Here is a 57,671-nt window from a genome sequence, read left to right as displayed (position 1 = left end):
AACGAGGGGGTTGAATCGGGGAGTATGGAAATATGGCTGCGTTTAGGGCAGTTGCTCGTCGCACTACTTGGATTCTTCGGTCTCATCTGGACTATCCATCAAAAACAGTCAGCGATAATCGAGCTGAATGATGGAAGAGGTACACATGGGTCGCAGACCTTATCCGCGAAAGCGATGACGATTCATTCCGTCTCGGGATCCTTCACTTGAACATCCTGGTCACTAGTCCTCTATCCACACGTACAGAACTAGATCATCCAGGAACTAGCCGTTGAAGGCGTCAGCGGGGATAATAGAGGCGCTGAAAGGAGGGCTGACGATGACTACGAAAATGACTAAGGAAGAGCGGCAACGCGAATGGGCAAAGCTCGCAGTCAAAGCGAGTGAGCAAACTGGCGAACCGCTCCCAACCGACTTTTACGAGCGCACAGGGATACGACCACCAAAAAGCACTCGTTTTCGCACACGGGTCAACCGGCGGACCTCCCCCGCCCGTACGGATAACAGCAGGTAACCACCAAACGATCTGGTCGACGGAACGTCGCGCAGCGCAAACGGGCGGGCAAGGCAGGACCGACGTGGAGCCGCCCCGGTTAGTCGCGTTTGAAGCCACTTTCCAAAACCGCAGGTGAAATGTTGCTCATGTTTTTGGTGGGATTCGAAACTCAAACGGGACTAACCGAATCGAGCGGACGCGCCCAAAACCCCCCGCGAAACCGCCGCGAAACCCCAGGCGAACCCACCGCCCCAACCCGCAGGCTACGATGGTCCCCAGACAAAAGCCCCCTCTACGCAAAGGAGCAGCCATGGCTACCGAAGTCATCATTGAGATCCCGAAGGGTTCCCGCAACAAGTACGAGCTGGACCACGAGACCGGCCGCGTCTACCTGGACCGCTACCTGTTCACCCCGATGGCGTACCCGCTCGACTACGGCTTCATCGACCACACGCTCGCGGACGACGGCGACCCGCTGGATGCGCTCGTGATCACCCCGGAGCCGGTGTTCCCGGGAGTGACGGTCAAGGCCCGCCCGATCGGCGTGTTCAAGATGACGGATGAGGCCGGCGGCGACGACAAGCTGCTCTGCGTCCTCGACGACGTGCGCTACGAGAACTACCAGGACATCAGCGACGTCTCCGACTTCCTCAAGGACGAGATCGAGCACTTCTTCGTCCACTACAAGGACCTCGAGCCGAACAAGGAAGTCTCCGGCTCCGGCTGGGGCGACAAGGCTGAGGCGGAGAAGATCCTCGAGGACTCCCTGAAGAACTACAAGGGCTAAGCCTCCGCGCTTTCCGCTTAGCGATGCCCCGCCGCGCCCCACCAACCGAGTGCACGCGGGGCGTTTCTGCTTCTCCGGTTCCCTTTTCTAAGTGCGCGCGCCTACTCCGGCTGCTCCGCAACCCCCTGCAGCTGCCACCCGATGACGGCGTTGCGCACGGCGTCTTCAAAGGGGTTTGCGGGCTGGATGCAGGAGATGGTGAGCAGGCGGCCGGGCATGGGGACATTGCCCCAGATCTCGGCGGACTGGGACAGGCCTTTCTTGTCGGGCTCGTGGAGGTCGGTGGCTTGGTATTTGAGCCAGCGGTCACCGGATTTCTGGGTCTTCAGATACATGGTGTCGCCGGGGTTGATGGTGTGGCGTTGGCCTTGAACGTCGTAAAGCTTGTCGAAGACGGCGGGCACGCCGGCCGCCGCGTGGCCCGCGATGACGACGATGTCCTCGCTGGTGGAGCCCGGCAGCGTGTACGGCTTGTCCTTCGCGGTGAACGCGCAGGCCTCGCTGAGGGTGTCGGGGTCGATCGCACCGTCTTTGAAGCGGCAGTCGCCTTCCTCAAATTTGGCGGTCATGTCGAGGCCGGGGATACGCATCTCTACGGGCCGCGACGGCGGGATGTCCGCCTCTCCGACGTCGATGGGCTGCTCCACCGCCTGATTCGCCTGCTCCTTCCACGCCTTCATCTCGCGGTCGTGCTCGCTGGGCACGCACGCGCGGATGAACCCCACGACGAGCACAAGCATCAGCAGCACAGCGACAGTGCGGCGCATCTTGTACACCCACGGCGGCTGCGGCTTGAAGCGCCGCGGCGGAGTCGCGGGCCGCGCGGCGGGGGCCAAGGTGCGGCGGGGGGCGGCGGGCCGTCGATAAGCGTCACGCGTCGCGCGCGGCTCCCGCGGTGTTGTCCGCGGTGCGTACCCGCGCGCGTCGTCGCCAGCCATAGCAAAAACAATAGTTCATCTAGACTGGCGCCATGAAGTCCGTACAGGTCAACGAAGTGCCCGAAAACGCCCAGCTTATCGACGTCCGCGAGCCCGACGAGTTCTCCGACACCCACGCCAAGGGCGCCGTGAACTTGCCCCTGTCCAATTTCGCGGCTCTCTCCGAGCAGATCGACTTTGATCAGCCCATCTACGTCATCTGCAAATCCGGCGGCCGCTCCGCCGAGGCCTCCCAGTACCTCGAGGCTGTCCGCGGAACCGAAGCTATCAACGTCGTCGGTGGTACCCAGGCGTGGGTCGAGGCCGGTCTGCCGACCGAATAACTCCGACGGGGTTGGTGGGGTGATTTATCTTCACCCCTAACCAACCATAGGAATCCCCCATCACTGCTACATTGATGCACATGGCAGAATCCTTGGAGCACCCCGCCGCCCTGACCAAATCTCCCTCGTTCCAGATTGAGCGCGTGCGTCGCGCCACGAAGGACGAGGTCGAAAAAGCGCTGGCCGCGCTCGGCGCCACCATGCGCGAGTTCTGGGTGCTGACATGCACTCTCGAGCACGCCGCGAGCCAGACCCAGCTTTCCGAGCTCCTCGCCATCGACGCCTCCGACATGGTCCGCCTCATCGACTCCCTCGAGACACAAGGCTGGGTCTCCCGTGAGCGCGACCCCAAGGACCGCCGCCGCCAGATCATCATTCCGACCGAAGAGGGATCCAAGGCTCAGGAACAGCTCGCCGCCGCCGTGGCCGAAGCCGAAGACCGAGCTCTCGATGCCACCACGACCAAGCAGTTGAAGCATCTCCGCAAGCTGTCCCTGGCGATCATGGCCGAGCCGCACGGCTCCGATGAGGCTGACACTACCGGGAATGGCTCCCCCGCCGAGTCCTCCGACGGCACCGACGCCGACTCGTCGTCCGAGAAGTCGGACAAATCGAAGACGGCGGATAAGCCTGCCAAGTCCGACAAGGTCGATAAATCTGAGAAGTCCGGAAAGTCGGGCAAATCCGGGAAGTCCGGCAAGTCCAAGTAGCCGGACACCGATCCGGCCGTGGGGAGCTGAAGTACGTCTCTTAGACCAGGCGACGACGCCCGAACGCGAAGATCGCTGCGCCCATGATGGATGCGAGCAGCAGGCCGATCAGGCCCTTCGCGATGGTGTTGCTGCCGGTCTCAGCGTTGACACCGCGCTCGGAGTCAGCAGCATCGTTGCCGCCAACCTCGACGACCTCGTCGCCTGCCGGAACATACTGCTCGTCGCCAGCTGGAGCACCCTGCTCGCCCTCAGCGTTATCGGCTTCGAGGGCGATCTTCTTCTCTTCCTCGATCTGGTCGACCGGGGTGTAGACGAGTCCCGCGTCGTTGACGTAGAACTGGCCGTTGCTGTGCAGGTACCAGGTCGCACCCTCGTGGTTGATGGTGGCGGCCGGTTCACCCAGATTCTCCTGAGCGTCGGCAGCCGGTGCGGCACCCAGAGCAAGGGCGCCGGACAGCGCGATGGCAATTGCGGTCTTGTTGAAGCGCTTCATAGATTCTCTCCTCGGGGAAGTGGGAAACGGAAAAGAGTCCCAAAGCAAGGTGGTGAACCGTGCAGCCAAGAGACAAGTCTCGACCCGTACTTCAGGGTTAGCTCCACTGTAAGTGAGAGTCACACTAATCACAACAGCATCACAGGCACCATCCGTGGGCTTTCGATAGCTACGGTGAGGACCGGCTTCGACTTCGCGTCGACGTTGGTCGAGCCCGTCATCTGGTCCCGCGCGTTAGTCGACGCGACCGTAGCCTTGTCGAACTTGATGCACTTCGTCTGCGGCAGGGTGGACTCGTCCCCCCACACACCTTGCACTCCGCACCGACCTTGAGGTCCTTGACCACATCGTCTCTGTTTCGGCCGACGGTGATCGTGCCCTCCACTGGCGCGATGTTCGGTAGGTAGAGTTTCTTCGCCGCGTCGTAGGTTCCCTCGCGATCGCAGCGGTATATCACGTTGAAGGTCGCGCCGTCCAGATCCTTGCCGCTCGCATCTTTGCGCGATGTGAGCTGTAGTTGTTTTTCGACATCGAATTGCGTCGTGCCGCATTTGATCCTGAATTCGTACGCCAGGTTCGGCATCGTGCTCGCGCCGTTCACCTATTCACTGTCCGTGATTTATACACGCAGCTGAATGAATTGACTCCCGGCCGACGAATTACGCCCGCGGCGAAATGTTTAGGAGCGGAAGGCCGCCTTGATCGACGTGATCGTCACGGCAGAACCCTCGGCGCATACAGTAGCCACTTCGACCGCATCGCCGAAGGTGCCACGGAGGGCGGCGAAGCCGCAGTCGACGGCCGTGGCGGAGTTGATGGGCATGCCGGTCATCAGCATGGTGCGGGCGCGGGCGCCGCCGACGAGGCCGGCGAGGGCGCCGGCAAGCTCGGGCGTGACGGGAACGCCCATCCGCGCCACCGGAATAGCAAAGCGTGCCGACGGCGCCACCACCCGGATATCGCACGCACCCGCCAGCATCGCCCCGGCACCGATCGCCGGGCCGTTCACGTACGCCACCACTGCTTTCTCCGCGCCGCGGATGATCTCCAGCACGCGTTTCAGCGCCGGGTAGATCGCGGCAGGATCGCCGGAGGACAAGTCTGCCCCAGCGGAGAAGGCGGAGCCGGCGCCGGTGAGGAGGATCGATGGGGCATCGATAAGCTCGTGCTCAAGCATGTCCGCGAGCTCGACGAGGAGCTCCTCGCTGAGAGCGTTACGTTTCTCGTCGCGGTCGATGGTCAGGACGGCGACGCTGTCTGCGGGGCGGGTGACGTTGATGAACACACTGACGACCCTATGCCCAGCGGGCGGGGCGCACAACGGGAGCGGGGTTGAATCTCGCTAGGACAGAAACGAAAACTTAGATGCTAACCCCGAAACTTAGCTTCCCGCGTGAACCGGTGATTCCACCGAAACCCACCTGGGGAAACTATGTTCTAGGCTCAACATTTAGCCAAGGCTAAAACCCAAGACCTGAGAAACTAGTCCCCGATCTGATCGCGGCCACGCTTCACGATCAACGGGTCAGGCTCCCCCACCACGTCGTGGTCCTTGTTCGTGTACTCGAACTTGGAAAGGATGTAGCGCATCGCGTTGACGCGGGCGCGCTTCTTATCGTTGGACTTGATGGTCACCCACGGGGACTCGTCAGTGTCGGTGTATCGGAACTGCTCTTCCTTCGCGCGGGTGTAGTCGTCCCACTTGTCCAGGGAGGCGAGGTCCATCGGCGACAGCTTCCACTGGCGCACCGGGTCGACCTGGCGGATGGCGAAGCGGGTGCGCTGCTCCTTGCGGGTGACGGAGAACCAGAACTTGGTCAGGGAAATGCCCGAACCAAGGATCATGTTCTCCAGCATCGGCACCTCGCGCAGGAACTCAGCATGCTGCGACTCGGTACAGAAACCCATCACGCGCTCAACACCCGAGCGGTTGTACCAGGAGCGGTCGAAGAAGACGATCTCGCCGCCGGCCGGGAAGTGCTCGATGTAGCGCTGGAAGTACCACGACGTGGACTCGCGCGGCGACGGCTTCTCCAACGCCACCGTTCTCGCGCCACGCGGGTTGAGGTGCTCGTTGAAGCGCTTGATCGTGCCGCCCTTACCAGCCGCGTCACGCCCCTCGAAGATGATGATGTGGCGCTGACCCGTGTCCTTCGTCCAGTTCTGCCACTTCAGCAGCTCAATCTGCAGTGCGCGCTTCACCTTCTCGTATTCGTCACGCGTCATGCGCTCGTCATACGGGTAATTCTCGCGCCACGTCTGGATCGGAGTTCCGTCTGCCTGCAGCAGCACCGGGTCGTCCTCGTCAGAATCGTCGACGTAGTAGCCTTCGGTTTCCGTCAGGTCAATCAAGGGCATGTCATCATCGTTCGCCATGCCCGCCATTTTAGCGGCGCACACGCGCCAGCGCTGGGCAACGCTTATCGACGACCCGTTCGCCGCCCCCTCCCATTTAGAACCAAGTGTTCGTGCGCTTGCCCTGTGCGAACATCGCCGAGATTCCCGAGAATTCGCGAGCTCCAGGTTGTGCGGGAAGAAATGGTCACGGCAAACAAAAAATCCTGCCGCCGAAGCGACAGGATTTGAAGTTCTCTCGTTACTACGGGAGCAGCTTCAGCAGCTTGACGAGGCCCTCAGCGGACTCAGCCAGCGGCTTCATCATGTCGAAGAGCGGCTTGAGGGTGTTGTTCCAGACCAGGTCAAGGTTGCTAGCAGCCTGGGAGGAACCATCGATGAATGCGTCCATGTTGAACTCCTTCGAGAGTCAGTGTTTAGAAAGGGAGGGGGACTTACTTGGTCTTGAGGGCAGCGAGGTTGTCGCCAGCATCCGCCCAGTCCTGGATGGAAGCGATGACGCCGTCAGCGCCGAAGAACTTCTCGAGGCCGCCGAGGAACTTGGACCAACCGTTCCAGGTGTTGGCGAAGTTCTCGAGGTGCATGATGATTTCTTTCACGTCCATGTGAAGAATCTCCTTGTGCAGATATACCGGCTAGCGCCGGATGAGGGTTTCTGGTTTTCAGACACCCCGATCGGGCGTCACGGGAGTTTTTTGCCACACATTTCTCAGCGGTCAATACCGCGCCTGGAGTCGGATTTCAGGCTTCCGAAACGGTACCGTTACTTAAGATATGAACAAAAAGTAAACACGAGCAGCGCCGGTGAGTTATAGAGCACTTTTTTGAAATCGAACATTAACCGGGCCAAGATCTCACTCATTTTGTGTAACGGTCGACAATCGACCTCCGGTAACGCGATGTTCACCTAAGGCACCCGTCGCGCGACCTCCGCGATTACCCCTTTCCGGGGGCGGCATGGCGTGTCACAGCCACAACAGCAATTGTCATTGCTTTACAGCAGCCCCTATTCGACAGTGCGCGGACCACCGCCTTTCCGCTTCCTCCGCCTGGCCAGCTCCTCTGCGAGCGGAAGCAAACGCACGAAACCCCGAGCCAGGCTGGCCGCGGGGCGGGCTGGGTGGCTCGGGGCGTCGCTAAGCGGAGATGCTTTTTACATCATGCCGCCCATGGCCTCCGGGTCCATGGCGGGAGCTGCGGGCTCCGGCTTCTGGGCGACGACGGCCTCGGTCGTGAGGAAGAGGCCGGCGATGGAGGCGGCGTTCTGAAGAGCGGAACGGGTGACCTTGGCGGGGTCCGCGATGCCGTTGGCCAGCATCTCGACGTACTCGCCGGTGGCCGCGTTCAGACCCTGGCCAGCCGGGAGGTTGGCGACCTTGTCGGCGACAACGCCCGGCTCGAGGCCGGCGTTGAGGGCGATCTGCTTCAGCGGTGCGGAGAGGGCCTCGCGGACGATCTTCACGCCGGTGGCCTCGTCACCCTCGAAGCCGAGGTCGCCCTCGAGCTCCTTGGCTGCCTGCAGGAGTGCGACGCCGCCGCCGGCGACGATGCCCTCCTCGACTGCTGCCTTCGCGTTGCGCACAGCGTCCTCGATGCGCAGCTTGCGCTCCTTGAGCTCGACCTCGGTGGCCGCGCCGACCTTGAGGACAGCGACACCACCGGCGAGCTTAGCCAGGCGCTCCTGGAGCTTCTCGCGGTCGTAGTCGGAATCGGAGTTCTCGATCTCGGCGCGGATCTGCTTCACGCGGCCCTCGATCTGGGCCTGCTCGCCCGCACCCTGGACAATCGTGGTGTCGTCCTTGGTGATGACGGCCTTGCGTGCCTGGCCGAGCAGGGAGACATCGGCGCCGTCGAGGGACAGGCCGACCTCCTCGGAGATGACCTGGCCGCCGGTCAGGATCGCGATGTCCTGCAGCATTGCTTTACGACGATCACCGAAGCCCGGCGCCTTCACAGCCACGGACTTGAAGGTGCCGCGGATCTTGTTCACCACGAGGGTGGACAGGGCCTCGCCCTCGACGTCCTCGGCAATGATCAGCAGCGGCTTGCCGGACTGCATGACCTGCTCCAGAACCGGGACAAGCTCCTTGACGTTGGAGATCTTGCCGGAGACCAGCAGGATGTACGGGTCCTCGAGCACTGCCTCGCCGCGCTCCATATCGGTGGCGAAGTAAGCGGAGATGTAGCCCTTGTCGAAGCGCATGCCCTCGGTGACCTCGAGGTCGACGCCGAAGGTGTTGGACTCCTCGACGGTGATGACGGACTCCTTGTTCACGGAGCCGTTGCCGACGGCGTACATTGCCTCGGCGATCTTCTTGCCGATCTCCGGGTCAGAAGCCGAGATACCAGCGGTGGAAGCGATCTCCTCCTCAGTCTCGACCTCCTTCGCGGAGTCGAGCAGGAGCTGGGAGACCTTATCGGTGGCGGCCTGGATACCGCGCTTGATGCCCATCGGGTTGGAGCCGGCGGCCACGTTGCGCAGACCCTCGCGGACCAGCGCCTGCGCCAGGACGGTCGCGGTGGTGGTGCCGTCGCCGGCAACGTCGTCAGTCTTCTTGGCGACTTCCTTGACCAGCTCGGCGCCGATCTTCTCGTACGGATCCTCGAGCTCGATATCCTTCGCAATGGTCACGCCGTCATTCGTAATAGCGGGCGCGCCCCAGGACTTCTCAAGGACGACGTTGCGGCCCTTCGGGCCGAGGGTGACCTTCACAGCGTCAGCCAGGGTGTTCAGACCCTGCTCGAGGCTGCGGCGTGCTTCCTCGTCGAATGCGATCATCTTTGCCATGTGAGTTTGTTGCTCCTCGTTTATGTAGGAAAAGGCGACGCCACTCTCACGTCTACAAGGTCCAAGCGGGCGCCCGCGACGGCACGGCTGGTGAGCGCAAAACAGCCTCACCCGCTCGAAATTGACTTTTAGCACTCACTTGGCGGGAGTGCTAGAGTCATTTTTAGCAGCCGGAGGCAACGAGTGCAAGGTCGGAATGAAGAGCTGGGAGCGCACCGCTCTAGCCCTGCAAGGCCACACCTGGCAAGCCGCGCAGATTCTCCATCAGCGGCCATCTCCTGGAGTAGGAATTCCCAGACCACCAACAGCCTCCGCCAAGCGGAGGAGCACAATTGGCTACAAAGGAACAAAAAGCACACGTACCACTAGTGGGAGTTCACTCATGACCCTTAGGTCCACAACTCAGATGACCGCCTGCGCGGCAGCCGTCGTCACGCTTGGAATGGTCGGCGCAGTAGCCGCCGTTCCAGCCCACGCGCAGTCATCTAAGTCTTCATCGCAGCTGGCGCAGCACTTCGTCGACAACGGAGACCCCATGCGGCCTGTTGCCCCGTATGACGGCACGCTCTACCGGAGTGGCCTGCCCCATGTGGAACCGTCAGGCGAGCCCGGCACCGTACTGGCCGAGGTACCCCTGGACCCGAATGTCGGGCTCCCCACTGCCGCCGAGCAGTACCGCATCGCGTACACGACCACAGACAAACTGGGAAAGCCCGCCGTCGCCACAGCCGCTGTTTTCCTGCCCCGGGGCGAGCGCCCGGACGGCGGCTGGCCTGTTGTCGCTTGGACCCACGGAACAGTCGGTCTGGGCGATGAATGCGCCCCGTCGATCAACCCGCGCATTCCACGGGACGTTGAGTACCTGGGCAGGTGGCTCGACCTCGGATACGCGATCGTCGCGCCGGACTACGTAGGCCTCGACACCCCCGGGCTCCACAGCTACCTCAACGGTAAGCAGTCCGCGGTTGAGTCCGTCGACTCCGTGGCCGCCCTGCACAAAATGAAGGCCAGCAAGGACAAGAACGGGCCGGTCCTGGACAAGAAATGGGCGGTCATCGGCCAATCACAGGGCGGAGGTGTCGCCCTACACGTCGCCCACCGCGCAACCGAGCTCAGCAAGAAACTCGGCCTAGACTACCGCGGTGCGGTGGTGACAGGAGCGCCCGCCTACATCGAAGAGTTCATCACCAAGCTCGGCCCGTCGTTCCCGCCAGCTCCGCTGCCCGCCGGAATGCAGGTCTACGGCCTTTACATCCTGGGTGCGGTGCGCGAAGCTTACCCAGACATCGACTTCGATTCCGTCCTCACCGACGAAGGCCGGCGCATGATCGCCGCGGCGCAGCACAGCTGTTACTACGAAGTCGAAGACGCGGTCCGGAATGTCAATCTCACCCGCGCTTTCACAAAGCCGCTTAGCGACGTCCCCGGCGCAGACCGCGCCATCCGCGAATTCATGGCGACCCCTGTCTCGGGTTACGACAAACCGGTGTTCATCGCCCACGGACTCAAGGATGTCGACATGCCGGCCCCCATCGGCATGGCCTTGAACTCGGACATGTGGCTGCGCCAATTCATCGGCGCAGAGAAGAACAGCAAGGTGGAGGTGCGTTGGTACCCGACCGACCACGACGGAACAGTCAATGCCTCTACCCAGAACTCCGTTCCGTTCCTGCAGCAGATCATGCGTTAGTACCGTCCCGGATCGGGCACCGCCCCAGGCCGCCCCCCCTGGAACGCGACGAGGCACGGCGATGATGCCGTGCCTCGTTCATTTCATGCCCTCGTACAGCGCCTCACGTCCGTCCGGGGGCTCAGGTCACTTCGACCGATCGACCGCGGCCATTTTCTCCGCGGCAACCGCATCGGCTGGCGCAGTGATGGGCAGATCCTTGGCAGCCTTGGCAGTCCGGCTGTAGATGAACACGATTGCGGCCGTGAAGAGAACGACACCGGCCAGGCTGGTCCAGGCGTTCTCCTCGAAAATCTCCAGCGGGCTCTCACCCTGGGCGGCTGCGATGATGCCGGCGTTGACCACACCGAACAGCGACTCACCCACGATCAGGCCGGTGGCGCCAAGGGTGCCCATGCGGATCGCGGATTCCGGGTTGCGCTGGTGCGATGCCCAGCGGTTGTAGAAGTGGCCGATGATGGCGCCCAGCGGAACCATCACGGTGACCGTGACAGGCAGGTACATGCCCATGCCCACTGCCAGCGGCGGCAAGGAGTACTTCTTATCGGTGGTGGCGGAAAGAATCTCGTCGATGATGATCACGACGGTACCGATGGCGGCACCGAGGAAGATGAGGTTCCAGTTCAGGGAGTCGTCGAAAATGCCGGTGGCGACGGACGACATCAGTGCTGCCTGCGGCGCAGCGAGGGCGTCCGGGCCCGCGCCCTCCATCCCCTGGAAGCCGAAGCCGGTGAGCATGAGGTGCAGGACCGGCGGGATGACGACGGAACCGAAGAGGACACCGATGACGAGGGCGACCTGCTGCTTCCACGGGGTGGCGTCGACAAGCTGACCGGTCTTGAGGTCCTGCAGGTTGTCGTTGGAGATAGTTGCGATACCGAAGACGATCGCCGCGGTGAACAGCGTGTACGCCACCAGGGAGGTCGCGCTGGCATCGGTGCCCGCGGTGAACGCGGCGATCAGCAGCGCCGACGTGATCACGGCAATGATGCCCACCGACGAGATCGGCGAGTTGGACGCACCGATCAAGCCTGCCATGTAGCCGCAGACCGAGGCGATGACCAGGCCGGCGATCAGAATGAACAGCACGGAGATAATGGTCAGGCCGACGGCGTGCTCGTGAATGTCGGTGCCGCGCTGGAAGTCCCACAGCAAGAAGCCGATCGGGAGCATGGACGCCAAGATGATGCCCAGGACGATCGGGAACGGGATGTCGCGCTCCGTGACGTCCACTTCTGTGCCGGCGGCCCGCTTGCGGGAGCTGGACAGCGAGGCGCTCACGCCCTTGATCACCGGACCGGCGATCTTGATCAGCGTCCACAGTGCGGCCACCGCCATGGTGCCCACGCCGATGAAGCGGATCTCGGAGGCGAAGGTGGTGGAGACGATCTCGGAGAGGTCCGTGACGGAGCCGTCGACGAGTGAAGATGTGCGCCACGGTAGAAGAACGAAGAAGGAAATGACCACGCCGACGAGCATGGCGATACCGACCGTCATACCGACCAAGTGCCCCACACCGATCAGGGCCAAGGAGAGCGAGCCTCCCATCATGGTCGCGCCCTTGCCGAACTTGAAGGTGCCGGAGATCTCGCCGGCGGCCGCCTTCATCGCGGCGAGCAGGCCGTAGAACGCGGAGACGATGCCACCGACAACAATGACCCGCAGGCCCTTGACGTTCTCCTCGTTGTTCGGGTCACCATCGCCGACAACGGAGAACCTCCGCCGCGGCCACACCCTCCGGGTACGGCAGGTCAGAACCGGTGACCAGCGCGCGGCGCAGCGGCACCGAGAACATCACACCGAGGATGCCGCCCAGCGCGCACACCAGCGCCGTGGTCCAGAACGGGAAGCCCTGCCAGTAGCCGATCATCACCAGGCCCGGCAAGACGAAGATGATCGCGGACAGCGTTCCCGCAGCCGACGCGATCGTCTAGACAATATTGTTCTCTTTGACGTTGTGCCCGGCGAACTTGCGCAGCACAGCCATGGAGATGACTGCCGCCGGAATGGAAGTGGCGAATGTCAGGCCCACCTTGAGCCCCAGGTAGACGTTCGCCGCGGTGAACACAAGCGTGATCAGTCCGCCGATGATGATGCCGCGCAGAGTAAGCTCACGCAGTTCCGCCCCGTTATCCATTTCACGCCTTTCTAACAATGTGTTGGCAGGGATATTACTCTGCTGCCAACAATCGTTGAAAACCGGAACGATCAAGGTAGGCCAGCAGTTTCGGCTGCCACGCGGCCGTCGATAAGCGTTGTTCCTAGTACTTGCCTTGATATCTCCCGCTTTTTCGGTGCACGACCACTAAGGACTTGGGTTGCGGAAGCCAGTAACGGAAATAGCGTGCCTTCATCTGCGCGATCGCCATCTGCTGCGTGTGCGGATCGGCGTTGATCTTCGGCGCGGTCTGATTGATGAGCCAGCCCCCGCGCGTAAAAACCTGGCGCTTGATGTCTCTGTGCAGACCGATCGTGCCATCGACCCAGGCGAACAGCAGCTCCTCCCCCGACGGCATGCGCGCGAGCTCCCGGGTCTGCATGGGATCTTCGTTGCCCTTCCACCACGCTCCCCCGTCCACGGCGACCACGTGCCCATACTCCCGCTTCACGACGGGGTCGAACAGGTCGCGAACACGCGGCCACGCGATCTGCACGACCAGCGCGACGATCAAAAGGGTCATCACGACCGTTTGCCATGTGCCCTGAGAACCACTCCAACACGTCGCGCCCCCTTCGTCGTTGTAGCGCCGATCTTACAAGGCAGACGCGTCACGCACGGCAGATTCGGGCGCTGGTACGTTCGAGGTCATGAGCACTTTCGAACCGAACCGCGAACGGATTTTCAACGACCTTTCCGCACTCGTGTCCTTCAACTCGCCCCACTCGGTGCCGGAACTCGCCGACCAGCACGGCGCCGCCGCCGACTGGGTCGCGAACGCCCTGGCAGAGCGCGGACTCGAGGTCGAGCGCCACGCCACCGTCGACAACGCCGACGCCATCATCGCGCGCAAGCACGTCAGCGACGACGCACCGACCGTCCTCCTCTACTCCCACTACGACGTCGTCCCCGCCGGTGACCCGTCCGCGTGGACTGCTGACCCGTTCACCCTCACCGAACGCGACGGCCGCTGGTACGGGCGTGGCGCGGCGGACTGCAAAGGCAACGTCGCCATGCACCTTGAGGCATTGAGGCTTATCGACGACGCCGGCGGCACCGACGCCAACCTCGTCGTCCTCGTCGAAGGCTCCGAGGAACTCGGCGGCGGCGGCCTAGAGAAGCTGATCGAGGAGAAGCCCGGACTGTTCTCCGCCGACATCATCCTCATCGCCGACTCCGGCAACGTGGCCGTGGGCACCCCGACCCTCACCACCGCCCTGCGCGGCGGCGCCCAGCTCAAGGTCAAGGTGGAGACCCTGCGCGGCGCGATCCACTCCGGCACCTTCGGCGGCCCCGCCCCGGACCCGGTCGCCGCACTCATCCGCACCCTCGATTCGCTTCGCGACGACTCCGGCCGCACCACCATCGACGGCCTCGGCGACGCCCTGACCGCCACATGGCCCGGCCAGCCCTACGACACCGACGCCTTCCGCAAGGACGCCGGTGTCCTCGACGGCGTATCCCTCATGGGCGACATCGACAACGGCATCGAAAACGCCGCCGACATGGTCTGGGCCCGCCCCGCCGTCACCGTCATCGGCTTTTCCTCCACCCCGGTCAGCGAAGCCGTCAACGCCATCATCCCGCGCGCCGAAGCCCAACTGAACCTCCGTGTCCCCGCCGGCATGGACCCCGCCGCAGCCGCCGAGACACTCAAGCAGCACATCATCGACCACACCCCCTGGGGCGCCAAGGTCGAGGTGGAGATCTTCGACGTCAACCACGGTTTCGCCACCGATCCCTCCCGACCCGCCATCGCACTGCTCGGCGAGTGCCTGCAGGAGGCCTACAAGGAGACCGAGAGCAGCGACGGCGCACCCGCCGGCGTGTCCACCGACCTGGTCAGCGTCGGTTCCGGCGGCTCCATCCCGCTCACCGCGACACTGCAGAAGCACTACCCGGACGCCGCGATCGCCATGTACGGCGTCGAGGACAACAACGCCGGCATCCACTCCGTCGATGAGTCCGTCCACCCCTACGACATTGAGCGCGTCGCGGTCGCCGAGGCGAAGTTCCTGCAGCGGGTGACCACGCTCTAGCCCCCTGGGCCCCGCGCGGGCCTTTGGGATCTAAGGGCCGCCCCGGCGCCGTGGCGTCGCTTTCACCCCGCCCACCCGCCCGTCCCCTCCTGTCCCTCCGTCTCCAAATCCAGCTACTTGCACCCAGCTAATCACCGGTTTCGGCCCGAATAGCTGGATCCAAGTAGCTGGTTTCTACGTTTAGACGGGCGGGGGACGTTGCCAGGGGAGGAGCTGCTGGGACCGACAACCGGGGCGGGCGGAAACTACCAGAGCGGACAAAAGACCACCGATGAGAGGCCGCCCGACATCACCGCCCCCGAGCTGTTCCACATAGTGAAACTTCCTATCGGTCAAGTGGGATTATTTTTGCCCCCGTGAACAGGTACTTCATGTGCGTTCGGGCGATATTCTTTGCTAACTGTGTTGCGCATCACCCTTAACGTGGCTAGTGTCAGTGGCATGCGAAAGCCGATTCTTCTACGAGCCCTAGTACTCAAGGTGGTACTAGAGGCCACCGACCCCAACGCGGAGTAACCGACTCCCCGCGGTGTGGGGTAGTGGTCGTTAACCACCCAGTACAGCGAGTCGGTACACCCCAACACACTCACCGCGAAACGTAGAAGGACATCGACCGTGTCTTACACCTCGACTCAGCACACTTCCCGTACCCAGAATCAGACCCGCTCCACCGGCTTCACCCCGACTCCGCAAGAGGCTTCCCAGCACACTCCGCAGCAGGCGCCCCAGCAGCAGCCGCAGCGCGAGCAGCTTGACCCGTTCCAGCGCCGCTTCGACTCCCCGCGCCGCCTGCCGCGGGAATTGCGCGCCGAGGCGATGGGCATGAGCTGGGCATTGTTCAGCGCCACGTATGCCCCGAGCCCGACCGTCAAGTTCTCCGATATCCGCTCCAGCCACGACCACTGGTGCTACACCACCTACTCGGCAGATCTGACGCGCACGTCGAAGACGTTCCCGCCGCAGACCACCCGCCATGAGGTCACTTCCTCGGGCCCGGCGCACGCGTTCGGGGCGATGTTGGCGGAGGAGGGCCGCTACGTCGAAATCCTCGAGTTCCACCAGTTCCAGCTGCATGAAGCCACCTTCACGGCAATCAAGGTCGCTCACCAGATCAACGAGCGCAACACGGCGTGGGCTATTGGTTTCGGTGCGACGAGCGAGTCCTCGATCGCCGCGGCGATGGCGTCGGGAGCCCAGCGGATCTACGGCTAGGAGGCTAGGCACTCTCCTCGCGGGGATGCACGGACACCGAATGCAACCCTCCCCCGCTCAATCCTTATAGGTAGACTGCTACACGTTGGCCGCGCCAGCGATGACGCGCCTTTTTGATTTGGTTTTACGTAGTTTTCCCAAGTTGGCAGGGTGTTTTACTCGCCTGCGCGCTGTTGGCTCCACTGTTGGGCCAGCGCACTTTTTGACCCCTGTCGGACACGAACTTGGGAGGGCCGTGACACCGTGATCACCCTGCTTTTCGCGCTGATCGCAGCGACAGCGGCGGCGCCGATTCTGCTGCGCTCGTTCGGTAGGCCTGCTTTCGGCCTGTTGGCGCTGGTGCCGGGAGCCGGGTTTGGTTGGCTGTTGTTCCAGTTCGCGAACGGGACGTTCCACAACGGCGGGGAGATCCTGGCGGCGTATCCGTGGATGCCGGGGATGCATCTGAATATCGAGTTCCGGCTCGATGCTTATGCGGGGCTGTTCGGCCTGATCATTCTCGGTGTCGGGGCGCTGGTGCTGTTGTACTGCTGGGGGTATTTCGACTCGAATCCGCGGCGGCTGAGCATTTTCGGTGCGGAGCTGACCATGTTCGCGATGGCGATGTACGGCCTGGTGATCTCCGACAACCTGCTGATGATGTACATCTTCTGGGAGATCACCTCGGTGCTGTCGTATCTGCTGGTCTCGTATTACGGGGAGCGTGCGTCGTCGAGGAGGGCGGCGACGCAGGCGCTGCTGGTCACCACGTTCGGTGGGCTGGCGATGCTGGTGGGGATCATTCTCTTCGGCACGCAGACGGGTGTGTGGAAGCTCTCGCAGATTGCCGGGATGACGGATCTGGAGCACATTCCGGGGATCACGGCGGCGGTGGTCCTGATCCTGCTCGGCGCGTTGACGAAGTCTGCGCAGGCGCCATTCCACTTCTGGTTGCCGGGCGCGATGGCGGCGCCGACTCCGGTGTCGGCGTACCTGCACTCGGCGGCGATGGTGAAGGCGGGAATCTATGTGGTGGGGCGGTTGGCGCCGGATTTTGCGTCGATAAGCATGTGGCACGTGGTGGTGTTGCCTGCGGGCGTGTTCACGATGCTGCTGGGTGGCTGGATGGCGTTGAAGCAGCGGGATTTGAAGCTGATTTTGGCGTACGGCACGGTGTCGCAGCTGGGATTCATGACGGCGGTGGTGGGTGTCGGTTCGCGCGAGGCGACGCTGGCGGGGCTGGCGCTGGTGTTCGCGCATTCGCTTTTCAAGGCGGCGTTGTTCATGATTGTGGGCGCGATCGACCACACGTCGGGCACGCGCGATATCCGCGAATTGTCCGGTCTGGGCCGTAAGGAACCGCTGCTCGCGGGGTTGGCCACGATCGCGGCGGCGTCGATGGCGGGCATTCCACCGCTGTGGGGTTTCGTGGCTAAGGAAGCGGCGCTCGAGGCCGCGCTCCACGAGGAGCTGCTGGTGGGCATGCCGCGCAATATTCTGCTCGTCGGCTTCATACTCGGTTCCGTGTTGACGATGGCGTATTCGCTGCGTTTCCTGTGGGGCGCGTTCGCGCGCAAGCGGGAGGACGAGATGAGCGCCGAGCTTATCGACGGCACGTCCCCCGCCGTCCGCGACATGGAACCCATCGAATTCCTGCAGTGGGCTCCCCCTGGACTCCTGGTTCTGCTCACCGTGGTGTTCGGTGCGGTGCCGCAGCCGTTGTCATCCCTGATCAACGAGTACCTCGACGTGCGCTTCCCGGACACGGAGCACCAGGACTTGGCCTTGTGGCACGGCTTCACGGTGCCACTGGCACTGAGTGCGGTGATCATCGCGGCCGGTGCCGTGATGTTCTGGCAGCGCGCACTGGTGAAGAAGGCTCAATTTGAAAGACCTGCGTTGGGCGACGCGGATGCGCTGTGGGACAACATGCTGAAGGTGCTGCGGCAGGCGTCGCTGCGTTTGACGGCGTCGACGCAGCGCGGTTCGTTGACCATCAACCTGGCTGTGATCTTCAGCGTGCTGATGGTGGTGCCGCTGGCGGCGCTGGTGTTCGGCGAGACGGCCGACACCCACATGATCCTGTGGGACACTCCGTGGCAGGGCATGACCGTGATGGTGATGATCAGCTGCGCGGTCGCCGCGACGATGATCCGCAACCGTTTGTCCATTGTGATCCTGGTGGGGCTCACCGGCTACGCTTCGGCGCTGATCTTCGCGCTGCACGGTGCCCCGGATCTGGCGCTGACGCAAGTGCTGGTGGAGACGCTCGTGATGGTCGTGTTCATGCTGGTCCTGCGCAAGCTGCCCACTGAGGTGGATGTGAAGAAGGACGCGGACAACCGCCTGCGCGCATGGCTGTCGGTGGGCACCGGCCTTTCGGTCGTGGTGGTGGCCATGGCGGCGATGTCAGCGCGGGTGGCCGAGCCAATCTCGGTGCTCATGCCCGACCTGGCCTACGAGATCGGCCACGGGCGCAACACCGTCAACGTGCTGCTCGTGGACCTGCGCGCGGCGGACACCCTGGGCGAGATCTGCGTGCTGGTCATCGCGGCGACGGGCGTGGCCAGTTTGATTTACCGGACCCAGTCCTTCACGCGCGATTCACGCCGTCCGACGCTGTCCACGCGCCGCCCGCGCTGGCTCGCCGCCGGTGTGGAAGGCGAGAAGGCCCAGAACCGCTCGATCATGGTCGACGTGGTCACCCGTCTCCTCTTCCCCGCGATGGTGCTGCTGTCCGCGTATTTCTTTTTCTCCGGCCACAACGCTCCCGGCGGAGGTTTCGCCGGCGGCCTGGTGATGGGTCTGGCGCTCACGCTGCGCTACCTCGCCGGCGGCCGCGACGAGCTCGAAGAGGCGCTGCCGGTGGACCCGTCGAAACTTCTCGGCACCGGCCTGCTGCTCTCCGGCGCGGCCGCCGTCGCCCCGATGTTCCTCGGCCACCCGCCGCTGACCAGCGGCTACATCGAGCCGGAACTTCCGCTCATCGGGCCTGTCACGGTTCCTTCCGCACTACTTTTCGACGCCGGTGTCTACACCATCGTCGTCGGCCTGGTCATGCACATTCTCACCTCACTCGGCGGCCAGATCGACCGCGAGGAGGACGAGCGCAAGGAGCGTGCACGCGACCGTGCCCGTGCCCTGCAGCGGAAGAACGAGGAGCGCAAGCGGGCCCGGGAGAAGCAGCGGGCGGGGGCGCGGCTGCGGGGGAGAAGGCGAGACGTCGATAAGCGTGCCCAAGCTGAACGCGGAATCTCGACAACTCGAACTGGGGAGGTGCAGTAATGGAAGCGAATTTGTTCTTGCTCATCGCCTCCGGCGTGCTGATCGCGGCGGGCGTATACCTGATGCTGGACCGAGCAATGACGCGCATGCTGCTCGGCGTGATGCTGATCGGCAACGGCGCGAACCTCTTGCTGCTGCAGTCCGGCGGGCAGGCCGGTGCCCCGCCGATCCTGGACCGCGACTCCATGTCCACCGACCAATCAGCCGACCCGCTGGCGCAGGCGATGATCCTCACCGCGATCGTGATCGCGATGGCGATGGTGTCGTTCATCCTGGCACTGCTGTACAGGCAGTACCGCTACCGCACCGACGACGTGATCGAGCATGACACGGAGGACCAGGCCATCGCCGCGCGTCCGGCCACCCCTTCGGCGGCCCCGGACGCGGACGCTTCCGACGACCCGGAGACCGGTCGTTTGCGCAGCGGCGGCGACGCTTTCGGGCCCCGCTCCTTCGAAGACCCCTTGAAGGAGGGCGACGATGAATAACCCCACCTTCGCCGACCCGACCTTCTACGAGTCGTACGTCGAGTTCCTGCTGCCGGCGATGCCGTACCTGATTCCGCTGCCGGTGCTGTTGCCGGCGCTGTCCGCCGCGCTGATCCTGCTCGCCGGAAAGCGCCGCCCGCTGCAGCGCAACATCGCGTTCTTCACCTTCCTGGCGCTGGCGGTGATCGCGGCGTCGATGATTCTGGTGGCGGACATCGCGGGCATCCAGACGCTGCAGATGGGCGGGTGGGACGCCCCGGTCGGCATCACGTTTGTCGCCGACCGCCTCTCCGGCATCATGCTGTTCGTGTCGGCGATCGTGCTGTTCTGCGTCATGTGGTTCGCGATCAGCCAGGGTATCCGCGACGGCAACGAGAACGACCCGGTCGATGTCTTCCTGCCGATCTACATGCTGTTGTCCATGGGCGTGAACTTGTCGTTCCTGGCGGGCGACCTATTCAACCTGTACGTGGGTTTCGAGATCTTCCTCGTCGCCTCCTACATCCTGCTCACCATGGGCGCGTCCCCGCAGCGGGTGCGTGCCGGCATCGGTTACGTGATGGTATCCATGGCGTCGTCGATGATCTTCATCTTCGCCCTCGGCCTGGTCTACGCCGCCGTGGGCACGGTGAATATGGCGCAGGCCGGCATGCGTCTGGAGGAGATTCCCGACGGGACCCGCACCGCCATCTTCGCCACCCTGCTCGTCGCTTTCGGCATTAAAGCGGCGATCTTCCCCCTCGACGCGTGGTTGCCGGACTCCTACCCCACCGCCGCTTCCTTGGTCACCGCGGTGTTCGCGGGCTTGCTCACCAAGGTCGGTGTGTACTCCATCATCCGTGTCCGCGTGACCATGTTCCCCGACGGCCCGCTGAGCCATCTGCTGATGTGGGTTGCGTTGGCCACCATGGTCGTCGGCGTGATGGGTGCCCTCGCCCAAAACGACATCAAGCGTCTTCTGTCGTTCACCCTGGTCAGCCACATCGGCTACATGATCTTCGGTGTGGCCTTGGGCTCAGCGCACGGGTTGTCCGGCGCGATTTTCTACGCAGTGCACCACATTCTGGTGCAGACCTCCCTTTTCCTGGTTGTCAGCCTCATCGAGCGCCAAATGGGTTCCTCCCAGCTGCGCCGCTTGGGGTCCCTGCTGTACACCGCCCCCGTGATCGCCCTGCTGTACTTCATTCCGGCGCTCAACCTGGGCGGCATCCCGCCGTTCTCCGGTTTCATCGGCAAGGTCCTGCTCATCCAGGCTGGTGCCGAGGAGGGGTCCTGGCGTTCCTGGGTCCTCATCATCGGTGCCGTGGTGACGTCGCTGCTCACCCTGTACGCCATGATGATCGTCTGGTCCAAGGCGTTCCTCCGTGACCGTTCCGATGCCCCCGAAGGCAATGTAGTCTCCGTCCGCGTTAGCCCTCTCGGCGATATTTCCGACACCGTCGCCCTCGAGGACAGCCAGGACGCGGGCCGCGTTCCTGCCGGCATGGTCGCATCGACCGCCACGCTCGTCGCCGCGTCCGTCGCTATCACGTTCCTCGCCGGCCCCATCTCCGCCATCACCGGCCGCGCCGCCGACTCCGTGCTGGACACCGCGCTCTACCGCACAGCCGTGCTGGGAAGCGACTGGTCCAACCCCTCCCGCACCCTCGACAAGAGCACACGTGACGACGGCACACGTGTCAACGACTCCGACTCCCTGACCAACCGCATCCACGACATTGAGGAACCAAGCGCTGGCGTGACGACGGTGCCCGTGCCCGAGCCCGCTGACGAAACCCCCGGGGAGGCCGCACGATGAGCCCGACGACCTCCACACCCGCCCAGCGCAAGCACCCGAAGCGCTCCTTCCTCCGGGACTTCTCGGCCCGCTTCCGCCCCTGGTTCATTTTCTGGATGACGCTCATGTGGGCGCTCCTCATGGGGGAGCTCACCTGGGGCAACGTTTTTGCCGGCATCGCTTTGGGCATGGTCATCACCATGCTGCTGCCGCTGCCGAAACTGCCCTCCGGCGGCGTGAGCGTGAACATCCCCAAACTGATCGTGTTCCTGGTCAGGTGGGTCGTCGAACTGCTGGTCGCCGCCGTCCAGGTCTCTTGGCTGGCGGTGCGCCCGGCGGACCCGCCCAAAAGCGCGATCTTCAAAGTCCCGATGCGGCTCAACTCCGAGCTGGCGCTGTACTTCGCCACCTGCGCCTACAACCTCCAGCCCGGCGGCTGTGTCACCGACATCGATCTAGCGAACCGCACCTGGACCATCCACGTTCTGTCCGCGGGGACGCAGAAGGATGTGGAGAAGGCGCTGGCGGACGTCGATAAGCTTGAGCGCTCGATGATCGCTATTTTTGAGAAGAGAAAGGCCCAGAAACATGGATGACGCGATTTACAATTCTGTGCTCGCGGTGGCGGCGGTGCTGCTGGCCGCCGGGTTTTTCATCACCACATGGCGGCTGATCACCGGGCCGAATTCGCTGGACCGTGTCGTGGCCATGGACGGTGTCGTCGCCTCCATCCAGTGCGCCCTGGCTACCTATATCTGCTGGACGCTGGACACCACCGTGGTCAACGCGATGGTGGTAGTGGCCATGCTCGGCTTCATCGGCTCGCTGTCCGTCGCCCGTTTCCGCAAGAGGGATGGTGCACTGTAGGGATGCTGACCTGGGAATTCATCTCCGACGTGCTGTCGCTGATCTTCATCGTCATCGGCGCGCTGCAGGTCTTCTTCGCGTCCGTGGGCATCACGCGCTTCCGCACGACGCTCGCCCGCATCCACGCCGTGACCAAGCCGCAAACCGTCGGCCTGATCATGGTCATTCTCGGCGTGATCTTCCGACTCACCGGCTCCGAGCATTTCGACGTCGGCCAGCGCGGCGACGTGGGCATGCTCTTCCTGCTCGTCCTCTTCGCCCTGATGACAAACCCGGTCACCGCACAGCGACTCGGCCGCGTCTCCCGCCGTGAAGGCCTCTACGGCGACGAGGACGACATTGCGATCAACGAGCACCCCGGGGACCTGCAGCGCAGGATCTAACACCGGGTTTCTGAGCTGGGTTGCGGGGCCAGGGCTTTAGGGGTGCCCGGCGCGAAGCTCCGCAACCGCCTGGTCCACGGCCCCGCGCCACGTGCCCGTCCGCTCGTACACCTCGCGTTGACGCTGGTAGGCCGCGCCATTTTCCACAATCTTGAGCACGAGGTTCAGCTCGTCGACACAGCCGAGACGCTTTGCGACGGGCCCCAGCTCCTCCACCATGTCCACCAGTTCATCCGTGACGAGACGCTCATCTGTGTCCCTGCTGGTGATCACCTCGGCCTCAAGACCGTACCGGGCACCGCGCCACTTGTTCTCCGCCACATGCCACGGCTGCAAGGTGGGCAGTTCCTCTCCCCGGTCGATCATCTCGTCGTAGTGCACGACCAGGCAGTGCGTGAGCGCCACGACCGCGGCGAGCTCCTCCAGGTTCGTCGCCGCATCCGAAATACGCACCTCGACGGTGCCCCACTTGGCGGCGGGGCGGACGTCGAAATGCATGCTGCCGGTGTGCGACGTAACACCGGACTTCGTCTGGTCGCGCATGAACTCCACCCACTCCTGCCAGCTACCGAACTGGTACGGCATGCCCGCGGTGGGGAGCTGCTGGTAAAGCATCGTGCGGTTCGACGCGTAGCCCGTGTCCAGGCCCTCCCACGCCGGGCTTGAGGCGGAAATAGCCAGCAGGTGCGGGTATTTCGTCATCACCGCGTTGATGATCGGCCACACGCGGTCCTCGTGCCGGATACCCACGTGTACGTGCGTGCCCCACAGCAGCATCTGCTTGCCCCAGTACTGCGTGCGGTTAATGATCTCCGTGTAGGTCGGCTTGTCCCCCACCGGCTGCGTGCGGAAATCCGCGAAGGGGTGGCCGCCACCCGCCCACAACTGCAGGTTCTTCTCGTCGGCCACTTGCTGGATTTTGTCCTTCGTGGCCCGCAGGTACTCCATCGCTTCCGCTGTCGTGCCGCACACCGGCGTGACCAGCTCGATGGTGTTCTTCAGGAATTCCTTTTCCAGGTGCGTCTCCGGCCACCGCTGCTCAACCGCCTCGATGACCTCCGCGGCGCGCGGCACCAAATCCCCCGTCTCTGGATCGACGAGCGCGATTTCCCACTCAACGCCCAAGCTCGGACCCGACGAACGGGCGAAGTCCCGGAACGGGTCCATCACGGCCTGGTTTGCTGGCTCAGTCATTCCTTCTGAATACGGCATGGACCGCCCCCGCGCAAGTTTCTGCGGGGGCGGTCCGGGGTTTAATTTCAGGCTCGGCCTCTCCTTCCGGCTGGCCTGGCCAGCCTAGGCTGCCGTCTAGAGAGCTACCTCTCGGTTCTCCGCCAGCACCAGCGTCAGGGAACCGGGCTTTTTGGCCTCGGCGGGGATGCGGTCGTCGTTGGCGAGTGCGATGCCGCCAACCTTGTCTGCCAGCTCGCGTGCACGGTCCTCCGCACCCGGGGTTGCCGGGTCGTAGAGAACGGTGTTCTGCTCGAAGATCGCACTCTCGCCAGGAATATTGCCGACCTCGCCGACCTTCATGCCCTTCTCGTTGGCCTGGGCGGCCACGCGGTTAGCGAAGTCCTGCATCGCCGAGTTGTTGTAGATGTTCACCGTCTCGTTCTCAGCCGTCATCGGGTTGTTCGCACCCACCGGGGCGGCGCCGTTGCCCTGCGTGCCACCCTGGCCCGGCTGGCGGTTCTGCGCGTTCGGGTCGTTCGGGTTCTGGCCCGCGCCGTTTTGGCCTTGCGCGTTCTGGCCCTGCGCGTTCGGGTCGTTCGGGTTCTGGCCCGCGCCGTTCTGACCCTGCACGTTCGGGTCATTCTGATTCTGCACCGACTGGCCCGCCGGGTCATTAGCAGCCTGGTGATCAGCACCGCCCTTGGTCAGCGCGTACACAGCCCACAACGCCAGCAGCAGCCCCACCGCAATGAGGATCATCGCCAGTCCGCGCTTAGGCACGCCACCTGCGGCTGCCGCGGTGCTCGAGCCGGTGCCGGCTGTCGCGGTGCGGGTGACCGGCGCGGCGACTGTGCGGTCGTCGCGGTCATCGCGGTCTGCGCGGTCTGCACGGCCGGCACGGTCGGCCTCGACGGAGTCCGCGAGCTCGTCGTCATAGTTGTCGTAATCGGCGCGGTCGTCGTAGACGGCTTCCTTAGAGGTGTACCCGTAGTTATTGTCGCCATCGACGTAGTCACCGATTTCGGCCCCCATCGTCGCGGCAGTGCTGCCCGCTGCTTCTTTGTGGCCGTGGGTGTAGCCGTAGCTGTCAGAGTCAACCTCTTCGCGACGGTGGTGCTTGCCGCGGGCCACAGGCTCGCGCGCGACGGTTTCACGTTCGACGGTTTTGTGCTCGGCGGCCTCGCGAGCGGCGCGCTCCTCACGTGGGTCGTACTGGTCACGGGCGTCGTAGTACTCGTCGAGCGCCTCGTCGAAAGAGCCGTCGCCGGCGGTCTCGTAGCGGTCGGCCGCGTGGTCCTGTGCCGGGGACCGCTTCACGCGGTTGTCCTCCACGAGGTCATCTTGAGCCAGGTCATCTCGTTCAAGGTCGTCCGCGAGGTCCTCGCGGTCCTGCAGCAGGTCCTCGCTCTTGTCTCGGCCGAAGAGCTTGCGGATGCCGCCGAAGCGGCCGTTACGCGGGTCACGATTACCAGGATTCACATTAGTCACAGCCGTCACCCTAATGAACGGCAATGGCCATTCATCGCGCGACGCGCCGAAACGTCCGACACCTCAGGCAAATGCGTATCGGATGTACCTGCTTCAGGATGGGGGCGCGCCCGGCCGGCACCAGCGGATTACCGCCGACCTCGCGGAGCCCAATCTATGAACGGTAACAATCGAACGGTAACAACGGTCCATAATGCTCACCTTTAGAGACATAAACCGCTGAAAAAGAGCATTGTTACCGTTCGATCGTTACCTTCTGCGATTTTCGAGCTGGAAACAGGCCCGCAACGAGCCGCCCTAGGTCACCCAAGCCCGCCAGACCACCTAAGCCCGCCAGACCACCCAAGCCGACTAGGTCGACTAGGCCGCCCAGATCGCAAAGCCCGCAGGCCTACCCCCCGCCGAGAACCCGCTGCTCCCGAATCCGCTGCAGCCGGCGCACAAGCTGGGGGCGTTCGGCGAGGGCGGCGGGGTCGTCGATAAGCACGTTGAGGCGCTGGTAGTAGCGGAACGGCGATATGCCCAGCTCAGCCCTGATGGCGTCTTCGCGGGCGCCGAGGCTGCGGGGAGCGCGGCCGGCGAAGTCGAGTACGGCTAAGTCAAAGGAGTCCACGGATCGATCCTATACTGAGGTAATGATCCGACCGATTGTCATTTACGGCGACCCTGTCCTGCACACGCCCACGGAACCGGTGACGGAGCCGGTGGAGGAATTGCAGGAGCTCATCGCTGACATGCACGAGACGATGGATGCGGCGTACGGCGTGGGGCTGGCGGCGAACCAGATCGGCGTGAATAAGCGCCTGTTCGTTTACCACTGCCCGGACGGGGACACGATGCGCCGCGGCACGGTGATCAACCCGGTGCTGGAGACCAGCGAGATCCCGAAAACGATGCCGGCCGATGATGACGACGAAGGATGCCTTTCCGTCCCCGGCGAGACGTTCCCCACCGGCCGCGCAGAGTGGGCAAAGGTCACGGGCCTGGATGAGAACGGCAAGCCGATCGAGGTGGAAGGCACCGGCTTCTTCGCCCGCTGCCTGCAGCACGAGGTCGGCCACCTTGACGGCTATGTCTACCTGGATGTTCTCACGGGCCGCCACAAGCGCGCGGCGAAGCGCGCGGTGAAGCGCAACGGTTGGGACCACGCGGGCAGCACGTGGATGCCGGGCGTGGACGAGGACCCGTTCGGCCACTAGTGTTCCGCTCCGAACCGCTTGCGCCGGGCGACCGAGTGGTGGTGCGCCGCCGCCACGGCAACCACGCCACAGATGTGATCGGCCACATTGTCACCCTCGACCCGCTGGTCGTGTGCCCGCAGAAGGTCGGCGGCCTGCCGTCCGACGCCGAGGCGATCCGCATCGACGAGCCGCTCATCGTCCGCCGTCTCAGCCCGCGCCGCATCCGCAACAGCGACATCCGCGCCGTCGAGACAGCCACGGCTCGCGCGTTCCCTGGCCAAGAACATTCGCTTATCGACGCCTGGCTCGCCCGCTCCGGCGCCTCCATCACCGAGCGCTCCAACAGCGCCACCCCGATCGGCCACTCTGCCGGCCTGCAGCCCGTCCCGATCGACGCGATCACGGACTTCTACCGCTCCCGCGGGATGCCGGTGCAGTTGTTGATTCCGGAGCGCATCGGCAAACCGGCGCTCAACCTCATCCAGCGCGACCCGGACAGGTGGGAGCTGGGGCCGGAGATCATCACCATGACACGGTCACTCGCGGATCTCCCCGACCAGGATGACCTTGCTGACCTGTCTGAGGCGGCGGAATTCACGGAGCCAGCTCCCTTGCCCACCTTCCGCGTCGACTCTCACCCCGATGCCGCCTGGCTGGGCATGTACCACTTCCGCGGCCAGCCGCTGCCTCCGGAAGCTCTCAAGGAGCTCGCCGAGGAGATCGACGGGGAACTCGGCTTCGGCCGCTTACTGGCTGACGGCGACGGGGAAACAGTCGCAATCACCCGTGGCACCATCACGTCCTCGGACGACGGGCGTGTGTGGCTGGGCTATTCGGCGGTCGAGGTCGCCCCCGGCCACCGGCGCCGCGGTCTGGGCACTCAGCTGGGCTGGCACATGCTCCGCTGGGGTGCCTCGCGCGGCGCGACGGACGCGTACCTGCAGGTCCTCGCCAGCAACGATGCCGGCATCGGGCTGTACGACAAACTCGGATTCGTCGAGCACCACCGCCACCGCTACGCCACCCTGAAAGACTGAATGCCGTGCGTGATCTAGTCTAGATCGCATGCGGATTGCCACGTGGAACATCAACTCGGTGCGCACGCGCGCCGACCGCGCCGTCGCTTTCTTGGAGCGCAACGACGTGGACGTTCTGGCCATGCAGGAAACGAAGTGCTCGGACGATAAATTCCCGTACTCGGCCTTCGAGGCCGCGGGCTACGAGGTCGCCCACGTCGGTTATCACCAGTGGAACGGTGTAGCGCTGATCTCCCGGGTGGGGCTGGACAATGTGCGGGACCACTTCCCCAACCAGCCCGGCTTCAACAAGGACCCCGACAAACCGCAGGACCGGGAAGCCCGCGCGGTGGGCGCCACCTGCGGCGGCGTCGAGATCTGGAGCCTCTACATCCCGAACGGGCGCGAAATCGGCGACCGCCACTACGACTACAAGCTCGAGTACCTCTGGCGTCTCGCCGAGGCGGTCGAACCAGGCACCCCGCAGGTCTTCTGCGGCGACTACAACATCGCCCCCACCGACTCCGACGTCTGGGACCGCGCCTTCTTCGAGGGCAAGACGCACGTCACGGAACCGGAGCGCGCCGCCTTCGGCAACCTCCTCGAGTCCGGTCTCGCCCCCGTGGAGCATGATGAACCGTACTCGTACTGGGACTACAAGGCGATGCGCTTCCAAAAGAATGAAGGCATGCTCATCGATTTCCAGTTGACGGGGCTTAAGGGAAGGGGGTTCGTCGATAAGCATGAGCGCGAAGGCAAGGGCGCATCCGACCACGCACCCGTCGTCGCGGATTACGACGTGACGCGCTTGCTTATCGACGACGTCCGATGATCCCCGACCTCTCCACTTGGCAGCTCATCTTCATGATCGTGGACTACACGATCAAATTCGTGGTGATCGGCGTCATCCCCGAAAACCGCAAGCCGTCCAGCGCGAACGCCTGGCTGCTCATCATCCTGCTCATCCCGTTCCTCGGGCTACCCCTGTACTTCTTCTTCGGTTCGACCTACCTGTCGCGGCGCCGCCACCGCATCCAGAAGGAGGCGCACGCCGAGATCAACGATGTCCACGCCGACTTCCCCGACGTCCCCTCCAGCGTGAGACTCAGCGGCGACGTGGCGTCCATGGCGCGCCTCAACCGCACGCTCACCGGGTACCCCGCGGTCGAAGGCCACGTGGAAGCGCTCTGGTCCGACTACCAGAAGACAATGCTGCGCATCGCGGAGCTTATCAACGCCTCCACCTCCCACGTCCACATCGAGATCTACGCCCAGGCCTGGGACGACACCACCGCCCCCGTCTTCGAGGCGATGGAACGGGCCGTCGCACGCGGCGTGAAAGTCCGCGTACTTTTCGACCACATCGGCTCCCAGAAATACCCCGGCTTCCGCGCCTTCAAACGCCGCCTGACCGCCGCCGGGATCCAGTGGCACCTCATGCTGCCCCTCCTGCCGCTCCAGTGGCGCTTCCGACGGCCCGACCTGCGCAACCACCGCAAACTCATCGTCATCGACGACCGCGTCGCTATGATGGGATCCTTCAACCTCATCGACCGCTCCTACCTCGTGCGCAACCACGTCAAGAAGGGCCGCCAATGGGTCGACTCCTTCGTCGAGCTCACCGGGCCCGTCGTCGCTTCCCTCGGCTCCATGTTCGCCGTCGACTGGTACACCGAATCCGGCGAGGTCATCGACATCACCCCGCCGTACGACAACACCCCCGGACCACTCGAAGGCCAGAACGTCCTCCAACTCATCCCCTCCGGTCCCGGCTACAGCACCGAGCCCAACCTGCGGATGTTCAACACCCTCATCCACCACGCCCGTGAGCGGCTGATCCTCTGCTCGCCGTATTTCGTGCCCGACGACTCCATGCTCGAGGCCATCACCACCGCCTGCTACCGGGGAGTGCGCGTCGACCTGCTCGTCGGCGAGAAAGCCGACCAGTTCATGGTCCAGCACGCCCAGTCCGCCTATTACCAGCAGCTTCTCGAGGCCGGCGTCCACATCTGGCAGTTCCCCGCCCCCTATGTCCTCCACTCCAAGTTCGCGATCGCCGACCCGGTGGTGTGGGCTTCTTCTCCTTCCCCTGCCCCGGCTTCCGCCGCTCCCCCTCTTCTTCCCCTGCCCCGGCTTCCACTTCCGCCGCCTCCCCTTCCTCGGCTTCCACTGCTTCCCCCGCCACGGCCGCCGACCTGCAGGAAATCGCGATCATGGGCAGCTCCAACATGGACATGCGCTCGTTCTCCCTGAACTACGAGAACAGCCTGTTTGTCCTGGGCGGCCCCCTCATCACCGAGTTGTGCAACCTCGCCGCCGCCTACCTCTCGGTTTCCCGCGAGCTCACGCTTGAGGAGTGGAGCCAGCGGCCGTGGTCCCGCCGCTACGTCGACAACGTGCTCAAGCTGACGTCCGCGCTCCAGTAACACACCCGCACCACCCCGCACTTAGCCTTCCTCCCATTTTCTGCCACTCCCATTTTCTTCCACTCCCATTTCTGCCCCTTCACCCAAACCAACCCCTAAACCCATAAACCCGCACTAAACCCGCGCTAAACCGGTGCCAAACCGACTCCAAAAATGATTGGTCCGCACCAACCGGTGAATCTGTTTGATTTCCATCCATGCGCTCAGATCTATAAGCCCAGCTAGACGGTTTTTGGTCTTTGCACGCGTGAGTGGAAAAAGCAAACAGATTCACCAGCCTCTCGCCACGGTTGGTTCCGCAGCGGTTGGTCCCGTCACGGCTGGTCCCGCAGCGGTTGAGGGGAAGCCCGACTCAAGATAGCCGGGCATGAGAAAACCTGCGGAGGGAAACTCCCATCCGCAGGCGAAAGGTGAAGGGTGAAAGGTGAAGGGCTTAAAGCTCAGCGCGGGCAGCACCCGACCGGTCTAGGCGTCGCGGCGCTCCAGGAGGAGGAGCCCGATGGCGTAGATGACCAGCACCCACACAGCAAAGACTCCGAACGAGCCCCACAGAGTCAGCGGGTCGCCGCCGAAGGGGTTCGGCTTATCGGACTGGGAGTTCAACACGAACGGGATAGCGTTCTGGAATGGGGCGATGAACTGGACTTTCTGGCCGATCTTGGGGATGAATCCGATAACGAACTCGAAGATCGGCAGCGTGATCATGATCATCACCACTGCGGCTGTGGAGCGCAGAATCCACCCCAATCCCTGCGTCATCATCACCAACAGGAAGACCACCAGCGGCACGGCCCAGAAGGAGCGGCGGGCGAAGACATTGGTCGTCCACTCCACCGGGTAGGGGGCGAACTGGTCGCCGGCGGTATAGGAGGCCACAAGGATGATGATGCTGAGAACCACCGCGATCAGACCGTAGACGGCGAGCTTGGACAAGGCCAGTTGCCAGCGCTGCGGAGTGATGGCGAAGTTGATGGAATTCACGTTGAAGCGGTACTCGGTGGTGACCACCATGGCCGCCTGGATCAGCATCGGGATGAGCCCGTAGATCAGGACCTGCTGGACTACGAGGGCTCCGGCGTACAGCGGAAAATCCGGGTTGTCGAACGCCGCCGCGAGGGCCACAAATACAACTGCGAGCACGAACGCGAGGCCGGTTGTCCAGTAGAAAGACTTGGTGGTGCGGAGCTTCGTCCATTCGGAAAGCATTGTTTTAAGCACGGTATTCTCCCGTCGTGGAATCGCTGGAAGCGGCCGGAGCAGGAGCACCGGGTAGCCCGGTGTGGTACTCGACGGCGCTCTCGGTGCGGCGGATGTAGGCGTCCTCGAGGGTGGCGCGGCGCTCGGTGAGCTCGGTGACCATGACACCGGTGGAGAAAGCGAGGGCGCCGATGTCCTCGGAGGAGCGCTCAGGGATCTCGAGTGTCGGGCGGCCGTCGAGGTCCGCGGCTTGGGAGAACTCGATGCCCTCGGCGTGCAGTGCGGAAGCGAACTGATCGAGGTGCGGCGAGCGCACAACGGTGGTCAGGGTGGAGTTCTCCTTGATGAATTCGTGGACGGACCCGGCGGCCACGAGGCGGCCCTTGCCGATAACGACGAGCCGGTCGGCGGTCTGCGACATCTCGGAGAGCAGGTGGGAAGACACGAGCACCGTGCGCCCTTCGGCGGCGAAGCGGCGCAGCAGCTCGCGGACCCAGCGGATGCCTTCGGGGTCGAGGCCGTTGACGGGCTCGTCGAGAATGAGGTACTCGGGGTTGCCGAGCATGGCGGCGGCGATGCCGAGGCGCTGTCCCATGCCGAGGGAGAAGCTGCCCGCCTTCTTACCGGCCACGGAGGTCAGGCCGACAAGGTCGAGGACTTCGTCGACGCGCGAGGTGGGGATCCCGGAGGCTTGTGCCTGCCACAGCAGCGCGTTGCGGGCGGAGCGGTTGGGGTGGATCGCTTTGGCGTCCAGGAGTGCCCCGACCTTGTGGAGGGGGTGTTTGAGGGAGCGGTAGGGGACACCGTCGATAAGCGCGCTGCCTGATGTCGGCGTGTCCAGGCCAAGGATCATGCGCATCGTCGTTGATTTGCCGGCGCCGTTCGGCCCGAGGAAGCCGGTGACCACGCCGGGTTCGACCCGGAACGTGAGGTCGTCGACCGCGCGGACCTGGCCATATTCTTTGGTCAGGTGCTGTACGTCAATCATGCGATTCAGCGTGCCACAAAAGCACACTCAACGACGACTCGAACCCCCGGTGCAGCTCGTACTCCTTGATTTTGTCCAGCGGAACCCACAGAAGCTCCATGGATTCTGCGTTGGGCTCAAGGTCGATGGGGGCGCCGGTCGTGGTGTGGGCCATGACCGTGGTGTAGGTCCACCCGGGCTCCTCGCCGGCGGTGACCAGTGCCTTCTCCACCACTACGAGGGAGGTGTCGATCCCGCACTCCTCCACTGTTTCCCGCAGGGCGGCTTCTTCGGCGGTCTCGTGGGAGTCGCGCGCGCCGCCGGGCAGCGCCCAGGTCCCCCCGTCAGCGACCCAGTGCGCACGGTGCTGCAGAAGTACCGTGTCCCCGGCGCGGAGGAACAATCCCGCCGCACCGTACTTGCCCCACACGCGCTTGCCGCCGGGGCCGTCGACCCACCCGTTGCCGTCACCTTCCATACGCACCAGTCTAACGGCCCGGTGAACCAGCGGGCGACCGCCCGAATCCGCGTGGTGGTGCGCTATTCTGGGGCAATGACGCGGGCAGAGCCGGGGGCGAAGACACGGGAGAGGTCGGGCGCGGGGACGCTCGATCGCACCCGCGCGAAACTCCCCCGCTTCACACCGCGTAAGTCGAAGGCCCGTCCGGAGCTGCCGGAGAGCGAGGATGCGTGGCTCGACCTGCTGGAGGAGACACCTCCGCAGAAGGGGTTGCGGGGCATCCGGACGAAGCTCCAGGATTCTCTCGGCGGGACGGGCCGCTGGGTGGGGGATGCGTGGGGGTTCGCGTGGTCGAGCGTCGGCAAGCTTCTGCTGCTGATGCTGGTGCTGACGCTGCTGATGTTCGCGGGCGCGTCGGCGGCCTCGCAGGCGGGCGCGAACCGGCAGTCGGGGCTGCAGACGTTGTTGAATGCGACGGAGCCGATGAGCAATTCGGCGCACACGCTGTACACGAGCATGAGCCAGGCAGATACGTTGGCGACAACATCGTTCGTGCAGCCGGGGCTGCAGACCGCGGAGTCGCACCGCGATTACCTGGAGGCCATCGACGCGGCGGTGGTCGCGGCGGACGAGGTGCTGCGCGGCAGCGTGGAGACGCGGGCGGACGACACGGAGAAGGTGCAGGACCTGGTTCGCGAGATCCAGCGCCTGATTCCGCAGTACACGGGCTTGATGGAGCGCGCGCAGGCGAATCAGCGCGTGGGCAATCCACTGGGCGTGGCGTACATGCAGCAGGCGAGCTCGTTGATGCACGAGAAAATGCTGCTCAAGGCGCAGGTGATTCTGGATATTACGCGCGACCAGGTGGAGCACGAGATGAAGCGCCTCACCCGCGCCCAGGTGGTGCCGTTGTCGGGGTTGCTGGCGGCGTTGATCGCGTTGGGGGCGGCGCAGTGGGCGCTGTGGCGGATGTTCCGCCGCCGCCTGAACAAGGGGTTCCTCGCGGCGACGGCGTTGACGCTGGTGGCGATGATCTGGCTGGGCGCGTCGAATATCGCGGCGTGGGATGCGGGCCGGAACGATTTCGCGAGCAAGTCGGGCAGCTACGAGCAGCTCACGGGTGCGCGCACCGCGGCACAGGAGATGCGCACGGCCGAGACGATCACCCTGCTCACGCGTAACACGCAGCGGACGAAGAGCTCGATCAACGACACGTCGGCGGAGGTATCCACCGCGCTCGACGCGATCGAGAACGACGCCAACCGCCAGCAGGTCGACACCGCCCGCAAGGCGCTCGCGGACTGGCGCGACGCGCATTCAGACATGATGAGCGCGCTCCAGTCCGGCGACTACGACCGCGCTGTCACGCTCGCTGCGGACACCGGGGAGATCACCAACGAGACGACGACAGCGACGGCATTCGCACTTCTCGACGATTCCATGGCCGAGCTCATCTCCTCCTCCCGCTTCGAACAACGCGCCTACATCAACGAGGCGCTTGGCACCACGCGCGGAGTGTCCACGGGCATCATGGCTCTCATGCTGCTCGCGATCGTGGCGACATTCATCGGCATCCGCCCCCGAGTCCAGGAGTACATGTGATGGCACGCACCGCTTATCGACGTCACCGCCGCCCCTTCCTCCTGGCCGCCCTCCTCACGGCCGCCGCCCCTTTATCCGCCTGCGCCCCGGCCCCTCCCCCGCCGCAGTTGCCGGAGAGCGACCGAGTCATCCACGACGATCTCCTCCCGCCCGGCGCACAGCTCGACGAGCCTGGCGCGGAGCCCGCGGAGCCAGCCGCGGACTTCGACTGGCCCGGTTCCGTGCGCCCGGACGATATGAAACCGGAGGAGCGCATCCCGGAGATCTACCACCGCGGACGCATCATCATCGGCGTGGACCAGTCCCAGTACCTCCTTAGTTTCCGCGACAACGCCACCGGCGAGCTCAAGGGCTTCGAGATCGACCTCGCCCGCGAGATCTCCAAGGATATTTTCGGGGACCCGGACCGGGTGGATTTCCGCTTCATCGATTCCACCATGCGCACCGAGGCCATCGTGTCGGGCCAGGTGGACATTGTGGTGCGCACCATGTCGATCACCAAGAAACGCTACGACGCGATCGATTTCTCTGTCCCCTACCTCGATTCCAGTGTGCGGATGCTGGTCCCCACCGCGTCGGGGATCGAGTCCACATCCGATATCACCGACGAGCGCATCTGCGTCACCGACGGCTCCAATGTGCTGGACATGGCCCGCCGCACCTTCCCCGACCAGGAAATCCTGCGCACCCGCAGCTGGGCAGACTGCCTGATGGCCCTGCAGCAGTTCCAGACCGGCGCCTTGCTCGGCGACGAGGCCATTCTCGCCGGCGCCGCCGCCCAGGACCCGTTGACTACTGTCACCGGGGAGGCAGTGGCGAATCAGCAGTACTCAGTGGGCATCCCGAAGGGGAATGACGGCCTGACACGCCAGATCAATTCCACCCTGGAGCGCATCCGCCGCGACGGCACGTGGGATTCCATGTTCAACCGCTGGCTGAGCCCGCACATCGCCCCACGCTCCGCCCCCGCACCCAAGTACCGTCCCGACGCCCCCGCCGCGGAGGCGCCCGCCGCGGAAGGAGAATAAGCCGTGACTGAAAAGGACACAGCCAGAGACGCAGACGCAAACACGGCCGCCGGCGCGAACGCCAACACGAGCCCCGACACCGGCCCCGCGCCCACCCAGGCGGTCGCTTTCGACCCCTTCGCGGACCTTGCCGGCACCGAAGACGGCACTGAGTCCAGCACCGAAGACGGCGCCAGGAACAGCGGCAGTAGCGAGGAGGATGACTGGCTGTCCTGGTACGACCACGGCGACATCGACCAAGTGACCCACCACGCGCGGCCGCCCCAGCCTGAGGCACCGGGGACCGCAGAAGGCACCGTGGAGTCCGCCCCGGAAGAAGCGCCGCAGGCGACGCAGGCGGTGGCATTCGACCCGTTCGCCGATGAGGACGACGAGAACGATGAGCACGAGGAAGACCCCCGGAACGGAGAGGCCGCCGGGAACGGAGAGCACGCCGCCCCAGAGGCACCGATGGCCACGGAGGCGGTGGCATTCGACCCGTTCGCGGACGAGGACGACGAGACCACGGACAGCACGCACGTCCCGCACCCGGACGAGGCGGACCTGTACGGCAGCGCGGGCGAATACGCCGGACTGCTGAAAGACTTGGGCGAGCTGCGCGCGGGACAGGTGCAGCGGGCCCAGGCTGCCCACGCGGAAGAGGAAGCGTACAAGCGGGCGCAGCAGGAGGCTCTGGCCCGGGCGCAGGCGAGCACGAGCGATCGAGCACGCAGGCAGGCGCTGGACACGTTCCGTGAACTGCGCGGCGCCAAGCGCGCGACACGCTTCGTCGCCGACGGCATGGTGGAGCTTCCATGGGTCGACCCGGTGGAGCCGAAGGAGGCCATCAAGGATCCGACGAATGCGGTCGTACACAAGAAGATCCCGGAGCCCCAACTGCAAAAGGGCGATATCGTCGCTGGCCAGTACCAGATTCAGGGCGTGATCGCCCACGGCGGAATGGGCTGGATCTACCTGGCGCAGGACCACCACGTGGCGGGGCGCGTGGTGGTGCTCAAAGGCATGCAGTCGGAGAGGAGCAAGGACGAGGCGGCGGCCGCGGCGGCGGAGCGGGAATTCCTGGCGGATATCACTCACCCCGGCATCGTGAAGATCTTCAACTTCATCGACGACCCCAGGGTTGACGGGGGATTCATTGTGATGGAGTTCGTGGGCGGGCCGTCGTTACGCGAGCGCAAGAATGCGCAGGAAACGCACCTTCTCCCCATCGACCAGGCGATCGCCTACATCCTGGAGGTGCTGCCGGCGCTGGGCTACCTGCACAGCCGCGGCGTGGTGTACAACGACCTCAAACCGGACAACATCATTGTCGCGGAAGACCAGGTCAAGCTCATCGATCTGGGCGCGGTCAGCGGCATCGGGGCGTACGGGTTCATCTACGGAACCAAGGGCTACCAGGCACCGGAGGTGGCGCGGGAAGGCCCCAGCATCGCCAGCGACATCTACACGGTTGGCCGTACTCTCGCCGCGCTCATCCTCGAGCTGCCGAAGGAGGGCGGAGCTTACACGCACGGGCTGCCCACGCCCACCGAATCGCCGACGCTGCGCCGCTACATCTCCCTGTACCGCCTGCTCGCGCGCTGCTGCCACCCGGACCCACGGAAGCGTTTCCAAAGTGTGGAGGAGCTCGAGGTGCAGCTGCTCGGGGTGCTGCGCGAAATCATCGCGTTGCGCGACGGCATCAACCACCCGGCGCAGCATTCACTGTTCTCGCCGCAGCGCACTACATTCGGCACGAAGCACCTAGTCTTCCGCACGGATCAGCTTATCGACGGCGTCGACCGCACCGTCGAAATCACCCCCTCCGAGGTGCTCTCCGCCCTGCCCACTCCCTTGATCGACCGCTCCGACGTCGGCGCGGGCCTGCTGTCCGGCACCTCATACGCGGAGCCCCAGGAAACGCTGGAGACGCTGCGCCAGGCCTTCCAATCCACCGAGTACGCCCACTCCGCGGAAATCCCGTTCGCAGTGGCGCGCGCGATGCTCGACTTGGGCCTGACCTCTCAGGCGCAGCACTGGCTGAGCAAACTCGACGGGCCACTGAAACAGGATTGGCGCTACCACTGGTACTGGGGCCTCACCGAGCTCATCCACGGTGACTTTGCCGCCGCGCAGCGCGACTTCTCCGAGGTGCTGGACATCGTGCCGGGCGAAGCCGCACCGAAGCTCGCGCTCGCCGCGGTGGATGAGCTGCTCCTCCAGCAGTCGGGCCTGCAGCAGCAGAAGCTTATCGACGACACCCTCGCCCGCCACCTCGCCTCCATCCGCACCGACCTGGGCGAACTTCCCAACTCGTACTTCACCGCCCAGCAAAAAGCAGGCGTAATTTCGCCGACGTGGTCGCACGTGACGGACCGCCCGTCGACGCTGCGACTGAACGCGATGCGCCTCTACGGCATGGTGTGGGCGGCGAATCCGACCACGGTGTCCTCGGCGTTCGGCCTGGCCCGCCAACTCATGTACGAAGGCGAAGTGGAAATGGCGGTGGCGGCGCTGGACAAGGTTCCGCAGCAGTCCCGCTACCACCGCATGGCCAAGTTGACCACGATCCTCTACCTGGTCAGCGACGAGCTCACGGAATCCCGCATCCGCCGCGCCGCCCGGCGGCTGGAGGAGATCCCCACCAACGAGCCGCGCCTGCTGCAGATCAAGGTGGCCGTGCTACGCGCCGCCCTAACGTTCCTCCGGGACTCTGGTGCCAGCGCCGCGACGGCGAAGACCCAGTTGTTTGACTACCCCTTCACCATCAAGGATCTGCGCCGCGGCCTGGCAATCACCCTGCGGGAACTGGCACGCCGGGCGCCCTTCGCCCGCCACCGCTACGCGCTGGTGGACACGGCAAATAAGGTGCGCCCGGCGACCTGGTTCTAGTAGCTGCGAGTGCGGCTCAACGGCGGAGACGCGAAACCCGGCCCCAGCAGTGCTGGAACCGGGCTATCGAGCGCAGCTGAGCCGCAGAGACCCTGGAACCCGCAGCGCGCGGTATCCGCGTCCGCGGGGTGCCGGGTACCGGAGGAAGGGGGGAGGAGGCGTTTAGAGCGACTCAGCGATCGCGGCGGACTTCTGCGCGATGGCGAGCTCCTCGTTCGTCGGCACGACGAGAACCTTGACGGTGGAGTCGTCGGTGGAGATGATGCGCGGGCCGGAGCCGTTCTGGTTCTTCTCCTCGTCGATCTTGATGCCGTAGTTCTCCAGACCAGCCAGGGAGTTGGTGCGCACGGTGTGGTCGTTTTCGCCCACACCGGCGGTGAACGTGATGGTGTCCACGCGGCCCAGGGTGATCATGTAGGCACCGATGTAGCGGCGGAGACGGTGAATGTAGACGTCGTAGGCCAGCTTGGCGTTCTCGTCGCCCTCGTCCATCTTGTCGTGCAGCACGCGGAAATCGTTCACGCCGGACAGGCCTTTCACACCGGAGCGACGGTTGAGCAGGTCGTCGATCTCATCGATGTTCATGTCCGCGTTGCGGGCCAGGTGGAAGATCACACCCGGGTCAATGTCACCGGAGCGGGTACCCATGACCAGGCCCTCGAGCGGGGTGAGCCCCATCGAGGTGTCGATCGGGTGGCCGCCGCGGATCGCGGAGGCAGAGGCACCGTTGCCGATGTGCATGACGATCTGGTTGAGGTCCTCGATCGGCTGACCCAAAAAGTCCGCCACCTCAAGGGCAATGAACTCGTGGGAGGTGCCGTGCGCGCCGTAGCGACGGATATTGTGCTCCTTGGCCACGGCGGCGTTGAGCGCATAGTTCGCGGAGTACGCCGGCAGGTCAGTGAAGAAAGCGGTATCGAACACGGCGACGTGCGGCACGTCCGGCAGCAGGTCGCGGGCGACCTCGATGCCGTCGATATTCGCCGGGTTGTGCAGCGGCGCCAAGGGGATGAGCTCGCGGATGAGCTCGATCACATTATCGTTGACGAGCACGGGCGCGCTGAACGTCTGACCGCCGTGGACGACGCGGTGGCCGCAGGCGATGATGTCCACCTGGGTCGGGCCGGCGCCGTTGGCGTCGAGCATGGCGATGGCAAGCATCAGGCCGCCGCGGTGGTCGCGGATCGGCATGTTGGACTCAACGTGGCGGCCCTCAATCTGGATGGAAATGCGGCCGTTCGGCTCACCGATGCGCTCCACCAGGCCCGTGACGAACGGCTGGTCGGATGCGGACGCGGTGGGGTCCACGATCTGGAATTTGATCGAGGAGGAACCGGAGTTGAGGACGAGTGCGTAGGCCATTACTTAGCTCCTTGCGCCTGGATAGCAGTGATTGCGACGGTGTTGACGATGTCGGGGACGGTCGCGCCGCGGGACAGGTCGTTGACCGGCTTGTTCAGGCCCTGGAGGACAGGGCCGATGGCGAGCGCGCCGCCGGTCCGCTGCGCGATCTTGTAGCCGGCGTTGCCGGCCTCGAGGTCCGGGAAGATGAACACGTTCGCCTGGCCAGCGACCGGGGAATCCGGGGCCTTCTTCTTGCCCACGCCCGGGTCAGCCGCCGCATCGAACTGCAGCGGACCGTCGATGGCGGTGTCCGGCGCGAGCTCCTTGGCCTTGGCGGTCGCCTCGACGGCGCGGTCGATGTCCGGACCGGACCCGGAGGTGCCGGTGGAGTAGGACAGGATGGCCACCTTCGGGTCGATGCCGAACTGGGCAGCAGTCTTGGCGGAAACGGCGGCGATCTCACCGATCTGCTCGGCGGTCGGGTTCGGGTTCACCGCGCAGTCGCCGAACGCCCACAGGCGGTCGCGCATGACCATGAGGAAGACCGAGGAAACGACAGATGCGCCCGGGGCGGTCTTGATGATCTGGAAGGACGGCTTGATGGTGTGCGCAGTGGTGTGCGCGGCACCGGAGACCATGCCGTCAGCCAGGCCCTTGTGCACCATCATGGTGGCGAAGTAGGAGATGTCCTTCATCGTCTCTCGGGCTTCCTCGACGGTCACGCCCTTCTTCTTGCGCAGCTCAGCAAAGTCCTCCGCGAACTCGTCCAGCAGGTCGGAGTTCAGGTGATCGACGATGTTCGCGCCGGAGAGGTTCCAGCCCTTGTCGTCGGCGCGGCGCGAAATATCGTCGCTGACGCCGAGGATGGTCAGGTCCGCCACGTCCTGCTTGAGCAGGTGGTGCGCCGCCTCGAGAATGCGGTCGTCCTCACCCTCGGGCAGAACGATGTGCGCGCGTTCCTCCTTGGCGCGGGTGATCAGCCAGTTCTCGAACACGGCCGGGGACATGACCTGCCGCGCGTCCGCGCCGAGTGCGGCGTCGAGAGCAGAAGCATCGAGCTTATCGACGCCCCGTGCTTCCGCCCCCAGCTCCCCCACCCGAGCCAGAGCGAGTTCTGCCGCCGGGCTTTCAGCGGCGCCCTCGGCGGTGAGCAGCAGCACCGAGACACCGAGTGCGGCGGCGACCTCCGCGTCGAAGGTGTACTCGCCGGTGCCGACGATCAGGCTGTCGCCGTTTGCGAGCAGATCCGCCGACACGATCGCGGACAGATCGCGCTCCTGATCGGCCAGGTTCACAACCTTCAGATTCTTCTCCCCCGCCAGCGCCTCGATCTCACCTCCCTCGAGTGCGCGGCCTAGCGCGGTGATGAGAACGGACCTGTTTGCAGCCATCTAGAAACAACCTTTCCGGGCGTGCGCCCTTGGCTTCACGGTGTATTCGCGCCTTGCACGCGATGTGTGCGCATCTCGCGCAGCTGATCGACGCGCTCACCTGCGCGCTCTATCCAGCTCGTTTCAAGTGTAGTCACCGCCTCGGACACACGCAGGTGGCGTTGGTTACACCGCCGGCGGCACGCGGCGACTCCCCGCCCCGCGCACCAACTAACCAAGCAGTCCGAATCGAAAAGACCGCTTTGTCTAGAATCGTTTGGCTCATGCCCTATACTGGCGCTACAAATAACAGCAAGAACCATCCGCAGGTTGCCCTGCGTGAGACAACACCAACAGCGCAAAGGACAGTTTCGACCTTTATGAGTACTCCCACTTCCGACAACACCCTCCGCGTCGCCGTCGTCGGCTCCGGCCCGGCCGGCATCTACGCCTCCGACCTCCTGGTCAAGTCCGATGTGGACGTGCACGTGGACCTCTTCGAGCGCATGCCCGCCCCCTTCGGTCTGATCCGCTATGGCGTGGCGCCGGACCACCCGCGCATCAAGGGCATTGTGAAGTCCCTGCACAACGTGCTGGACAAGCCGGAGATCCGCCTGCTGGCCAACGTGAACGTGGGCGAGGACATCACCGTCGAGGAGCTGCAGGAGTACTACGACGCCGTCATCTTCGCCACCGGCGCGACTGCGGACCGCGACCTGAACGTCCCGGGCGCTGAGCTGGACGGCCACTACGGCGCCGGCCAGTTCGTCGGCTTCTACGACGGCAACCCGAACTTCACCCGCGACTGGGACCTCACCGCCGAGAAGGTCGCCATCGTCGGCGTCGGCAACGTCGCGCTCGACATCGCCCGCGTGTTGGCCAAGACCGCGGACGAGCTGAAGGTCACGGAGATCCCGGACAACGTCTACGACAACCTCAACGCGTCCGCCGCGAAGGAGATCCACGTCTTCGGCCGCCGCGGCCCCGCCCAGGCCAAGTTTAGCCCCCTCGAACTGAAGGAGCTGGACCACTCCGAGAGCATCGAGGTCATCGTCGACCCGGAGGATATCGACTACGACGAGGCGTCGGAGGCGGCTCGTCGAGAAGCGAAAAGCGTCGACCTCGTGTGCCAGACCCTGGAAGGCTACGCGATGCGCGACCCGAAGGGCGCCCCGCACAAGCTGTTCATCCACTTCTTCGAGTCCCCCGTGGAAATCATCGGCAAGGACGGTAAGGTCAGCGGCTTTGTCACTGAACGCACCGAACTCGACGGCAACGGCGGCGTGACTGCCACCGGCGAGACCACCACCTGGGACGTCCAGGCGGTCTACCGCGCCGTCGGCTACCGCTCCGACGCCGTCAACGGCGTACCTTTCGACGACCACCGCGCCGTCATCCCCAACGACGAAGGCCACGTGCTCACCGAGCCCGGCGGCGACATCGTCCCCGGCCTGTACACCACCGGCTGGATCAAGCGCGGCCCCGTCGGCCTGATCGGCAACACCAAGTCCGACGCCAAGGACACCACCAGCATGCTTCTCGACGACTACCGCAACGGTGCCCTCACCCCCACCGAACACCGCGACGACCAGGCCATCCTCGACCACCTGAAGGACAAGGGCGTCAAGGTGACCACCTGGGAAGGCTGGCACAACCTCGACGCCGCTGAGCGCGCCCTCGGTGAAGCCGAAGGCCGCGAACGCAAGAAGATCGTCGAGTGGGACGACATGGTCAACGCCTCCCACCCCGAGTACTCAATCTAGGGGCACAGCTCAAAGACGTTGAAAGACGGGTCATGGACCCGTCTTTCAACGTTGCTCACACCTTTCTAGATGCGCCAGCCTCAATAGGAGCGTGCTTAGTTAGTGAAGCCGACTCCCTTACGCCAGTTCAGCATCACCGTGGAACGGACCGCAGACGCCGGATCGGTGATGTTGTCCGCACGCATCCACGTCATGTCCACATCGTCCGGTCGGATCGTCGCGACACAGTAGCCGTGAGCATCCCAGTTGACGTGGCGTAGCTGCGGATTGGAGTTGTGCAGGTAGTTGTAGGCAATTCCGTTCAAGGTCGGGTGCGGCCCGACCGCATGCCCGAGAATATCGCCCACGCCAGTGGCGGAGATCGAGGCGCAGACCATCTCGCAGCCCAGCGGCTTGTCTCCGTCGTAGACCGTGTGCGCCCATTCGGAGTGGATGTCGCCGGTCAGAAACAGCGGGGTGACGTCGGCTTCAGCCATGTCGACAATGAGCTGCTTTCGCTCCATCAGGTATCCGTCCCACTGGTCCGAGTTGACCAGGAAACCATACTCGGCCACATCCGTGAAGAGCTGAACATTGTCGCCGAGGTTCTCCACCATGGCATCGAGTACCGGCTTGACATTCGGGTCGTTGCGCAAGGCACCGACCGCCAGCGGGGAGAACATCACGGAGTTACCCAAGACGTTCCACTTAGCCTTCGAGCTCCGCAGAGTGTTGACCAACCACTGGTACTGTTCGTCACCGAGCATGCTGCGTGGCGCGCTCGGCGAAAGCGCGCCACTGATGCGTCCAACCTTGTCGCGGTAAGTGCGCAGATCCATCATTGTCAGCTCAAAGAGATCGCCGAAGGTGAAGCTGCGGTAGAGCTTGCCGCCCTCGCCCAGCGCCTTAGAGCGGATAGGCATCCACTCGATGTAGGCCTGAGATGCGGCAGCACGGCGGGCGCGGTAGCTACCTTCGGTGAATTCTGTGTGGTTCTGCGCGCCGGTGTCGTAGGTGTCGTTGGCCACCTCGTGGTCGTCCCATACAGCGACCCACGGCAAGGCGGCGTGGGCCGCCTGGAGATCGAGGTCCGTTCGAGCCTGGCCATAGCGGATGCGGTAGTCTTCAAGGTTCAGGATCTCGTGCGGGGGCTGGTACAGGCGAACAGCGGAAATCGCCGCCTTATTATTGCTGCGCTGCCCGTACTCGTAGATGTAATCACCAAGGCACACTGCAAGATCGAGCTCACCGCGGCGACCTCGCTCGGCCATGTCGCGGTACGGGGTATAGAAACCCGCCTCCCAGTTCGCACAGGAGAAACTAGCAATCTTGAAAGACTCAACGTGCGCATTATTGGCGGGTGCGGTCTTGGTGCGGCCTACCGGCGAGTGGGCGCCGGCGTGCGGGCCGCCCTCAACAATGAACCGGTAGTAGTAGACGGACGCGGGTGCGAGCCCCTTCACGTCAATGTGCAACGTGTGGTCCGAAGAGCGGGATGTTCGAGCCGTACCGGAAGCGACGACCGGATCGAAGGACTCGTTCGGGCTCACCTCCCAACGGACATCGGTGGCCTCGCCGGTACCCGATCCCGGACGGGCGTTCTCATCAGGGGTGACGCGAGTCCACAGGATGACCGAGTCCGGCAGAGGGTCGCCCGATGCGACACCGTGACAAAACGGCAGCGGCTGCGGAGACGGCTCGAGCGGAGCTGGTTTGTTGAAGTAGCCCCACGAACTCTGCGCGGATGCCGGCGCGACACTCGTCACAGCTGCGGAAGCTGCAATGGCGGCCGCACCGCCTTTGAGAAAGTTACGGCGGGTACTACGGATAGCTGTTGATTCGGTGGATAGGGCCTGGTTCTGAGTAGTGTCAGACATGATTGCATAATCTCACAGTCAGACACTTGGTTGGGCGCGAGATGGCATAAAATAACGCCTCTTAAAGTTGAATTCATTTCCATCTCAGACAGGGTGCACCTGAGCTTCACGAAGGCAATCTCTAATCTCCCCCTCCGACGAACGAAAAGGCGCTCAGCACACTATTTACCCGGTATTAGCCCTATGTTTGCCTAGTCTTCCCCCAGCTTCTGTTGCGACTGCTTAAAGGCGCTAATAACTTAATTCTCATGACCAAGAACTCCCGCGTTGTAAGCGCAGCTGCAGCAGCAATGCTCAGCGTTGCCACTATCTCCCCGTCCGTCGCTGTTGCCCAGCCGCTTGAGGCACTGAACTTCCAGCTCCCCGAAGGTGCATCGCTCACCGCCCCCCAGCTTAAGAGCCCGGTTACCGGCTCCAGCACCGGTGGAGTCCCGGCACAGCACCCGGGCGCGCCAGTCCCCACTCCCTTCAGCCCCGACTACCTCGCCGGCTATATCTCCGATGTCTCCCCGTACTACGGCGGTATCTACTACCAGGTCAACCAGCTCTTCCCTTCTGTTCGCCGGAACCACCCGGAGATCATGCAGAAGAATCTCGACACCGCCGTTCAGATCAACAACTACGCCACTCCGGAGCGCATCGCCGATGCACAGGTCGACGCTCTCGCAGCTTCCGATAACCTCGTTGAAACCCTTTCTCCGGCCCTGGGCCAGGAATTCGGCAAGGCCGTCCGCGACGCACTGGAGGAAAACCGCCTCCCGAAGACCCAGTACCTGCTCGGCAACGGCTTCCTCGCCCGTGGAGGCGGAATCGCCAGCTCGACCGGCATCGAGAAGATTCTCTTCCACCACCCCCGTCCATTCAAGGCTGCGCCGGACAGGATCAAGGAGTACAACCTCTACGAAGACAACCTGTATGGCTCTAGCCCGGCATTCCCATCTGGTCACACCAACCAGGCCACCTGGGTCACCTCGATCCTCGCCTACATGGTTCCTGAGGTCGCTCCGCAGCTCCACTACCGCGGCGCACTCGCCGGCAACAGCCGTATCGTTCTCGGCGTGCACTACCCGCTCGATGTGATCGGTGGCCGCATGTCCGGCCAGGCAGCAGCTGCTGACCGCCTCAACGACCCGAAGATGCGTAACGCCATCGATCAGGCCGCCGCCGAACTTCGTGCCGAGGTCGAGTGGCGCACCGGCAAGTCCATTCCGGAACTCGTCGCCACCGACACCCCGTTCATCTCCACTGATGAGGCAGTCAAGCAGTACACCGAGTGGATGAACTACGGCTTCGACACTATCTACGACCCGAATGCCGCTATGATCGTTCCGCAATCCGCACCGGTACTGATCTCGAACTCCTACCCGGGATCTGACTACGGAAAGCGCGCAGGCGTGCTTCACACCACTGCCGGAAAGGCCGGCAATCCGCTCGATTGGCAGGGCGATGGTGGCTCTTGGCAGCGACTGAACCTGGCCAAGGCGACTGCCGAAGCCGGCACCATCAACCCGAACGGCAGCCTCAAGCTCAAATAGCCTGACCAATTCCAAATCCTCCCTGACGCACTACAGCGTCTGGGAGGATTTTGCTTTTGCAATCGTACGGTCGGTATGGATGTCTCGTATCTCAGGTGCTTAGCGATGGATCTCAATCACGCTCGGCAAGAATATTGCAGGTGAGTTCCCACCCCACAATTCCGCTTAATGGGACATCTCGGCAGCTAGATCCACACGGTGACTCTGAGCGAACCCCAGTGTGATATGAACTGTTCCCATTAGGTCGGGTGAGAAGTCAGCACTGGACACAGATGCATTTCTCCCCAGTCGCGGACCTGCTCGACCGTGCGGTTTTTTCTCCCCGTGCCCACATCGCTGACATCGGTGTTGACCTCAGCGGCGATAACAGAAGCGGTCACGACCGGGTACATGAGTAAATCATGAAAAAGTACTTCGAACGGCGGTACACAGCGACCACCTCCAGGAACGAGTCAAGGGCCTGAACCCGATGCAATATCGGGATCAGACCCTTTAACCCCTAACGGCTTCGACCTGAACCAGTCCAGATTTCGGAGGCTAGTTCGCCTAGCCTCCGGGGGCTTCAGCTTGACGGTTCAGCCCGACCGGCAACTCTTACGAGTCGAGCAGCGCGGTAGCGTTCTTCAGTGCGCGGTCGCGGTTCGGGCGCGGGCGCTCAACAATCTGCGGGGCAGCAGCCTTCGGAATAGCGACGCGGAGGAGGGCCGGATCGGTGCGGCCGCTCAGGTCGTCGATGAACTTCAGGAAGTCGCCAAAGCCGCCGCGGTTGAGCACGCGTGCGTTGGTCCACTTGGTGCCATCCTCGCGGGTGCCAGACTCGTACCGAACGTGGGTGGCCAGGGCCGCAACGGTACCGATGACTGCACCGATGAGTGACGGGACGAGAGCCACAGCGACGCCGAGGAGAGCACCGATGATGACACCCAAGACCGCCCCGTAAATCGCACCAAAAAGAACGCCGATTGGAATGGCGATCAGCGGAGCGATGATTGCGACCAAGATGGCGATCGGGATGAGCAGGAAGTTGAATGCCGATGCTGCGAGTGCAGCCACGGTGATCAGGATCGAGCTCACCACACCGACCGCGAGTCCAGCTGCAGCACCCAGAGCCACACCCAGCAGGGCGAAAGCGATGACCGGCAACGGGAGAGTCAGCGGCAGGAAGACAGCGCCTGCGAGGGCTCCGGCGATTGCGCCGCGGGCGATCATGGCCAACAGGTTGCGCCCGTCGATGAACGCGATCATATAGAGGATGTTGTTGAAGCGGTTGGCCAAGTCCGCGAACGCGATACCGGTCGGCGTGGAGCCATAGAAGATCTCTCCCAGCATGTCCAATGCGCCCTTCAGCAGGGAACGCTCCCAGCCAGTGAAAGCGGCATGAGTGAGGCGGGTTCCGATGATGTCGACAAGCAGCTGGAGCTGCTCGGAAAGAACCTCTGCGGCAATCGACGGGCTGTCTTCAAGGAGCGAGCTAGCGGCACCCGACAGCGCGTTAGTGAAGATCGAACCGGTTGCAATCAGAATCACTGGAACGAGCACGGGAACGAGAATCGGCAGAGCGAGTGCGATCGTCATGCCCAACAGGCCAGCGCCGATGATGAACGGCAGGGTCGGGAAAAGACCCAAGGTGAGCAGCTCAGCCACGATCGACAGCGGCAGAGCAAGAAGCGCAGCACCCAATGCAGCGAAGGGGGCCAAAACCAGAGCGACCGGAATCAGCAGCGGTGCAACGGCGATCGGGATTAGCAGGGCCTTTGCGATCTCCTTCGCGAAGTTCTTGGCGAACTCCTTCGCAAACTCCTTCAACAACTCCTTGCCAGTCTCTTTGCCGACCTTCTCAATGTCTTTCTCGAGCGCGCTCATCACGTCGCGGCCGAGAACAGCAGTCATGACCTTGACGACGGCACCAACTGGGTTAAGTAGAATGCCGACCGGGCCGCCGGCGACCTCAACCAGGTCTGCCACACCGCGGGCCGGGTTCACCGTGAAGGTGTCGATGACAGCAGCCACGCCTGCAGCTGCACGGTCAGAGCCGCGGAGTGCAGGATCAATACGCAGAATGGACTCGTTGTTGCCCTGCCATGCGGCGAACTCCGGGGAAGCTAGGGTGTCCTGAATAGCGCCCTGAACGTCGGCGACGATCGCACCGCTCTGGATGCTGTTTGTGAGAACGTCTAGATCGAGATCAACAGCCGCACGGGTCGCCTCATTCGGCTCCTGATATGCAAGGAAGAACTGAGCCAGGGTGTTCCAGTCGTTCTCTGCATCCTTAGCGCGCAGGAAACGCGCCTCCAGGGATTGCACCGGGTACTCGCGCAGTGCGTTAGTGATTTGCTCAGCAGTCGGAGTCTGAACCGCGTACGGGGTGTAGACCGCACCGATCGGAGCCTCAGTGGCATCGTCGCCGCCAGCGCTGTTGGTGCGAAGCAGGTTAGACGGTGCGATACCCGCGATGGACTGGGTGAAGTCATTCATCGACTTCAGAGGCGAAAACGGTGCGGGCGCCTCAGTCGCCTGTCCGAGATCGGACAGAATCGTTTCGGGGTTCAGTTGGTCGATTTGTGCAGCGTCCGCAGCCGGAGCAAAAAGCAGAGCGGCGCTACCAACACCAAGGGAAGCGATGGCGTAACGACGCGCGCGGTCAGCCGACAGCGACGGTGTTGCGAGAGCAGATTGTGTCATGACGATTCCTGCCTGATAGATGATGGTGGATATTTTAAGGAAACCGTAGAATTGCGGTCTTAGCAAATGATCAATTCGTTAATTCATCCAGGTAAACAGCAGTTCAATAGATTGAATAATGCTTAACCGTTCGTTAATTTCAACGCCATTTTTACGTATTCCATACGCACTACAGGGTTAGGCTTTGGCTGGGCGTGGCGGCTTGTTTCGCCTGTCGATCAACCCGATCGGCAGACATTCTCCAGGACCGACCGCGGTGACCCCGCGGTGCACGACGGCAGATTCGACGATGTCTTGGGCCAGTTTCAAACCAGAATCCTTCAAGATGTCCCCATACGTGCTCACGGTCGCACGCAAGACCCACCGCGGGCCGTCCACTCCGATCACTTCGACTTGTTGGTTGGGGTACCGGGCACTCACTCCTATACCCCACGGAGTTTCACGAAGATTGATCTCGACATTGTCAGCGAGAAGTTGGAGATAGGAGTACTCCCAACCCGAACTTTGCCACAACTTCTCGGTGCGCGGAGCAGCAAAAACGCTCAGCGAGATCCACATTTCCTGGCCGGTGAAACAGTCAGGCACCAACACGTGCAGGACATCCGGCTGCGATTCCGAGCCCGTTAACTTCTGGCCCCCGCCTACCACTAGATCCGTACGTTTATCGCCCCACTCCTCGTGGGAGGCGGATTCGTCTCCGTCACCGGTGCTTTCCTCTTCAACTTCCTCAAATACGGAAATGCCCTGAGGTGCGTAAAAGGCCAGGGACGTGGTCCATACGTGCAGCGAGTCAATCGCGTGGCGGCGGCCGCGCGGCCGCTCCGGCCGATACTTAAGCTCTTCAAAGAAATCAGGGCCTACTTGCGAGCTATCGAGAGGCCCATAGTCGCGTTCGGAAGGTAGAGAAGCGACGATCTCCTCCGCCATTACTCGGATTTCGTCCGGGATCTGTACAGGCTCTTCCATGACCTTTCCCTTAAGCCGAATCAGGTGTGATAATGCTTTTGAGGCGTCAATGATCACGCAACTGTCGAAAGACTGCTCTCTTAAAATGCCTTGAATGTTGCCGTATTGTACGGTTTAACAAGGTTCAACGTCACTATAGATGGGTACGGGTTGAATATGGACGAGAACGGCACTGCTAGAACAAACGCAAACGACTATCTGACGCGAACACTCGGCGCGAATCATAACGACGTCCTCGCCGTCTCGAACCGTCTTTCACACGGTGCCACGATTACTTGCATTGAAAATAAGTTCTCCGATTTCGGGGGACCGGGAGAAGTCCGCTCAATCATCGAGGAGAATGTTGCGGCAGCCCGCCTCAAGCGCGCTGAGAAGACTGTACCCGCCATCCTGCGGGAGTGGAGGCGTGCGAACTCTGACGATAAGGACGCCTCTTCTGATCTCTCCAGCGGACTCTTCGCCCAGTCCGGCGGTGATCTCGCCGACATGCTAGCTTCGCTGCTCGGCGGATTTGAACCCGCCAGTACCGCCAGCCGCGACACCTCCGAGGGCCTAGCCCAGATCCAAAAACTCCGCACTCTCCGCGAGGAGATTGCCAATGCCTCGAACGATTACGAGCGCGACATCCGCCAGAGCGAGTACAACAAAGCAGCCAAGGCCTTCAATGAAAACGCAATGAAGGACATACGCGCCAAGGCAGAAGAAGGCGATGCCTGGGCGATCGCAGCCACCATCGTCTCTCTCGGACCACACGCCGTCAGTGAGAATGACAATACCGAATACAAGGCCATCTATGACGCTCTGCTGGGTGTTTCCAACGAGTCCGCACGGTAGAAAGCGAAATAGATAGATAATGAAGGACAACTATCTTCGTAGCGGCGGTGAACTGTCGGAGTCGCTGATGTCAGCCCGCGACGAGGACGTGGACTGGTACGACCACCAGCGGACTGTCGAACAGCTCGAGGAACAGGTCACCAACACGAAGAAGAAGCGCACGTGGTACTCGCTGCTGACAGGCGCGGCTGCAGATGAGACGGAGGACAACCACTGGTTTGAGCGGTCACGCCCAAACCGAGATCAAGCTGACCGCGTCAACGAGATGTCGAATCTTCCCAACAAACGAAGCGGGTGGAGCCGACATGCGCTCAACTTCGGCACAACCGTTCTCTCCGTGTCTCTGTTCGCAACACTCGCATTGACACCCGTCGCGCAAGGCGGTTGGTCTCTGCAGCCCACCGGCACAATGATGGCGGCATACGCGGTCGCGTTTGTGGGGTTGACTGTAGCACTGCACACGATTTTCACGCGTCGGTCGCTGGAGCGGGGCTACCGTCCCTGGCTGGGCGCCGGAATAGTTTCCCTCATTCTTCTCTTGGGCGTGACCAGTCTAGCTCTCTACTTGGCATCTACGCTCGGAGTTGCCACTAACGTCACCTAGGAGTCTATGTGAACCGGGATTGGCGCTTGATTGGTGGCTTGGCGGCCGCCGGCACAGCCATAGGTTTGGTAGGTTACACCGCTTTCAACGCGGCGCAATCGGGTCATATCCTCGTGACGGAGGATGTAGCAGAAATGGCCGACAGGAATATTTCATATCCCGCGGTTGACTACTACAGCGACGTGTGCAGCGAGTTGAACCGCGTCATCGGAGCTCCTTCGCACATCATCGACGCCGCTGAAGCTTCGATCGGGGCAGAGTCGGATTCGATTGCAGCGAAATACAGCGACGCGTTGAGCCTGACTCAAAAGGACTTGATCTCCGCGCGCGAGAAGCTCACCGATGTCAACACACACGCCCCCAAGATCACAGCCGTCAATGCGACGAGTGCTGATTACGCGGGAGCTCTCAACCCCGTGATCGACAAATTAGCCCGCTCGGAAACGACGATGAATGGCCTAATCAATGATCCCCGATGGAAGGACGCGGCTCCCCGCGCGCTTAACGATGCTGCCAGCCAGTCCCTGACATCTGTCAATGATATCGTCGGAAACGTCATTGAGGAGTTCTCCACTCTCCAAAACCGAGCTCCGGTGTTTTCGACTAGCACCGCGGAAGCCATTAAGGGTTCAACCAGCTGCGCACAACTCATGGGCAGCGAGTTCCAAGATGAAGGCGACCAAGACATCGTGGTCGAGGGGATCGTTGATCTGAGGCGCATTGAGTTCGAGGCTCATCTCGTCGCGGTGTCTTCTACGCAGCGGTTAGGCATCCTCCAAGATGTTTCGTCGAGTGACATCGAATCAGCGAGCGATTTTATTTCAGAGTCGCTCAGGCTGACGGCCTCAAAGGCCAAGGAATCCGCCGACTCGCTAGAAAATTGGGAGAATCCATACAAGCCGAAAACCCGCGAATTCCGCGTCACCCGCGACGCAGCCGAGCTAATCAGTTCGTCGCCCGCCGTGTACAAATCGCTCGCCGAGGTCACAAACCGCTACGCCGGCCAATTTGATCAAGTCGACCCCGGCGACGTTGAACATTTCGAGGGCCTAATGAAGGAGTTTGGGGACGAACTGCGCCGGGTCCAAGTTGACGAATCACGCACCCACCTCCGGTTTAGTGCGAAGGCCCCCAATCCGACAACCGCTACAGCCGAAGCGGTCAAAGCCATTGATGCTGACGCGAAGACACAACACGAGGTGGTCGATAACTACAACGCTGTAGCCGACGCGTACAAGCAGGTCTCGGAGACCTTCAACACATTGCCTAACGTGACGGATATCAGCGAGCTGTCATCTGTTTCGTCTCAGATCATCGCGCAGACCGAAGAGCTCAGGGCGAGTGTGCAGTTCGACAACGATTTCAGCGGAGCGCTCGCTGAGCTAGGTAGCGCAGCCACTGCCGTGGAGATGACCATCAACCAGACGGGCACACCCCCGAGCCAGGCGACAATGTTGCATCTCGGTGGAGTGTGGTCGGACGTGAACTCCGCCACCTTCGCATCCCTGGCGTCCAATTGGGACCGCAGCAACCAGAGCACCCGGGAGGCGATCATGGAAGGGCGACGCGAGCGCACATCGTAGTAAAAACACACCGAAACCGAGCGCCGCTACCCCGCCCGTCCAGGGACCAATCTGGCTTTAGGACAGCAGGTCTTTCCGAACAATAGTCTGGTCTCGCCCCGGCCCGACACCGATATAGGAAATCGGTGCTCCGGACAATTCCTCGAGCCTGAGAATGTAGTCTCGCGCGCGTTCCGGTAGCTCGTCGAACGTGGTGCAATCGGTGATGTCTTCGTCCCAGGCCGGCATGGTCTCGAAGATGGGCTCGGCGTGGTGGAACTGGGACTGGGTGAGCGGCATTTCATCAAAACGCTCGCCGTCGACGTCATAGGCGACGCAGATCGGAATCTCGCCGATGCCGGTGAGCACGTCCAGCTTGGTCAGGAAATAGTCCGTGAAGCCGTTCACGCGGGCAGCGTAGCGGGCAATCACGGAATCGTACCAGCCGCAGCGGCGCTTACGTCCAGTGTTCACACCGACCTCACCACCGGTCTCCTGCAGGTAGTCGCCCCACTTATCGAAGAGCTCCGTCGGGAACGGACCGGCGCCGACGCGGGTGGTGTACGCCTTGACGATGCCCAAGCACGCCGTGATCTTCGTCGGCCCGATACCGGAACCGACGCAGGCTCCTCCTGCAGTCGGGTTCGAGGACGTGACGAAGGGGTAGGTGCCGTGGTCGACATCGAGCATCGTGGCCTGACCGCCCTCCATGAGGACGTGCTGGCCGCTGTCCAGTGCGCTATTGAGGACCTGCTCGGCATCGATCACCATCGGCTTCACGCGGTCGGCGTAGCCCATGAAATAGTCCATGATCTCGTCGGCCTCGATGGCGCGGCGGTTGTACATCTTCACCAGCATCTGGTTCTTGATGTCAAGGGCGGACTCGATCTTCTGGCGGAGAATTGACTCGTCGAAAAGGTCCTGCACACGGATGCCCACACGGGCGACCTTGTCCGCGTACGTTGGGCCGATGCCGCGGCCCGTGGTGCCGATCGCCCGCTTGCCCAGGAAGCGCTCTTGCACGCGGTCCAGCGTCTGGTGGTACGGGGTGACCAGGTGCGCGTTGGAAGAAATGCGCAGGCGGGACGCGTTGGCGCCGCGCGCCTCCAGGCCGTCGATCTCCTCGAACAGGGCCTCGAGGTTGATCACCACGCCGTTGCCGAGCACCGGAGTGGCATTCTCGCTGAGCACGCCGGCGGGAAGGAGCTTCAGTTCGTATTTCTCGCCACCGACGACCACCGTATGGCCGGCGTTGTTGCCGCCGTTCGGCTTCACCACATAATCGACTTTGCCGCCGAGTATGTCCGTGGCCTTGCCTTTACCCTCGTCGCCCCACTGGGCACCGACAATGATGATGGCCGCCATAAAAACGCTCCCTAATTCGCGCTGCACGTCGCAGCTGTCGTGTGCGTGCTCATTGCGGTTCATCGCGCGCCGCTAACGACGAGCCAATCCCCGCAAAAGTCCAGCGTCATTGTAGCGCCAATGCACCTAGGACTTCGAAGTGAGCGCCGGGAGCCGGGAACGGTGGTTTTGAGGCGAGGTTCTTCCAAGGAGAGCGAGAACTCTGTGGTTGACGGGGTGTTTAGCCAGGATATGTGGCGAAGAGCCCGCGGGGATACGCGTGAAACGGTTTGAGGTCGCCTCTGCCCGCATTCACTCTTGGGTGGGCGGCTAGCTGCAGAAACGTTCAGACGCAATGAGGACAGTGGTCGCAGCGTGCGCACTAGACGAGATGCATACAAACAGTGTCCTCAATGTCAGTCGACGTATTGGCAGTTTAACAAAGATGAGATGGCAATCGAGGCCACCCGTGTCCGCTATTCATTTCAAGGATGTATACGCGGATTCCTCACAGGAACAATGAGACTAGCGTGCCGTCTCAGGTTTCGCGAAAACAGTTTTCCCGAAGCAGGTTTCGCGAGACCGAATTGACGAGCCACTAGCCCAATGCCGGGAAGACCTTCATCTCCAGGAGAGGGGCCAGGTCGATGCCGGCGTCAGCGGGGTTGCGAGGGTCGACCCAGGCGATCTCCTCGATTTCGGCGGCCGGCTGCGGGCTGATTGGCTCCTCGCATGTGAAGATCGTGCCTTCCACGTCACGGCCAGCCTCGTTGGTGGCTGGGGCGAGGAAGGTGCCGAGCGGGGTGAGGGATGAGGCGTCGATAAGCGCGCCTATTTCTTCGCGCACTTCGCGCACGGCTGTTTCGCGCGGAGTCTCCCCTGGTTCCGGCTTACCGCCTGGCAGCATGAAGCGGCCTGTGCCGCGCTTGCGCACGGTGAGTACGCGCCCGCGGTCATCGTGGAAAACGACGGCGGCGACGCGGATGGGCGAGATGATCGGATCGGACATGGGCCTCAATATACAAAGCGCGGCGCGCTACTTGTAGCGTGAGCGGTATGCGGCTTATTCACTGCGCGTGCGGCACGGACACGCTTATCGACGGCGCCGAGCACCACCCCCTCCCGCCCGTTCCCTCGCGCCGCGACCTGAAGTTTCTCGACAAGATTGCGCGCGAAGTGCTCCCCGTCGACCCGACGCCGTCGCTGCAGGAAATCGCAGCCTCCCCGAATGTTTCGCACCTGGGCGAGCCTGCGCTCGCGCCGCAACAGCCGGATGAGCGGCTCCGCGTCATTGTCTCCGGCACGGACGCCGCGTTGTCTGCCGTGCTCACTCGCATGATGCGCGGGGATTACCTGTGGGCGGAAATCGCGTATGTACCCGTCGACCCCGCCTCCCCCGCCGCCGTGCTGTGGGACATTCCCGATGACGCTGAGCGTTTCGCGCTCGAAGGCTCCGTGCTCCCCGTCCCCTGCATCCGTAACGACGCTGGGCTCGTCGTCGCCGGGTCCGCAACACTCACGCACGCGGACGGCGCGCCTTATATAGGAGAGATCGTCGTGGACAACGAGATCCTGGTCCGCAGCGATGGACGCGGCCGCGTACTCGGCGCGCGCCTCGTGCCCACCACGGATGCGCCAGGGCTCGCCGCGGCAGCGATCCGCAAGAAGCGCTTCCGGTCAGGCACTGTCGTCGACGGCACCTCCACCCCGTCCGGCCGCGCCCTCCAATCCGGCGGCCGATCCATCCTGGTCACTGTGGACGGCGTGCCGGCGAAGCGGCCGGTAGAGCGCGTCACCTTCTACCGGCACCTGCGCGACATCCAGTCGGTGCGGTCGTCATAGAACTGGATTTCGCGGGTCCGCGCTGATGCGCGTCGCGCGCCATCCTAGGGTTTCGCGGGCAGCGCCGGCGGTGTTCGAGCGGCCCGAAAGCGACAGGGAATGGAGGCGGGTTCCGTAAATCGTCGTTACGTGATTTATCTCACATTTCGGGTATTTGATATACGCCGTATCGATTCCGTTATCTCGCCGAGACCCAATCCTGTCCCCTTAGCCCCATCCGTACCTTGGCGACCACCGTTTCCGCAGGATAGTCCGGAGGGCGCAATACTATAACCAAATTCGCATTCGCTGCCCTCAAACTTTTGGTTGATAGGCCGTGTTTTGGGCTGCTCCGCTGAAAGTGACCCGGTGCGTCGTTACGTTGGATCCCGTTCGATTCCAACAAAACTTACAAGGAGATTCAGAACATAATGTCTGATTTCAACCGCATCGAAGATCTTGCAAACGCAACCGCTTACGACGTGAACGGTGACAAGGTCGGTGGCGTCCAGGACGTGTACGTCAACGACACCACCGGCCAGCCGGACTTCGTTTCCGTCTCCCACGGCCTGTTCGGTGGCGGCGACTCCATCGTCCCGCTGCGCGGCCACACCCTTGAGAACGGCGACCTGCACCTCGCATTCGCTAAGGACCGCATCGAGGATGCACCGGATCTCGACGAGAACGGCCACCTGACCAACGCTGACCAGGAGGCTTTCTACCGCCACTACGGTCTTGAGGGCGTCGAGGAGCGCACCAAGTACGAGACCGGCGCTGCTGCAGGTGCCGCTGGTGCAGGCGCTGGTGCCGGTGCCGCAGCTGGCCAGCGCACCGACGCTGACCGCGACGCCGCCGCAGCCGCAGCTGACCGCCGCGACGACAACGGTGAGATCATTCGCTCCGAGGAGCAGCTGAACGTCGGCAAGGAGCGCGTCGAGTCCGGCCAGGTCCGTCTGCGCAAGTACGTCGTCCACGAGACCGAGAGCGTCGAGGTCCCGGTTGAGCGCGAAGAGGTCCGCGTCTCCCGCGAGCCGATCACCGATGCTGACCGCGCTAACTACGACGGCAACATCGGCGAGCAGGAAGCTTCCGTCACCCTGCACGAGGATCGCGTCAACGTCTCCAAGGAGTCCGTCCCGGTGGAGAAGGTCTCCCTGGACAAGGACGTCGTCCGCGATACCGAGCAGGTCACCGAGGATGTCGCCAAGGAGCGCATCGAGACCGACGGCGACGTCGTCGACGAGACCCGCCGCAACCAGTAAAGTAGCTGCACCGCAGCTAGCCTTTAGCTAGCAGCCACTTAGCTTTAGCCACGAACCCCAGCGCCCGGTTCAATCCGGGGCTGGGGTTTTCGCTTGCGTGGGGACACCGTCGGGGCGCACCCGTAAAAACACAAAGGGTAACAATCGAACGGTAGCAAGCCTCCATTAGGTGGGCTTTATCAAACATAAGGTCAGGAAAACACGTACTATTACCGTTCGATTGTTACCTTTTGCGGATTTGGGCGGCGGCAAGTCGAGCTCCTGCCGAACAGCGATGTCGACTTGCCCAACGGTAACGCATGATGTGCGGCGAAAACAGACTATTGGGTTTGGCCCAATTTTTGCTTCTCGGTTTCAGGCTACGACAAACATCCAGCAGCACAATAGTTCTACCCTAAAATCAGACGGGCTTAATTGGGTAAGGAAGGGCGCCTTAGTCTGACTTGGAGTCAGTGCCGGACTTAGGGTCGGAGTCAGTGTCGGAGTCAGAGGTGGAGTCCGCCTCTGACACCACTAAGCCGTGCGATCCACCACGCAGCTCCGGCGGA

General features: G+C 63.2%; 48 protein-coding genes and 4 pseudogenes (1 of these 52 cut by a window edge). 27 read left to right on the top strand and 25 right to left on the bottom strand.

Annotated features, from left to right (window positions below; genetic code table 11):
- Positions 1-806 precede the first annotated feature (806 nt).
- Positions 807-1,283 carry an inorganic diphosphatase gene (locus QYR03_RS09445; protein WP_301713511.1) on the top strand — a complete coding sequence of 159 codons (477 nt, stop codon included), beginning with the start codon at positions 807-809 and terminating at the stop codon, positions 1,281-1,283.
- Positions 1,284-1,384: 101 nt separating this feature from the next.
- Here QYR03_RS09445 and QYR03_RS09440 read toward each other — a convergent pair whose 3' ends face one another.
- Positions 1,385-2,221, bottom strand: a complete 837-nt coding sequence (locus QYR03_RS09440) for a hypothetical protein (RefSeq protein ID WP_259850280.1) — start codon at positions 2,219-2,221, stop codon at positions 1,385-1,387.
- Positions 2,222-2,253: 32 nt separating this feature from the next.
- Here QYR03_RS09440 and QYR03_RS09435 point away from each other — a divergent pair, with 32 nt between their 5' ends.
- Positions 2,254-2,544 carry a rhodanese-like domain-containing protein gene (locus QYR03_RS09435; protein ID WP_259850278.1) on the top strand — a complete coding sequence of 97 codons (291 nt, stop codon included), beginning with the start codon at positions 2,254-2,256 and terminating at the stop codon, positions 2,542-2,544.
- An 80-nt stretch (positions 2,545-2,624) separates the two neighbouring features.
- Positions 2,625-3,053 (top strand): annotated as a pseudogene (locus QYR03_RS09430) (MarR family winged helix-turn-helix transcriptional regulator); the annotation flags it as partial.
- A gap of 241 nt (positions 3,054-3,294) precedes the next feature.
- Here QYR03_RS09430 and QYR03_RS09425 read toward each other — a convergent pair.
- From QYR03_RS09425 to groL, 8 genes and pseudogenes are all read right to left on the bottom strand, one after another.
- Entirely contained in the window at positions 3,295-3,750 is a 456-nt protein-coding gene (locus QYR03_RS09425; protein WP_259850271.1) for a hypothetical protein, read from the bottom strand.
- A gap of 128 nt (positions 3,751-3,878) precedes the next feature.
- A complete protein-coding gene (locus QYR03_RS09420) occupies positions 3,879-4,067 on the bottom strand; it encodes a hypothetical protein (RefSeq protein ID WP_259850269.1) in 189 nt (62 codons plus the stop codon).
- 50 nt (positions 4,068-4,117) lie between these two features.
- Positions 4,118-4,333 (bottom strand): annotated as a pseudogene (locus QYR03_RS11050) (hypothetical protein); the annotation flags it as partial.
- Between the two features lie 96 nt (positions 4,334-4,429).
- Positions 4,430-5,035: an enoyl-CoA hydratase-related protein gene (locus QYR03_RS09415; RefSeq protein ID WP_259850267.1), complete on the bottom strand. Its 606-nt coding sequence runs from the start codon at positions 5,033-5,035 to the stop codon at positions 4,430-4,432.
- Positions 5,036-5,232: 197 nt separating this feature from the next.
- Entirely contained in the window at positions 5,233-6,126 is an 894-nt protein-coding gene (gene ppk2, locus QYR03_RS09410; protein ID WP_259850265.1) for a polyphosphate kinase 2, read from the bottom strand.
- 223 nt (positions 6,127-6,349) lie between these two features.
- Positions 6,350-6,496, bottom strand: coding sequence for a hypothetical protein (locus QYR03_RS09405; protein ID WP_301713512.1), 147 nt, complete (start codon positions 6,494-6,496; stop codon positions 6,350-6,352).
- Positions 6,497-6,539: 43 nt separating this feature from the next.
- Entirely contained in the window at positions 6,540-6,710 is a 171-nt protein-coding gene (locus QYR03_RS09400; RefSeq protein WP_259850261.1) for a hypothetical protein, read from the bottom strand.
- 548 nt (positions 6,711-7,258) lie between these two features.
- Positions 7,259-8,893, bottom strand: coding sequence for a chaperonin GroEL (gene groL / locus QYR03_RS09395; RefSeq protein WP_301713513.1), 1,635 nt, complete (start codon positions 8,891-8,893; stop codon positions 7,259-7,261).
- A 382-nt stretch (positions 8,894-9,275) separates the two neighbouring features.
- On the opposite strand from groL, the gene QYR03_RS09390 reads away from it, so the two are divergent.
- Positions 9,276-10,583 carry a lipase family protein gene (locus tag QYR03_RS09390; protein ID WP_301713514.1) on the top strand — a complete coding sequence of 436 codons (1,308 nt, stop codon included), beginning with the start codon at positions 9,276-9,278 and terminating at the stop codon, positions 10,581-10,583.
- Positions 10,584-10,709: 126 nt separating this feature from the next.
- On the opposite strand, the pseudogene QYR03_RS09385 reads toward QYR03_RS09390, so the two are convergent.
- Positions 10,710-12,720 (bottom strand): annotated as a pseudogene (locus QYR03_RS09385) (OPT family oligopeptide transporter).
- Positions 12,721-12,844: 124 nt separating this feature from the next.
- Entirely contained in the window at positions 12,845-13,264 is a 420-nt protein-coding gene (locus QYR03_RS09380) for a hypothetical protein (protein WP_301713515.1), read from the bottom strand.
- Positions 13,265-13,391: 127 nt separating this feature from the next.
- On the opposite strand from QYR03_RS09380, the gene QYR03_RS09375 reads away from it, so the two are divergent.
- The 8 genes from QYR03_RS09375 to mnhG all read left to right on the top strand — a co-directional run bounded on the left by QYR03_RS09375 (position 13,392) and on the right by mnhG (position 22,771).
- Positions 13,392-14,780, top strand: coding sequence for a M20/M25/M40 family metallo-hydrolase (locus tag QYR03_RS09375; protein ID WP_301713516.1), 1,389 nt, complete (start codon positions 13,392-13,394; stop codon positions 14,778-14,780).
- Positions 14,781-15,395: 615 nt separating this feature from the next.
- Complete coding sequence (locus tag QYR03_RS09370) at positions 15,396-15,992, top strand: acetyl-CoA acetyltransferase (protein WP_301713486.1); 597 nt, start codon at positions 15,396-15,398, stop codon at positions 15,990-15,992.
- 243 nt (positions 15,993-16,235) lie between these two features.
- A complete protein-coding gene (locus tag QYR03_RS09365) occupies positions 16,236-19,256 on the top strand; it encodes a Na+/H+ antiporter subunit A (RefSeq protein WP_301713487.1) in 3,021 nt (1,006 codons plus the stop codon).
- Positions 19,256-19,744, top strand: a complete 489-nt coding sequence (locus tag QYR03_RS09360; RefSeq protein ID WP_301713488.1) for a Na(+)/H(+) antiporter subunit C — start codon at positions 19,256-19,258, stop codon at positions 19,742-19,744. Before QYR03_RS09365 ends, QYR03_RS09360 begins: the two co-directional genes overlap by 1 nt.
- On the top strand, positions 19,737-21,542 hold the full coding sequence (locus QYR03_RS09355) for a Na+/H+ antiporter subunit D (protein WP_259850238.1): 1,806 nt from the start codon (positions 19,737-19,739) through the stop codon (positions 21,540-21,542). Before QYR03_RS09360 ends, QYR03_RS09355 begins: the two co-directional genes overlap by 8 nt.
- Positions 21,539-22,117, top strand: coding sequence for a Na+/H+ antiporter subunit E (locus tag QYR03_RS09350; protein WP_259850237.1), 579 nt, complete (start codon positions 21,539-21,541; stop codon positions 22,115-22,117). The genes QYR03_RS09355 and QYR03_RS09350 overlap by 4 nt, the downstream gene beginning before the upstream one ends.
- Complete coding sequence (locus QYR03_RS09345) at positions 22,110-22,388, top strand: monovalent cation/H+ antiporter complex subunit F (protein ID WP_259850234.1); 279 nt, start codon at positions 22,110-22,112, stop codon at positions 22,386-22,388. Before QYR03_RS09350 ends, QYR03_RS09345 begins: the two co-directional genes overlap by 8 nt.
- Positions 22,389-22,393: 5 nt before the next feature.
- Entirely contained in the window at positions 22,394-22,771 is a 378-nt protein-coding gene (gene mnhG, locus QYR03_RS09340) for a monovalent cation/H(+) antiporter subunit G (RefSeq protein ID WP_259850467.1), read from the top strand.
- Between the two features lie 36 nt (positions 22,772-22,807).
- On the opposite strand, the gene QYR03_RS09335 is transcribed toward mnhG, so the two are convergent.
- The 3 genes from QYR03_RS09335 to QYR03_RS09325 all read right to left on the bottom strand — a co-directional run bounded on the left by QYR03_RS09335 (position 22,808) and on the right by QYR03_RS09325 (position 26,045).
- Entirely contained in the window at positions 22,808-23,938 is a 1,131-nt protein-coding gene (locus QYR03_RS09335; protein ID WP_259850465.1) for a glutamate--cysteine ligase, read from the bottom strand.
- A 141-nt stretch (positions 23,939-24,079) separates the two neighbouring features.
- On the bottom strand, positions 24,080-25,432 hold the full coding sequence (locus tag QYR03_RS09330; protein WP_259850229.1) for a LytR C-terminal domain-containing protein: 1,353 nt from the start codon (positions 25,430-25,432) through the stop codon (positions 24,080-24,082).
- Between the two features lie 391 nt (positions 25,433-25,823).
- A complete protein-coding gene (locus tag QYR03_RS09325; protein WP_259850227.1) occupies positions 25,824-26,045 on the bottom strand; it encodes a DUF3263 domain-containing protein in 222 nt (73 codons plus the stop codon).
- 22 nt (positions 26,046-26,067) lie between these two features.
- Here QYR03_RS09325 and QYR03_RS09320 point away from each other — a divergent pair, with 22 nt between their 5' ends.
- The 5 genes and pseudogenes from QYR03_RS09320 to QYR03_RS09300 form a co-directional block, all read left to right on the top strand.
- Positions 26,068-26,631, top strand: coding sequence for a peptide deformylase (locus QYR03_RS09320; RefSeq protein WP_259850225.1), 564 nt, complete (start codon positions 26,068-26,070; stop codon positions 26,629-26,631).
- Positions 26,631-27,650, top strand: a complete 1,020-nt coding sequence (locus QYR03_RS09315; protein WP_259850223.1) for a GNAT family N-acetyltransferase — start codon at positions 26,631-26,633, stop codon at positions 27,648-27,650. The genes QYR03_RS09320 and QYR03_RS09315 overlap by 1 nt, the downstream gene beginning before the upstream one ends.
- Positions 27,651-27,678: 28 nt before the next feature.
- Positions 27,679-28,461: an exodeoxyribonuclease III gene (locus QYR03_RS09310; RefSeq protein ID WP_259850221.1), complete on the top strand. Its 783-nt coding sequence runs from the start codon at positions 27,679-27,681 to the stop codon at positions 28,459-28,461.
- Positions 28,458-29,882: a phosphatidylserine/phosphatidylglycerophosphate/cardiolipin synthase family protein gene (locus QYR03_RS09305; protein WP_301978592.1), complete on the top strand. Its 1,425-nt coding sequence runs from the start codon at positions 28,458-28,460 to the stop codon at positions 29,880-29,882. Before QYR03_RS09310 ends, QYR03_RS09305 begins: the two co-directional genes overlap by 4 nt.
- A pseudogene (locus tag QYR03_RS09300) lies at positions 29,834-30,055 on the top strand (cardiolipin synthase A); the annotation flags it as partial. The gene QYR03_RS09305 and the pseudogene QYR03_RS09300, both read left to right, overlap by 49 nt.
- A gap of 465 nt (positions 30,056-30,520) precedes the next feature.
- On the opposite strand, the gene QYR03_RS09295 reads toward QYR03_RS09300, so the two are convergent.
- The 3 genes from QYR03_RS09295 to QYR03_RS09285 are packed head-to-tail and all read right to left on the bottom strand — an operon-like array spanning position 30,521 to position 32,697.
- Complete coding sequence (locus QYR03_RS09295; protein WP_259850214.1) at positions 30,521-31,273, bottom strand: ABC transporter permease; 753 nt, start codon at positions 31,271-31,273, stop codon at positions 30,521-30,523.
- Positions 31,266-32,240: an ABC transporter ATP-binding protein gene (locus tag QYR03_RS09290; protein WP_259850212.1), complete on the bottom strand. Its 975-nt coding sequence runs from the start codon at positions 32,238-32,240 to the stop codon at positions 31,266-31,268. The genes QYR03_RS09295 and QYR03_RS09290 overlap by 8 nt, the downstream gene beginning before the upstream one ends.
- Positions 32,233-32,697, bottom strand: coding sequence for an NUDIX domain-containing protein (locus QYR03_RS09285; RefSeq protein ID WP_259850210.1), 465 nt, complete (start codon positions 32,695-32,697; stop codon positions 32,233-32,235). Before QYR03_RS09285 ends, QYR03_RS09290 begins: the two co-directional genes overlap by 8 nt.
- A 75-nt stretch (positions 32,698-32,772) precedes the next feature.
- Here QYR03_RS09285 and QYR03_RS09280 point away from each other — a divergent pair, with 75 nt between their 5' ends.
- The 3 genes from QYR03_RS09280 (at position 32,773) to QYR03_RS09270 (ending at position 38,180) form a co-directional block, all read left to right on the top strand.
- The gene (locus tag QYR03_RS09280; RefSeq protein ID WP_259850208.1) at positions 32,773-34,281 is read left to right on the top strand and encodes a hypothetical protein; all 1,509 of its coding nucleotides are present in this window, start codon (positions 32,773-32,775) and stop codon (positions 34,279-34,281) included.
- Positions 34,281-35,309 (top strand): transporter substrate-binding domain-containing protein, encoded by a 1,029-nt coding sequence (locus QYR03_RS09275; RefSeq protein WP_259850206.1) that lies wholly within the window; start codon positions 34,281-34,283, stop codon positions 35,307-35,309. The genes QYR03_RS09280 and QYR03_RS09275 overlap by 1 nt, the downstream gene beginning before the upstream one ends.
- A gap of 450 nt (positions 35,310-35,759) precedes the next feature.
- Positions 35,760-38,180 (top strand): serine/threonine protein kinase, encoded by a 2,421-nt coding sequence (locus tag QYR03_RS09270; protein WP_301713319.1) that lies wholly within the window; start codon positions 35,760-35,762, stop codon positions 38,178-38,180.
- Between the two features lie 162 nt (positions 38,181-38,342).
- On the opposite strand, the gene QYR03_RS09265 is transcribed toward QYR03_RS09270, so the two are convergent.
- Together QYR03_RS09265 and pta are read right to left on the bottom strand one after the other, a co-directional pair.
- On the bottom strand, positions 38,343-39,542 hold the full coding sequence (locus tag QYR03_RS09265; protein WP_301713315.1) for an acetate kinase: 1,200 nt from the start codon (positions 39,540-39,542) through the stop codon (positions 38,343-38,345).
- Positions 39,542-40,915, bottom strand: a complete 1,374-nt coding sequence (gene pta / locus QYR03_RS09260) for a phosphate acetyltransferase (RefSeq protein WP_301713314.1) — start codon at positions 40,913-40,915, stop codon at positions 39,542-39,544. Before pta ends, QYR03_RS09265 begins: the two co-directional genes overlap by 1 nt.
- Positions 40,916-41,274: 359 nt before the next feature.
- Between pta and QYR03_RS09255 the strand changes: the two genes are divergently transcribed.
- Positions 41,275-42,657: an FAD-dependent oxidoreductase gene (locus QYR03_RS09255; protein WP_301713313.1), complete on the top strand. Its 1,383-nt coding sequence runs from the start codon at positions 41,275-41,277 to the stop codon at positions 42,655-42,657.
- Between the two features lie 95 nt (positions 42,658-42,752).
- Here QYR03_RS09255 and QYR03_RS09250 read toward each other — a convergent pair whose 3' ends face one another.
- Positions 42,753-44,513, bottom strand: coding sequence for an alkaline phosphatase (locus QYR03_RS09250; RefSeq protein WP_301713312.1), 1,761 nt, complete (start codon positions 44,511-44,513; stop codon positions 42,753-42,755).
- A 248-nt stretch (positions 44,514-44,761) separates the two neighbouring features.
- Here QYR03_RS09250 and QYR03_RS09245 point away from each other — a divergent pair, with 248 nt between their 5' ends.
- Positions 44,762-46,048, top strand: a complete 1,287-nt coding sequence (locus QYR03_RS09245) for a phosphatase PAP2 family protein (protein ID WP_301713311.1) — start codon at positions 44,762-44,764, stop codon at positions 46,046-46,048.
- Between the two features lie 594 nt (positions 46,049-46,642).
- Here QYR03_RS09245 and QYR03_RS09240 read toward each other — a convergent pair.
- Both QYR03_RS09240 and QYR03_RS09235 read right to left on the bottom strand, forming a co-directional pair.
- Complete coding sequence (locus QYR03_RS09240; RefSeq protein WP_301713310.1) at positions 46,643-48,730, bottom strand: hypothetical protein; 2,088 nt, start codon at positions 48,728-48,730, stop codon at positions 46,643-46,645.
- A gap of 177 nt (positions 48,731-48,907) precedes the next feature.
- Positions 48,908-49,696 carry a DUF3710 domain-containing protein gene (locus QYR03_RS09235; protein ID WP_301713309.1) on the bottom strand — a complete coding sequence of 263 codons (789 nt, stop codon included), beginning with the start codon at positions 49,694-49,696 and terminating at the stop codon, positions 48,908-48,910.
- A gap of 156 nt (positions 49,697-49,852) precedes the next feature.
- Between QYR03_RS09235 and QYR03_RS09230 the strand changes: the two genes are divergently transcribed.
- Genes QYR03_RS09230 through QYR03_RS09220 form a run of 3 tightly spaced genes read left to right on the top strand, consistent with a single transcriptional unit; the run spans position 49,853 to position 52,717 of the window.
- Positions 49,853-50,530, top strand: coding sequence for a hypothetical protein (locus QYR03_RS09230; protein WP_259850183.1), 678 nt, complete (start codon positions 49,853-49,855; stop codon positions 50,528-50,530).
- Positions 50,531-50,549: 19 nt separating this feature from the next.
- Positions 50,550-51,134 (top strand): hypothetical protein, encoded by a 585-nt coding sequence (locus tag QYR03_RS09225; RefSeq protein ID WP_259850181.1) that lies wholly within the window; start codon positions 50,550-50,552, stop codon positions 51,132-51,134.
- Between the two features lie 8 nt (positions 51,135-51,142).
- Positions 51,143-52,717 (top strand): hypothetical protein, encoded by a 1,575-nt coding sequence (locus tag QYR03_RS09220; RefSeq protein ID WP_259850180.1) that lies wholly within the window; start codon positions 51,143-51,145, stop codon positions 52,715-52,717.
- Positions 52,718-52,774: 57 nt separating this feature from the next.
- Here QYR03_RS09220 and QYR03_RS09215 read toward each other — a convergent pair whose 3' ends face one another.
- Positions 52,775-54,061 (bottom strand): adenylosuccinate synthase, encoded by a 1,287-nt coding sequence (locus QYR03_RS09215; protein ID WP_301713308.1) that lies wholly within the window; start codon positions 54,059-54,061, stop codon positions 52,775-52,777.
- Positions 54,062-54,638: 577 nt separating this feature from the next.
- Positions 54,639-55,049, bottom strand: coding sequence for an NUDIX domain-containing protein (locus tag QYR03_RS09210; RefSeq protein ID WP_301713307.1), 411 nt, complete (start codon positions 55,047-55,049; stop codon positions 54,639-54,641).
- Between the two features lie 47 nt (positions 55,050-55,096).
- On the opposite strand from QYR03_RS09210, the gene QYR03_RS09205 reads away from it, so the two are divergent.
- On the top strand, positions 55,097-55,882 hold the full coding sequence (locus tag QYR03_RS09205) for a hypothetical protein (RefSeq protein ID WP_259850173.1): 786 nt from the start codon (positions 55,097-55,099) through the stop codon (positions 55,880-55,882).
- Between the two features lie 410 nt (positions 55,883-56,292).
- Complete coding sequence (locus QYR03_RS09200; RefSeq protein ID WP_259850171.1) at positions 56,293-57,123, top strand: PRC and DUF2382 domain-containing protein; 831 nt, start codon at positions 56,293-56,295, stop codon at positions 57,121-57,123.
- A gap of 433 nt (positions 57,124-57,556) precedes the next feature.
- Here the strand turns inward: QYR03_RS09200 and QYR03_RS09195 are convergent, their stop codons facing one another.
- Positions 57,557-57,671 carry the end of an aromatic acid exporter family protein gene (locus tag QYR03_RS09195; protein WP_259850169.1) on the bottom strand. Its footprint extends 1,292 nt past the window's final position, so the window shows 115 of its 1,407 coding nt (coding positions 1,293-1,407); its start codon lies beyond the right edge, outside the window; it ends in the stop codon at positions 57,557-57,559.

The organism is Corynebacterium sp. P4-C1, from assembly GCF_030503595.1.
GTDB lineage: Bacteria > Actinomycetota > Actinomycetes > Mycobacteriales > Mycobacteriaceae > Corynebacterium.
The sequence above is the reverse complement of the archived record's forward strand: the minus strand, read 5'-3'. Positions and strand labels throughout refer to the sequence as shown.

Coding starts and splice junctions, on each gene's coding strand:
- QYR03_RS09445 (WP_301713511.1), top strand. CDS start 807: ATGGCTACCGAAGTCATCATTGAGATCCCGAAGGGTTCCCGCAACAAG.
- QYR03_RS09440 (WP_259850280.1), bottom strand. CDS start 2,221: ATGGCTGGCGACGACGCGCGCGGGTACGCACCGCGGACAACACCGCGG.
- QYR03_RS09435 (WP_259850278.1), top strand. CDS start 2,254: ATGAAGTCCGTACAGGTCAACGAAGTGCCCGAAAACGCCCAGCTTATC.
- QYR03_RS09425 (WP_259850271.1), bottom strand. CDS start 3,750: ATGAAGCGCTTCAACAAGACCGCAATTGCCATCGCGCTGTCCGGCGCC.
- ppk2 (WP_259850265.1), bottom strand. CDS start 6,126: ATGGCGAACGATGATGACATGCCCTTGATTGACCTGACGGAAACCGAA.
- QYR03_RS09405 (WP_301713512.1), bottom strand. CDS start 6,496: ATGGACGCATTCATCGATGGTTCCTCCCAGGCTGCTAGCAACCTTGAC.
- QYR03_RS09400 (WP_259850261.1), bottom strand. CDS start 6,710: ATGGACGTGAAAGAAATCATCATGCACCTCGAGAACTTCGCCAACACC.
- groL (WP_301713513.1), bottom strand. CDS start 8,893: ATGGCAAAGATGATCGCATTCGACGAGGAAGCACGCCGCAGCCTCGAG.
- QYR03_RS09390 (WP_301713514.1), top strand. CDS start 9,276: ATGACCCTTAGGTCCACAACTCAGATGACCGCCTGCGCGGCAGCCGTC.
- QYR03_RS09380 (WP_301713515.1), bottom strand. CDS start 13,264: ATGACCCTTTTGATCGTCGCGCTGGTCGTGCAGATCGCGTGGCCGCGT.
- QYR03_RS09375 (WP_301713516.1), top strand. CDS start 13,392: ATGAGCACTTTCGAACCGAACCGCGAACGGATTTTCAACGACCTTTCC.
- QYR03_RS09360 (WP_301713488.1), top strand. CDS start 19,256: ATGGAAGCGAATTTGTTCTTGCTCATCGCCTCCGGCGTGCTGATCGCG.
- QYR03_RS09355 (WP_259850238.1), top strand. CDS start 19,737: ATGAATAACCCCACCTTCGCCGACCCGACCTTCTACGAGTCGTACGTC.
- QYR03_RS09350 (WP_259850237.1), top strand. CDS start 21,539: ATGAGCCCGACGACCTCCACACCCGCCCAGCGCAAGCACCCGAAGCGC.
- QYR03_RS09345 (WP_259850234.1), top strand. CDS start 22,110: ATGGATGACGCGATTTACAATTCTGTGCTCGCGGTGGCGGCGGTGCTG.
- QYR03_RS09335 (WP_259850465.1), bottom strand. CDS start 23,938: ATGGACCCGTTCCGGGACTTCGCCCGTTCGTCGGGTCCGAGCTTGGGC.
- QYR03_RS09320 (WP_259850225.1), top strand. CDS start 26,068: ATGATCCGACCGATTGTCATTTACGGCGACCCTGTCCTGCACACGCCC.
- QYR03_RS09310 (WP_259850221.1), top strand. CDS start 27,679: ATGCGGATTGCCACGTGGAACATCAACTCGGTGCGCACGCGCGCCGAC.
- QYR03_RS09305 (WP_301978592.1), top strand. CDS start 28,458: ATGATCCCCGACCTCTCCACTTGGCAGCTCATCTTCATGATCGTGGAC.
- QYR03_RS09290 (WP_259850212.1), bottom strand. CDS start 32,240: ATGATTGACGTACAGCACCTGACCAAAGAATATGGCCAGGTCCGCGCG.
- QYR03_RS09285 (WP_259850210.1), bottom strand. CDS start 32,697: ATGGAAGGTGACGGCAACGGGTGGGTCGACGGCCCCGGCGGCAAGCGC.
- QYR03_RS09280 (WP_259850208.1), top strand. CDS start 32,773: ATGACGCGGGCAGAGCCGGGGGCGAAGACACGGGAGAGGTCGGGCGCG.
- QYR03_RS09275 (WP_259850206.1), top strand. CDS start 34,281: ATGGCACGCACCGCTTATCGACGTCACCGCCGCCCCTTCCTCCTGGCC.
- QYR03_RS09270 (WP_301713319.1), top strand. CDS start 35,760: ATGGCCACGGAGGCGGTGGCATTCGACCCGTTCGCGGACGAGGACGAC.
- QYR03_RS09265 (WP_301713315.1), bottom strand. CDS start 39,542: ATGGCCTACGCACTCGTCCTCAACTCCGGTTCCTCCTCGATCAAATTC.
- pta (WP_301713314.1), bottom strand. CDS start 40,915: ATGGCTGCAAACAGGTCCGTTCTCATCACCGCGCTAGGCCGCGCACTC.
- QYR03_RS09255 (WP_301713313.1), top strand. CDS start 41,275: ATGAGTACTCCCACTTCCGACAACACCCTCCGCGTCGCCGTCGTCGGC.
- QYR03_RS09250 (WP_301713312.1), bottom strand. CDS start 44,513: ATGTCTGACACTACTCAGAACCAGGCCCTATCCACCGAATCAACAGCT.
- QYR03_RS09245 (WP_301713311.1), top strand. CDS start 44,762: ATGACCAAGAACTCCCGCGTTGTAAGCGCAGCTGCAGCAGCAATGCTC.
- QYR03_RS09240 (WP_301713310.1), bottom strand. CDS start 48,730: ATGACACAATCTGCTCTCGCAACACCGTCGCTGTCGGCTGACCGCGCG.
- QYR03_RS09235 (WP_301713309.1), bottom strand. CDS start 49,696: ATGGAAGAGCCTGTACAGATCCCGGACGAAATCCGAGTAATGGCGGAG.
- QYR03_RS09230 (WP_259850183.1), top strand. CDS start 49,853: ATGGACGAGAACGGCACTGCTAGAACAAACGCAAACGACTATCTGACG.
- QYR03_RS09225 (WP_259850181.1), top strand. CDS start 50,550: ATGAAGGACAACTATCTTCGTAGCGGCGGTGAACTGTCGGAGTCGCTG.
- QYR03_RS09215 (WP_301713308.1), bottom strand. CDS start 54,061: ATGGCGGCCATCATCATTGTCGGTGCCCAGTGGGGCGACGAGGGTAAA.
- QYR03_RS09210 (WP_301713307.1), bottom strand. CDS start 55,049: ATGTCCGATCCGATCATCTCGCCCATCCGCGTCGCCGCCGTCGTTTTC.
- QYR03_RS09205 (WP_259850173.1), top strand. CDS start 55,097: ATGCGGCTTATTCACTGCGCGTGCGGCACGGACACGCTTATCGACGGC.
- QYR03_RS09200 (WP_259850171.1), top strand. CDS start 56,293: ATGTCTGATTTCAACCGCATCGAAGATCTTGCAAACGCAACCGCTTAC.